The 57,671-nt window shown below is 36.7% G+C and carries 57 protein-coding genes, 1 other RNA gene and 1 other annotated feature (2 of these 59 running past the window's edge); of the genes, 57 read left to right on the top strand and 1 reads right to left on the bottom strand.

What is annotated here, in order from left to right; genetic code table 11:
• The 9 genes from groL to VTHSUH11_RS08095 form a co-directional block, all read left to right on the top strand.
• Nucleotides 1-256, top strand: partial view of a chaperonin GroEL gene (groL, locus tag VTHSUH11_RS08135; RefSeq protein ID WP_105093295.1) — the 3' end only. 1,370 nt of this gene lie to the left of the window's left edge; 256 of the gene's 1,626 nt are visible here — the last part of the coding sequence; the start codon falls outside the window, past its left edge; it ends in the stop codon at nt 254-256.
• A gap of 247 nt (nt 257-503) precedes the next feature.
• Nucleotides 504-920: a DoxX family protein gene (locus VTHSUH11_RS08130; protein ID WP_059362839.1), complete on the top strand. Its 417-nt coding sequence runs from the start codon at nt 504-506 to the stop codon at nt 918-920.
• A 54-nt stretch (nt 921-974) separates the two neighbouring features.
• Nucleotides 975-2,231, top strand: a complete 1,257-nt coding sequence (locus VTHSUH11_RS08125) for a diaminopimelate decarboxylase family protein (protein WP_105093294.1) — start codon at nt 975-977, stop codon at nt 2,229-2,231.
• A gap of 277 nt (nt 2,232-2,508) precedes the next feature.
• Nucleotides 2,509-3,252 (top strand): Fe-S cluster assembly ATPase SufC, encoded by a 744-nt coding sequence (gene sufC / locus VTHSUH11_RS08120; RefSeq protein ID WP_059362833.1) that lies wholly within the window; start codon nt 2,509-2,511, stop codon nt 3,250-3,252.
• Nucleotides 3,253-3,260: 8 nt separating this feature from the next.
• A complete protein-coding gene (gene sufB, locus VTHSUH11_RS08115) occupies nt 3,261-4,670 on the top strand; it encodes a Fe-S cluster assembly protein SufB (protein WP_059362830.1) in 1,410 nt (469 codons plus the stop codon).
• A 9-nt stretch (nt 4,671-4,679) separates the two neighbouring features.
• The gene (locus VTHSUH11_RS08110; RefSeq protein ID WP_105093293.1) at nt 4,680-5,726 is read left to right on the top strand and encodes a SufD family Fe-S cluster assembly protein; all 1,047 of its coding nucleotides are present in this window, start codon (nt 4,680-4,682) and stop codon (nt 5,724-5,726) included.
• A gap of 12 nt (nt 5,727-5,738) precedes the next feature.
• Nucleotides 5,739-6,968 carry a SufS family cysteine desulfurase gene (locus VTHSUH11_RS08105; protein WP_105093292.1) on the top strand — a complete coding sequence of 410 codons (1,230 nt, stop codon included), beginning with the start codon at nt 5,739-5,741 and terminating at the stop codon, nt 6,966-6,968.
• An 11-nt stretch (nt 6,969-6,979) separates the two neighbouring features.
• Entirely contained in the window at nt 6,980-7,405 is a 426-nt protein-coding gene (gene sufU, locus VTHSUH11_RS08100; protein WP_059362820.1) for a Fe-S cluster assembly sulfur transfer protein SufU, read from the top strand.
• A 2-nt stretch (nt 7,406-7,407) separates the two neighbouring features.
• Nucleotides 7,408-8,091, top strand: coding sequence for an HAD hydrolase-like protein (locus VTHSUH11_RS08095; RefSeq protein ID WP_059362817.1), 684 nt, complete (start codon nt 7,408-7,410; stop codon nt 8,089-8,091).
• A 116-nt stretch (nt 8,092-8,207) separates the two neighbouring features.
• Here VTHSUH11_RS08095 and VTHSUH11_RS08090 read toward each other — a convergent pair whose 3' ends face one another.
• Nucleotides 8,208-8,714 carry an S-adenosylmethionine decarboxylase family protein gene (locus VTHSUH11_RS08090; RefSeq protein ID WP_105093291.1) on the bottom strand — a complete coding sequence of 169 codons (507 nt, stop codon included), beginning with the start codon at nt 8,712-8,714 and terminating at the stop codon, nt 8,208-8,210.
• Between the two features lie 253 nt (nt 8,715-8,967).
• Here VTHSUH11_RS08090 and VTHSUH11_RS08085 point away from each other — a divergent pair, with 253 nt between their 5' ends.
• From VTHSUH11_RS08085 to VTHSUH11_RS07855, 48 genes are all read left to right on the top strand, one after another.
• A complete protein-coding gene (locus VTHSUH11_RS08085) occupies nt 8,968-9,447 on the top strand; it encodes a CtsR family transcriptional regulator (RefSeq protein WP_105093290.1) in 480 nt (159 codons plus the stop codon).
• 6 nt (nt 9,448-9,453) lie between these two features.
• Nucleotides 9,454-9,591 (top strand): UvrB/UvrC motif-containing protein, encoded by a 138-nt coding sequence (locus VTHSUH11_RS09655; protein ID WP_146104614.1) that lies wholly within the window; start codon nt 9,454-9,456, stop codon nt 9,589-9,591.
• Between the two features lie 188 nt (nt 9,592-9,779).
• Complete coding sequence (gene radA, locus VTHSUH11_RS08080; protein ID WP_105093289.1) at nt 9,780-11,156, top strand: DNA repair protein RadA; 1,377 nt, start codon at nt 9,780-9,782, stop codon at nt 11,154-11,156.
• A gap of 76 nt (nt 11,157-11,232) precedes the next feature.
• Nucleotides 11,233-12,381, top strand: a complete 1,149-nt coding sequence (locus VTHSUH11_RS08075) for a PIN/TRAM domain-containing protein (RefSeq protein WP_059362798.1) — start codon at nt 11,233-11,235, stop codon at nt 12,379-12,381.
• Entirely contained in the window at nt 12,374-13,546 is a 1,173-nt protein-coding gene (ispD, locus tag VTHSUH11_RS08070) for a 2-C-methyl-D-erythritol 4-phosphate cytidylyltransferase (protein WP_059362795.1), read from the top strand. Before VTHSUH11_RS08075 ends, ispD begins: the two co-directional genes overlap by 8 nt.
• 2 nt (nt 13,547-13,548) lie before the next feature.
• Nucleotides 13,549-15,009: a glutamate--tRNA ligase gene (gene gltX, locus VTHSUH11_RS08065; protein WP_105093288.1), complete on the top strand. Its 1,461-nt coding sequence runs from the start codon at nt 13,549-13,551 to the stop codon at nt 15,007-15,009.
• A 361-nt stretch (nt 15,010-15,370) separates the two neighbouring features.
• Nucleotides 15,371-15,576: a binding site (T-box leader), on the top strand.
• Nucleotides 15,577-15,627: 51 nt separating this feature from the next.
• Nucleotides 15,628-17,076 carry a cysteine--tRNA ligase gene (cysS, locus tag VTHSUH11_RS08060; RefSeq protein WP_105093287.1) on the top strand — a complete coding sequence of 483 codons (1,449 nt, stop codon included), beginning with the start codon at nt 15,628-15,630 and terminating at the stop codon, nt 17,074-17,076.
• Nucleotides 17,066-17,551, top strand: a complete 486-nt coding sequence (locus VTHSUH11_RS08055) for a Mini-ribonuclease 3 (RefSeq protein ID WP_059362788.1) — start codon at nt 17,066-17,068, stop codon at nt 17,549-17,551. Before cysS ends, VTHSUH11_RS08055 begins: the two co-directional genes overlap by 11 nt.
• The gene (rlmB, locus tag VTHSUH11_RS08050; protein WP_105093286.1) at nt 17,544-18,281 is read left to right on the top strand and encodes a 23S rRNA (guanosine(2251)-2'-O)-methyltransferase RlmB; all 738 of its coding nucleotides are present in this window, start codon (nt 17,544-17,546) and stop codon (nt 18,279-18,281) included. Before VTHSUH11_RS08055 ends, rlmB begins: the two co-directional genes overlap by 8 nt.
• 9 nt (nt 18,282-18,290) lie before the next feature.
• On the top strand, nt 18,291-18,827 hold the full coding sequence (locus VTHSUH11_RS08045) for an NYN domain-containing protein (protein WP_059362779.1): 537 nt from the start codon (nt 18,291-18,293) through the stop codon (nt 18,825-18,827).
• A gap of 128 nt (nt 18,828-18,955) precedes the next feature.
• Nucleotides 18,956-19,624 (top strand): RNA polymerase sporulation sigma factor SigH, encoded by a 669-nt coding sequence (gene sigH, locus VTHSUH11_RS08040; protein ID WP_105093285.1) that lies wholly within the window; start codon nt 18,956-18,958, stop codon nt 19,622-19,624.
• Between the two features lie 5 nt (nt 19,625-19,629).
• Complete coding sequence (gene secG, locus VTHSUH11_RS08035) at nt 19,630-19,866, top strand: preprotein translocase subunit SecG (RefSeq protein WP_059362925.1); 237 nt, start codon at nt 19,630-19,632, stop codon at nt 19,864-19,866.
• 77 nt (nt 19,867-19,943) lie between these two features.
• Nucleotides 19,944-22,274, top strand: a complete 2,331-nt coding sequence (rnr, locus tag VTHSUH11_RS08030; RefSeq protein ID WP_105093284.1) for a ribonuclease R — start codon at nt 19,944-19,946, stop codon at nt 22,272-22,274.
• 31 nt (nt 22,275-22,305) lie between these two features.
• Complete coding sequence (gene smpB / locus VTHSUH11_RS08025; protein ID WP_059362771.1) at nt 22,306-22,776, top strand: SsrA-binding protein SmpB; 471 nt, start codon at nt 22,306-22,308, stop codon at nt 22,774-22,776.
• A gap of 21 nt (nt 22,777-22,797) precedes the next feature.
• A complete protein-coding gene (locus VTHSUH11_RS08020) occupies nt 22,798-23,178 on the top strand; it encodes a glucosaminidase domain-containing protein (protein WP_059362768.1) in 381 nt (126 codons plus the stop codon).
• A gap of 156 nt (nt 23,179-23,334) precedes the next feature.
• Entirely contained in the window at nt 23,335-23,829 is a 495-nt protein-coding gene (locus VTHSUH11_RS08015; RefSeq protein WP_105093283.1) for a hypothetical protein, read from the top strand.
• Complete coding sequence (locus VTHSUH11_RS08010) at nt 23,826-24,554, top strand: 6-carboxyhexanoate--CoA ligase (RefSeq protein WP_105093282.1); 729 nt, start codon at nt 23,826-23,828, stop codon at nt 24,552-24,554. Before VTHSUH11_RS08015 ends, VTHSUH11_RS08010 begins: the two co-directional genes overlap by 4 nt.
• Nucleotide 24,555: 1 nt before the next feature.
• Nucleotides 24,556-25,716, top strand: coding sequence for an 8-amino-7-oxononanoate synthase (bioF, locus tag VTHSUH11_RS08005; RefSeq protein ID WP_059362758.1), 1,161 nt, complete (start codon nt 24,556-24,558; stop codon nt 25,714-25,716).
• 54 nt (nt 25,717-25,770) lie between these two features.
• Nucleotides 25,771-26,112: a transfer-messenger RNA gene (gene ssrA / locus VTHSUH11_RS08000) on the top strand.
• A 277-nt stretch (nt 26,113-26,389) separates the two neighbouring features.
• Nucleotides 26,390-27,523 (top strand): efflux RND transporter periplasmic adaptor subunit, encoded by a 1,134-nt coding sequence (locus VTHSUH11_RS07995; protein ID WP_059362756.1) that lies wholly within the window; start codon nt 26,390-26,392, stop codon nt 27,521-27,523.
• A gap of 10 nt (nt 27,524-27,533) precedes the next feature.
• The gene (locus VTHSUH11_RS07990) at nt 27,534-30,743 is read left to right on the top strand and encodes an efflux RND transporter permease subunit (RefSeq protein ID WP_105093281.1); all 3,210 of its coding nucleotides are present in this window, start codon (nt 27,534-27,536) and stop codon (nt 30,741-30,743) included.
• A gap of 150 nt (nt 30,744-30,893) precedes the next feature.
• Nucleotides 30,894-31,835, top strand: coding sequence for a manganese-dependent inorganic pyrophosphatase (locus VTHSUH11_RS07985; protein ID WP_105093280.1), 942 nt, complete (start codon nt 30,894-30,896; stop codon nt 31,833-31,835).
• Between the two features lie 109 nt (nt 31,836-31,944).
• Nucleotides 31,945-34,134 carry a DNA helicase PcrA gene (pcrA, locus tag VTHSUH11_RS07980; RefSeq protein WP_105093279.1) on the top strand — a complete coding sequence of 730 codons (2,190 nt, stop codon included), beginning with the start codon at nt 31,945-31,947 and terminating at the stop codon, nt 34,132-34,134.
• 40 nt (nt 34,135-34,174) lie between these two features.
• A complete protein-coding gene (gene ligA, locus VTHSUH11_RS07975; RefSeq protein ID WP_105093278.1) occupies nt 34,175-36,175 on the top strand; it encodes an NAD-dependent DNA ligase LigA in 2,001 nt (666 codons plus the stop codon).
• A gap of 64 nt (nt 36,176-36,239) precedes the next feature.
• Entirely contained in the window at nt 36,240-36,530 is a 291-nt protein-coding gene (gatC, locus tag VTHSUH11_RS07970; protein ID WP_105093277.1) for an Asp-tRNA(Asn)/Glu-tRNA(Gln) amidotransferase subunit GatC, read from the top strand.
• A gap of 11 nt (nt 36,531-36,541) precedes the next feature.
• Nucleotides 36,542-38,002, top strand: a complete 1,461-nt coding sequence (gene gatA / locus VTHSUH11_RS07965; RefSeq protein WP_105093276.1) for an Asp-tRNA(Asn)/Glu-tRNA(Gln) amidotransferase subunit GatA — start codon at nt 36,542-36,544, stop codon at nt 38,000-38,002.
• On the top strand, nt 37,999-39,447 hold the full coding sequence (gatB, locus tag VTHSUH11_RS07960; RefSeq protein ID WP_105093275.1) for an Asp-tRNA(Asn)/Glu-tRNA(Gln) amidotransferase subunit GatB: 1,449 nt from the start codon (nt 37,999-38,001) through the stop codon (nt 39,445-39,447). Before gatA ends, gatB begins: the two co-directional genes overlap by 4 nt.
• Nucleotides 39,448-39,601: 154 nt before the next feature.
• Nucleotides 39,602-39,967, top strand: coding sequence for a DUF4229 domain-containing protein (locus VTHSUH11_RS07955; RefSeq protein WP_105093274.1), 366 nt, complete (start codon nt 39,602-39,604; stop codon nt 39,965-39,967).
• A gap of 64 nt (nt 39,968-40,031) precedes the next feature.
• Nucleotides 40,032-41,777, top strand: coding sequence for a B12-binding domain-containing radical SAM protein (locus tag VTHSUH11_RS07950; RefSeq protein ID WP_105093273.1), 1,746 nt, complete (start codon nt 40,032-40,034; stop codon nt 41,775-41,777).
• Nucleotides 41,778-41,791: 14 nt separating this feature from the next.
• Nucleotides 41,792-42,769 (top strand): tRNA modification radical SAM protein MnmL/YtqA, encoded by a 978-nt coding sequence (mnmL, locus tag VTHSUH11_RS07945; RefSeq protein ID WP_105093272.1) that lies wholly within the window; start codon nt 41,792-41,794, stop codon nt 42,767-42,769.
• A complete protein-coding gene (locus VTHSUH11_RS07940; protein ID WP_105093271.1) occupies nt 42,766-43,734 on the top strand; it encodes a PhoH family protein in 969 nt (322 codons plus the stop codon). The genes mnmL and VTHSUH11_RS07940 overlap by 4 nt, the downstream gene beginning before the upstream one ends.
• A gap of 5 nt (nt 43,735-43,739) precedes the next feature.
• A complete protein-coding gene (ybeY, locus tag VTHSUH11_RS07935; protein ID WP_105093270.1) occupies nt 43,740-44,216 on the top strand; it encodes an rRNA maturation RNase YbeY in 477 nt (158 codons plus the stop codon).
• A complete protein-coding gene (era, locus tag VTHSUH11_RS07930) occupies nt 44,209-45,105 on the top strand; it encodes a GTPase Era (protein WP_105093269.1) in 897 nt (298 codons plus the stop codon). Before ybeY ends, era begins: the two co-directional genes overlap by 8 nt.
• A gap of 55 nt (nt 45,106-45,160) precedes the next feature.
• Nucleotides 45,161-46,495 carry a hemolysin family protein gene (locus VTHSUH11_RS07925; RefSeq protein WP_105093268.1) on the top strand — a complete coding sequence of 445 codons (1,335 nt, stop codon included), beginning with the start codon at nt 45,161-45,163 and terminating at the stop codon, nt 46,493-46,495.
• The gene (gene recO / locus VTHSUH11_RS07920; protein ID WP_105093267.1) at nt 46,482-47,183 is read left to right on the top strand and encodes a DNA repair protein RecO; all 702 of its coding nucleotides are present in this window, start codon (nt 46,482-46,484) and stop codon (nt 47,181-47,183) included. The genes VTHSUH11_RS07925 and recO overlap by 14 nt, the downstream gene beginning before the upstream one ends.
• A 326-nt stretch (nt 47,184-47,509) precedes the next feature.
• A complete protein-coding gene (gene larE / locus VTHSUH11_RS07915) occupies nt 47,510-48,256 on the top strand; it encodes an ATP-dependent sacrificial sulfur transferase LarE (protein ID WP_105093266.1) in 747 nt (248 codons plus the stop codon).
• Nucleotides 48,253-49,008 carry a nickel pincer cofactor biosynthesis protein LarB gene (gene larB, locus VTHSUH11_RS07910; protein WP_105093265.1) on the top strand — a complete coding sequence of 252 codons (756 nt, stop codon included), beginning with the start codon at nt 48,253-48,255 and terminating at the stop codon, nt 49,006-49,008. The genes larE and larB overlap by 4 nt, the downstream gene beginning before the upstream one ends.
• On the top strand, nt 49,005-50,294 hold the full coding sequence (larC, locus tag VTHSUH11_RS07905; protein ID WP_105093264.1) for a nickel pincer cofactor biosynthesis protein LarC: 1,290 nt from the start codon (nt 49,005-49,007) through the stop codon (nt 50,292-50,294). The genes larB and larC overlap by 4 nt, the downstream gene beginning before the upstream one ends.
• Nucleotides 50,295-50,349: 55 nt before the next feature.
• Nucleotides 50,350-51,627 carry a nickel-dependent lactate racemase gene (gene larA, locus VTHSUH11_RS07900; protein WP_105093263.1) on the top strand — a complete coding sequence of 426 codons (1,278 nt, stop codon included), beginning with the start codon at nt 50,350-50,352 and terminating at the stop codon, nt 51,625-51,627.
• Nucleotides 51,628-51,903: 276 nt separating this feature from the next.
• Complete coding sequence (locus tag VTHSUH11_RS07895) at nt 51,904-52,248, top strand: hypothetical protein (protein WP_105093262.1); 345 nt, start codon at nt 51,904-51,906, stop codon at nt 52,246-52,248.
• A gap of 142 nt (nt 52,249-52,390) precedes the next feature.
• On the top strand, nt 52,391-52,570 hold the full coding sequence (locus VTHSUH11_RS07890) for a hypothetical protein (protein WP_105093261.1): 180 nt from the start codon (nt 52,391-52,393) through the stop codon (nt 52,568-52,570).
• A gap of 108 nt (nt 52,571-52,678) precedes the next feature.
• The gene (locus VTHSUH11_RS07885) at nt 52,679-53,155 is read left to right on the top strand and encodes an immunity protein YezG family protein (RefSeq protein WP_181143919.1); all 477 of its coding nucleotides are present in this window, start codon (nt 52,679-52,681) and stop codon (nt 53,153-53,155) included.
• A 15-nt stretch (nt 53,156-53,170) separates the two neighbouring features.
• The gene (locus VTHSUH11_RS07880) at nt 53,171-53,707 is read left to right on the top strand and encodes an immunity protein YezG family protein (RefSeq protein ID WP_105093259.1); all 537 of its coding nucleotides are present in this window, start codon (nt 53,171-53,173) and stop codon (nt 53,705-53,707) included.
• Between the two features lie 103 nt (nt 53,708-53,810).
• A complete protein-coding gene (locus VTHSUH11_RS07875) occupies nt 53,811-54,716 on the top strand; it encodes a DUF805 domain-containing protein (RefSeq protein WP_105093258.1) in 906 nt (301 codons plus the stop codon).
• A 297-nt stretch (nt 54,717-55,013) separates the two neighbouring features.
• Nucleotides 55,014-55,460 (top strand): hypothetical protein, encoded by a 447-nt coding sequence (locus VTHSUH11_RS07870; protein ID WP_105093257.1) that lies wholly within the window; start codon nt 55,014-55,016, stop codon nt 55,458-55,460.
• 229 nt (nt 55,461-55,689) lie between these two features.
• Entirely contained in the window at nt 55,690-56,223 is a 534-nt protein-coding gene (locus VTHSUH11_RS07865; RefSeq protein WP_244900004.1) for a hypothetical protein, read from the top strand.
• 197 nt (nt 56,224-56,420) lie between these two features.
• Entirely contained in the window at nt 56,421-56,807 is a 387-nt protein-coding gene (locus tag VTHSUH11_RS07860; protein WP_059362683.1) for a hypothetical protein, read from the top strand.
• Between the two features lie 296 nt (nt 56,808-57,103).
• Nucleotides 57,104-57,671, top strand: the 5' portion of a protein-coding gene (locus VTHSUH11_RS07855; protein WP_059362680.1) for a DUF3100 domain-containing protein. It continues 236 nt past the right edge of the window; the window shows 568 of its 804 coding nt (coding positions 1-568); it begins with the start codon at nt 57,104-57,106; its stop codon lies off the right edge, out of view.

Here is a 57,671-nt window from a genome sequence, read left to right as displayed (position 1 = left end):
TGAAGGTTCTGTTGTAGTAGAAAAAGTAAAAAATACTGATGCTGGCATCGGCTTCAACGCATTGACTGAAGAATATATCGACATGGTAAAAGCTGGTATCGTTGACCCAGCAAAAGTTACTCGTTCTGCTCTTCAAAACGCTGCATCCATCGCATCTCTTGTATTGACTACAGAAACTATCGTAGCTGATAAAGTAGAAGAAAATGCTGCAGTTCCTGCTATGCCTCCAATGGGCGGCATGGGCGGCATGATGTAATCAATCGCTAAAAATTAAAATTTAAGCATCATAATATTCCTAATGAATCAAGAATGGTTTATTCTCAGGTTCATTAGGAATATTTTTATAGTATGAGAATGGTTTATATAGGTAGAGATAAATTGCTTTTGTATGTACATTGTGGTATAATTCTATAGAATTTGAATGAGTCTTAGTTTGACAGGTGTTGTTGTTCGGTTTATAATAATTACATCGAAAATTATCTATATACTGTAGAGGTGATACTATGTTGAACTTTTTATTTAAAAGTAAACCTAATTATATTAATTTTGGCTTATTATTCTATCGTTTAGCAATAGGCGCATCTATGTTCTACCATGGTTATTTAAAATGGCTAGGTGGATCTCAAGGACTATATAATGTTGGGGCTATGTTAGCACCTCTTGGCGTAACTGGTGGTTATGAAATACTAGGAACTATAGCAGCTTTTGCTGAAATGGTGGGTGGTATTCTCGTAGCACTTGGCCTATTTACGCGTATAGGTTCTCTAATGCTGATTGGTACATTGGCAACGGCTACACTCTTACATTTGAGCGGAAATTTCTTCGGTTGGGACTATCCATCTCAAATGGGCTTTGGTGCGATTATGTTGTTCTTTGCTGGGGCTGGTCGTTTTAGCTTAGATAAAGCTTTATTTAAATAATTAGGATATAGGCTCATCATTTTGATGGGTCTTTATTTATGCAGAGAGGGTATTATGAATACAAAAACTGTTCCGTTTACATCTGAACAACTAGAGGCAATTATAGCCCAATATCCAACACCATTTCATATCTATGATGAAGAAGGTATTGTAGACAATATGAAACGCTTTATTTCTGCTTTTTCTTGGAATAAAGGGTTTAAACAATACTTCGCTGTAAAAGCAACACCAAATCCATATATTATGCGTTTGTTACAAAATCTTGGAGTTGGTGCGGATTGCTCATCCTTGGCAGAGTTAATGCTCTGTGAAAAAGTAGGCATTACTGGCCAGGATATTATGTTTACATCGAATGACACACCATATGTAGAATATAAAAAAGCACTAGAACTGGGTGCTATTATTAATCTTGATGATATTACACATATTGAATACTTAGAAAAGAATCACGGTTCTTTACCTGATACATTCTGTGTACGTTATAATCCAGGTTCCTTAAAAGAAGGTGGCAATACAATTATTGGTATTCCTGAAGAGGCCAAATATGGTATGACTCGCGACCAAGTATTTGAGGCCTATAAAATATTACAAGATAAAGACGTAAAACACTTTGGGATTCATACGATGGTTGTATCTAATGAGCTTGATGTTGAAGGCTTGGTAGGGACCGCAGAAATTTGTTTTAACCTTGCTGTCGATATAAAAAAAGAACTCGGTATCACCGTAGATTTCATTGATCTTGGTGGTGGGGTAGGTGTGGCGTACAAACCAGAGCAAACACCTGTAGATTTTGAAGTATTGAGTAAACGTGTTCATGAAGTATATGATTCTATCCTCGTAGCCAATGGTCTTAATGACGTTGCTTTAGCTTATGAATGTGGCCGTATGGTAACAGGTCCGTTTGGTTATCTTGTTTCCACAGCTATTCATAAAAAGGATATTTATCGTCATTATATTGGTCTTGATTCTTGTATGGCTGATTTGATGCGCCCTGCATTGTATGGTTCTTATCATCACATCACTGTAATGGGGAAAGAAAATGCGCCTAAGGATCATGTATATGATGTTACTGGCTCTTTATGTGAAAACAACGATAAATTTGCTATCCAACGGGAATTACCTAAAATCGATATGGGGGATCGAATTATCATCCATGATACGGGTGCACATGGTCATTCCATGGGCTTCAACTATAATGGTAAATTACGATCAGCAGAGTTGCTATTACACAAAGATGGTTCTGTGACTCAAATTCGTCGTGCTGAAACATATGATGATTTGTTTAGTACCTTAGATTTTTCTAATCTGTAATTTAATATTGAGAATTAAAATAGATGAGAATGAATACCAATAAAAACGTATCAATATATGTAATACTTGATATTCTTTTAATTCCTGTATATTTTAGTAGGAATATCTTGCTATCATTTAGAGAAGAATGTATAATGAGTGTAGATTGTTATGCACATACTTGCTAAAGTGGCGAGATAATACGGCGGTGTCAGCTTTGTGCGTACCGCCGTTTTTCTATGTGAATATAAAGTTTTAATCTTAAATCAGTATTGCTGATACGAAGGAGTGAAATATTTTGGCTGAATTACTTCAGATAAAAGATTTAGAGGTGTCCGTAGAAGATAAAAAAATCCTTAAGGGCATTGATTTGACAATAAATAAAGGTGAAGTTCACGTTGTAATGGGTACAAATGGTGCTGGTAAGTCTACATTGGCAAATGCTATCATGGGTAACCCATTGTACACAGTTGATAAAGGTTCTATTGTATTTGACGGTAATGATATTACGGAAGATGCTGTAAATGATCGTGCAAAAGCGGGTATTTTCATGTCTTTCCAACATCCAATTTCTGTACCTGGTATTACAGTAGAAAACTTTATTCGTACGGCTAAATCCACTATTACAGGTGAAAATGTACGTGCCTTAGCTTTCAAAAAAGAATTGAAAGAAAAAATGGATGAATTATCCTTTGATACATCTTACGCACAACGTTATGTAAATGAAGGTTTCTCCGGTGGTGAACGCAAGAAAAATGAAATTCTTCAAATGGCCATTTTAAATCCTAAATTGGCAATTCTTGACGAAACTGACTCCGGTCTTGATGTCGATGCAGTTCGTATCGTTTCCGAAGGTGTTAATCGATTCCACAATGAAGACAACGCAGTATTAATCATTACTCACCACAATCAAATTTTACAAAAATTAAAACCTGATTTTGTACATGTTTTGATCAACGGTAAAATCGTTAAGACTGGTGATGCTTCTTTGGTTCGTGAAATTGAAGAAAAAGGTTACGACGCATACAAAGCATTAGCATAGGAGGCAACATGGAAGAAAGAAAGAAAACCCAAGTTGCGGATATGGACCGTGGCGTCTATGATATAAAGAATAATTTTGAATATTCCTATATTGCTGATGCTGGTTTAACAGAAGAAATTATCCGTGAAATTTGGGCTAATAAAAATGAACCTGAATGGATGCTTGACTTCCGTTTGAAATCCTTAGAGATTTATAATCGCATGGAAATTCCTAATTGGATTCCAGATATTTCTGGCTTAGATATGGAAAATATTTATACCTATGTTAAGCCAAAAGTAGATATGAAAGAAAATTGGGACGAAGTTCCTGAGGATATTAAGAGTACTTTTGATCGTCTTGGTATTCCTGAAGCAGAGAAAACATCTCTTGCTGGTGTAGGCGCTCAATACGACTCTGAAGTTGTATATCACAGTATACAAGAAGACCTTGTAAAACAAGGTGTTATTTATACAGATATCGAAACAGCTCTTCATGAGCATGAAGAAATTGTAAAAAAATATTGGATGACATTGATTCCACCTACTGATCACAAATGGGCTGCTCTTCATGGCGCCGTATGGTCTGGTGGTTCCTTTGTATATGTTCCGGCAGGCGTACAAGTGGATATTCCTTTGCAATCCTATTTCCGTTTGAATGCACCAGGTGCTGGCCAGTTCGAACACACTATGATCATTGTAGAAGAAGGTGCAAAGGTTCACTTTATCGAAGGTTGTTCTGCTCCTAAATATGATGTATCTAATCTTCATGCAGGCGCAGTTGAATTGTTCGTTAAAGATAATGCTACATTGCGTTATTCTACAATTGAAAACTGGTCTAAGAACATGTATAACCTCAATACAAAACGTTGTGTTGTAGGTAAGGGTGGTACTATCGAGTGGGTATCTGGTTCCTTTGGTTCTCGTGTATCTTGCTTGTATCCAATGAGTATTCTTAATGGTGAGGGCGCTCATGCTGAATTTACAGGCGTAACTTTCGCTGGGGAAGGTCAGTTCCTTGATACGGGCTGTAAGGTGGTTCACAATGCACCATATACAACAAGTAATGTAAATTCTAAATCTATCTCCAAATCTGGTGGTGCTGCTATTTACCGTGGCCTTTTGAAAATTGGTCCTAAAGCAGAACATGCAAAAGCGACTGTATCTTGTGAATCTTTGATGTTAGATGAGATTTCTCAATCCGATACAATTCCAGCTATCATTGTAGAAAATGATAATGTCGATTTAGGTCATGAAGCTAAAATTGGTCGCATTTCCGATGAAGCTATTTTCTACCTTATGACGCGTGGTATTAGTGAAGAAGAAGCTCGTGCTATGCTTGTTCGTGGATTCGTAGAACCAATTTCTAAAGAATTGCCATTGGAATACGCAGTAGAAATGAATAATCTAATCAATCTTGAATTAGAAGGTTCTATCGGTTAAGGAGGTACTATGAGCGAATTATTATTTAATGAACTTCCTAGACCTACCTTTAGATGGTTGCGTGTAAACCATACTCCAGCAAGTCTTTTGGGAGAATCTGAAGAAACTAAATCTGTATTGGTAAAAGGTAATGATGCGATTATAAGTGAATTATCAACTGGTACAGCTTTGATAAATCCAAATTATAAAGGTGCAAATGATGTTGCATTAACACAATTAGTGAATAGTGCAGAAGGTTATGCTGTACATGTACCTGCTAATGCTAATGAAATAGTAGGTATTCGTATTGATGCAGGCGCACGTATTGCAAGTCGTTTCCAATTTATCGTAGAAGAAGGGGCAAACCTTGAGGTTCAATTCTTCTTAGATGGCGGTTTAGCAAATACAACAAATGTTCAATATTTTAATGAATATGATGTAAAAGCGAATGCTAAGGTTGTCGTTAAAAAAGTAAATCTTTTAGACGATACGATTCAACATATCGAACATCGCTATACTAAACTTGAAGATAATGCAGATGTTGAATATATCAATGTTGAAATTGGTGGTAAAGAAAACTTCTTGCATTATGAGCATGATTTACAAGGTCAATCTAGTAAAATCGTACATGATATTGCTTATTTAGGTAATAAAGAGCAAAAATTCGATATTGCTATGCTTATGAGTCATGGTGGTAAAAAATCCTTCAGTGATATCCATACTTTAGGTGCTTTGAGCGATACTGCAAAAAAATCCTTCCGTGGTACATTGGACTTCCTTCGTGGTGCTGTTGCCTCAGAAGGTGCTGAAGAAGACACATGTTTATTGTTAGATCCTACTGTAAAATCTATTTCTTTACCTTTATTATTATGTAAAGAAGATAATGTAGTGGGGAATCATGCCGCTAGTGCAGGACAAATTGATCAAAATAAATTGTTCTATCTCATGAGCCGTGGCTTTAGTGAGGTAGAAGCTAAACATATCATCGTAGAATCTATGATTCGTCCAATTATTGATAGAATTGGTGATGAAGTGATTGAGAAAGCCGCATTGACTGCAGTGCGTAATAAAATTTAAAGAGGAATTAGTATGAGACCTATTACAGAAGCATATAAAGATTTTCCTATTTTACAGAAGGAGCATAATGGGCATCGCTTGGTGTATTTAGATAGTGGTGCTACTACACAAATTCCTCAAATGGTAATCAGTCGCCTTACAGATCATATGCTTCATCATAATGGTAATCCGCATCGTGGATCTCATATTCTCGCTATTGAAGCATCTGAAGCTTATGAAAATGCTCGTGATCGCGTTGTGGAATTTATCAATGCTCGTGAACGAGAAGAGGTTATATTTACCCGTAATACAACTGAATCTATGAATCTCATTGCTCATAGTTATGGTGCTAATTTTCTTTCAGAAGGCGATAAAATCGTTATAACTGTTGCAGAACATCATGCAAACCTTGTTACATGGCAATATGTGGCTGAGAAAACAGGTGCTACCCTTGAGTATATGTACTTAGATGATTCTGGCCATTTGAAAGATGGTGAGATTGATAAAATCGATGAAAGCACTAAAATTGTGGCCTTTGCTCATGTGAGTAATGTACTTGGTATGGAATTTCCTGTGAAAGAACTAATTGCTAAGGCTCATTCAGTAGGTGCTGTTGTCGTTCTTGATGGTGCTCAATCTACGCCTCATATGAAGGTAGATGTACAGGCATTAGATTGTGATTTCTTTGTATTCTCCGGTCATAAAATGTGTGCATCACAAGGTATTGGTGTACTATATGGTAAACGTGCATTATTGGAAAAAATGCCACCATTCTTACTTGGTGGCGATATGATTGAATATGTAAAAGAACAATCTACTACATTTAATGAATTGCCATATAAATTTGAAGCTGGTACACCAAATGCTCATGGTGCAGTGTCCTTACATGCAGCGATTGATTATTTAGAATCTTTTGGTATGGATGCTATCGAGGCTCATGAAGAAAGTTTAGTATCTTATGTATTACCTAAGATGCTTGAAATTCCACATGTACAAGTACTAGGTAGTTCTAATCCAAGAGAGAAACATGGTGTTATTGCTTTCACCATTGATGACGTACATCCTCATGATGTGGCAACTATCTTGGATTCTAAAGGCATTTGTGTGCGTTCTGGTCATCACTGTGCACAACCATTGGGAGCATTCTTTAAGGTAGCTGCTTCAACACGCCTTAGCATGTACTTGTACACCCGTAAAGAAGATTTAGATGCATTCTTAGAAGTATTAAAGACTGTCCGTTCAGTAATGGGCTTTAAAGATTAGGAGACATTCATATGGAAATGGATCAATTGTATACGGAACTTATTTTGGAACATAACCAAGATAAACGTAATAAACGTGAATTAAGTGAGTTTACCGCTTCCGAGCACGGACACAATCCAAGTTGTGGTGATGACTTAACACTACAAATTGATGTGAAAGACGGTATCATTAAAGATGCTGCCTATACTGGTTCTGGCTGTGCAATCAGTCAAGCATCTGCATCTATGATGATTGATATTATCAAAGGTAAACCCGTAGAAGAAGCGTTGCGTTTAGTAGAATTATTCTTAGGTATGATTAAAAAAGACGTAACTGATGAATCTGAACTTGAAGATTTAGAAGATGCTATGGCTTTACAAAATATCTCTAATATGCCGGCTCGGGTAAAATGTGCAGTATTGGCATGGCATACATTAAAAGAGGCATTGAAGAAATAATTATGAATAAGACTATAATTTTTGATCTTGATGGTACTCTAACTGATTCTAAAGAAGGCATTTTAAAAAGTCTTGAGTTCGCTTTAGAAGCTTTTGGTTATGATATACCACCATATGAAACACAATTATTATTTCTTGGACCACCTATTGTAGATTCCTTACAACAATATTGTGGGATGACTATAGAGCAAGCTGAAGAAGTATATAAGAAATTCGGTGAACGATACGGCACTATTGGTAAGTTTGAAAATCAATTATATCCAAATATTATTGATTTGTTAGCAAAGGTGAAAAATGAGCATTATACAGTTGCTTTGGCTACGGCTAAACCAGAAATATATGCTCGAGAAATTTTAGACCATTTCTCTATTACGCCATATTTTGATGTAATAGTTGGTGCTAATCATAAAGAAGGATTGATTCATAAGAAAGAGATTCTTCAAAAAGCGATTGACTTATGCGGCAATCCATTAACAGATGATACAGGGCGTCGTCTTGTATATATGGTAGGAGATAGAAAATACGATGTGGTATCAGGTAATGAATTAGGTTGTATTTCTATTGGTGTCACATATGGTTATGGTACAGAAAAAGAATTAATCGAAGCCAATGCAGAGTATCTATGTGAAGATACCGATGATATCGTTATGACTTTAGATTTAGAGGAAATGCTTATTCGTAGATAGTCTATATCTTACATAGTCATACTATATAAAGATTCATAAATAAAAAGCTAGAGAGTTTTCTCTAGCTTTTTTCATAGTAAAAGGTCTTGTTCATTTTGAACCAGGCCTTTTGTATATTATTTTTTTAATCCGCTTTTTTTAGCTAAGGATTTAATTACCTTAGCACTTTGTTTTTTTAGTTTACCACCTGTTTGTTTTAATTGGATACGTGTGCGGAATACACGACCTAATGTAGTGATCTTTGTTTTACGACGAGGTTTCATATCACGTTCGTTGCCAAAGTCACCACGTTGTACGGTAGTAGCTTTTACCTTTTCAGAGCCAAAGGACTGGCGTAAGGATTTCATAAATTTTGTAAGTGGAAGAGCACGATTGAAGGAGAATAAATCAACTGCTACATAGCCTAATTCTGAATAAGCATGCAATGTAAAATGAAATTGCTTTGCAATAGCTAATACGATAATTTCGTCATCCATAACTTGATAGTCTATTTCGTTTAATTCTACATCAGCTAATTCAAATGCAGCCGCTACGCTTTCCTGTACAGTTGCAGCGGAAGAGAGAGATTCTTCATTGCAAGAATATAAATCTAGTAATAATTGATGACCTAATGCATCTGCCATTGTAGCACCTTCTTTCGTATACATCATAATATATCTTAACTATTATACATTGAATTTATATATTAGTCCATTCATAGACAGATTTATGTATTCTTATAGATAGAATTAATTAAGTACTAGAGATAGTTATTTAGCGATTAGTCAAATAAAAGACCCAATATATTTGGCTTATTATTTGACAATGGTCAAATAGTCAAATATAATAAACTTATATTGAAAGAACAAAAAGACAAAGAGATAAAGAGGTGTTATTATGAGTGTTATAGCTGATAAAATAGAAAAATTTATTCTTAATAAATTAAGAGAAGAACAAGAAAATTTAATTTTAAAACGAAATGAGTTGGCCGATGAGTTAGATTGTGCACCTTCACAGATTAGCTATGTATTGAGTACACGTTTTTCCAATGAACGTGGATTTGACGTTGAGTCAAGACGTGGCTTAGGTGGCTATATTTTAATTCGTAAATTAGAGCCAGAGTCATCTGATATGGTACCTGCTGTTACGACATATCGTATTTATGAAGGACCTAATCGAGTAGAGCGTTTGATTGATTTACGTGATGTTGATCAATCTTTATTCCAACTTTTACAAGACAATAAAATGACAAAGCGTGAGGCCCAAATGATGCATAATGCATTTGCTAGTATTATTGAACATGTAGATTATGAATCTAGAAATGATGCCATAAGAAATCTATACGCTTCCATGATAGAGACATTACGGAAGGAGTGATGTCATATAAAATGTGATTATGAAATCAAACAATTACGGCATCAACTAGAAATGGCTATAGGCAATGAGAACTTAGAGGAAGCAGCTCAATTTAAAGATAGAATCAAAGCACTAGAACGGTTCTACAATCAAAGCAGATATTGAAGGTGATCAAATTATTGTATCAACTTTTAAATAAAAGAGAATAAATATCGTTTTCTGATAGACTGTTATATAAAATATAATGTCAAAATGGTATACTATTAGTGATAATAGTTGACCGTAGTATAAATTATGCATATAAGGTCATGAGTGAATTATCATTCATGACCTTTTTTACTCATGGGGGTTGTATGGCAAAGGTTAAAACCGTTTTCTTTTGTAATAATTGTGGCGCAGAATCTGCTAAGTGGATGGGCAAATGCCCTCAATGCGGTGAATGGAATACACTTGTGGAAGAAGTGGTAAAGGAAACAAAACATAGTCGTACGCCGACCGCACGTGGTGTAGGAAAAAATACAACAAAACCTGTAGCTTTACCGGATATTGAGATGTCTGCTGTGTCAAGAATTCCAACAACGTACAAGGAAATTGATCGAGTTCTTGGTGGAGGTATTGTTCCTGGTGCTTTAATGCTATTAGGTGGAGATCCTGGTATTGGTAAATCTACATTACTCTTACAAGTATCACAAACTGTGGCCGATACAGTTGGTACTGTATTGTATGCGTCTGGTGAAGAATCGCAACTACAGTTAAAGTTGCGAGCTGAGAGATTACATATCAATAGCAATCGTCTACATGTTATAGCTGATACCGACTTAGACCATATTCTTGAGGTCGCATTAGAACAAAGTCCATCTTTATTGGTTATAGATTCAATTCAGACAATGTATACTGCTGATATTGAAGCTGCACCAGGTAGTGTTAGCCAGGTTAGGGAATGTACATCTCGTTTATTGCGATTTTGTAAGGAACAGAATATACCGACTATTATCATTGGACATGTGACAAAGGAAGGCAATATAGCTGGTCCTCGTATGCTCGAACATATGGTAGACGTTGTACTTTATTTTGAAGGCGAACGTTCTTATCAGTTCCGCATTTTACGGGCCATTAAGAATCGTTTTGGATCAACTTCAGAAACAGGGATTTTTACGATGATTGAAGATGGTTTAACAGAGCTTGCTAATCCATCGGCAGCTTTATTAGCAGAGCGTTCTGATGATGAAAGTGGTAGCGCCGTCATGATTTATCTAGAAGGTGTACGGCCAATTTTGGTAGAGGTTCAAAGTTTAGTAGCTACTACTGCTTTTGGAATGCCAAGACGTACTGCTATAGGTTATGATTTGAACCGTTTAATCGTCTTATTAGCCGTATTGGAGAAACGATGTGGTTTTACACTTGGCAATAAGGATGTATACGTCAACGTTATAGGTGGTTTGAAGGTTAATGAACCAGCCTGTGATTTATCGATGGCGGTAGCTATTGTTTCTAATCTTAAAAATCGTGTGGTTCCTCATGATATGATTATTCTTGGTGAGGTGGGCTTGACTGGTAATGTACGAAGCATTCCTCGTATTGAACAACGGATTAATGAAGCGAAGAAATTAGGTTTTACAAAGTTTATAATTCCAGATGGAAATTATAAACAAATTAAACATAATGATGATTCTATTCAAGTTCGTGGCGTTACGTCTATTGCACAGGCTATGCAGCTCGTATTTTCATAATAGTACATCACTCTATAATTCATAGAAGGCTAATTCATACAATATAAACTCTTATAGTATTAAAGGAGGTGTTGCCATGATTTATGGCATTTTACGGTATGTTATTGCCATCCTTATTGGGACGGCTGCATACGTAGGCATGGACAATTTAGCCCCTATTATTGATCCCTATTTAGTAACGCACTTTGCAAGTTTTGGTGATATGTCGCTAACAGTAGCGCGAATTGCTGTAGTTGTGGTGGGTACAATTTTAGGTATTATAATCGGCTATTTTGTGTCGTCTTTTATTTTAAAACAAGGTTTAGTTATTGCGAGACGATTGGAACGTGTATTGACCCATATTCCTAATCAAGAGTTAATTGCAGGCACCATTGGTTTATTATTTGGTCTTATTATTGCTAATTTAATTGGTGTAGCATTTAATCAAGTTCCTATTATAGGTCCGTATATTTCCATCATTTTGAGTGCCATTTTTGGTTATAGCGGTGTGCGATTAATGGCCCGAAAAGGACCTGAAATGTACTTGAATTATATGAGACAATGGAAACGTGGCGAATTAAGCACAAAAAAATCAAAAGGCTTTAAGGTGTTTGGTTCCAATAAGGCAAGCGATAATAATGGAAGCTCTAAACTGCTTGATACATCTGTTATCATCGATGGGAGAATCAAGGACTTATGTGCTACAGGCTTCATTGAAGGTCCATTAGTGGTACCTCTATTTGTATTAAATGAATTGCAAATTATTTCTGACTCTGCAGATGCAATGAAACGAAATCGGGGACGTCGTGGTTTAGATATTTTGAAAGAGATGCAAGATGCCAAGGTGGTAACTATTGAAATTGTAGAGGATGATTACGATGACTTACAAGAGGTTGACTCAAAACTCATGCGTTTAGCCTTAGAAAAACAATGGAAACTAATGACTAACGATTTTAATCTAAACAAAGTTGCCCGTGTACAAGGAATTAAGGTTTTAAATCTAAATGAATTAGCTAATGTATTAAAGCCAGTCCTCATTGCCGGTGAATGGATTCGCGTTCAAGTGATGAAAGAAGGTAAAGAAGTACAACAAGGAGTGGCATACTTAGATGATGGTACTATGATCGTTGTTGAAGATGGTCGCCCTTATGTGGGACAAGAGGTAGAGGTTATGGTTACATCTATTTTGCAAACAAGTGCAGGACGCATGATCTTCGCACGTGTTGATGGAGGTAAGCATGAGTAAGGTTAGTTGTATCGTTCTTGCTGCTGGAGCTGGTCGTCGCATGGGACATGAGGAGAATAAAATATTTATTAAACTCGGTTCTAAATCAATTATTCAGTGGACGTTAAGTCATATTAATCAAGTCAAGGATATTGATGAAGTAATACTTGTTGTTGCTGATGGTGAAGCATCCTACATGAATCAACATATTGAATCATTACAACTTTCAAAATCGATACAAATAATTAAGGGGGGCAAAGAACGGCAAGATTCTGTATATGCAGGTTTACAGGCTGTTAGTGATGATACAGATATCATTCTCGTTCATGATGGGGCCCGTCCTTTAGCAAAGCCTGAGTTGTTTCAATCTGTAATTGAAGGTGCTCGCATTCATGGTGCAGTAACTATTGGTGTACCATCTACAGATACTATTAAGCGTGTTGATATCGATGGACAGGTTTTAGAAACCTTGAATCGCAATGAGTTGATGAATATTCAAACGCCACAAGGTTTTCTAAAAGATATATTCAAAGAGGCTCAGGAAACGGCTAAGCGTGATGCTTATTTGGGAACGGATGATGTGTCCTTAGTTGAGTATATTGGCAAAGATGTGTATATTTTGGATGGTGATTATGAGAACATCAAGGTTACCACACCAAACGATATAGCGGTAGCTAAACGATATTTAGGCATTAAGGAGCAACGTATGCGTGTAGGTTATGGTTATGATATCCACCAACTAAAGGAAGGGCGTCCTTGCATTTTGGGCGGTGTTCATATTGAATCACCCATTGGTCCAGACGGTCATTCCGATGCAGATGTATTGATTCATGCGTTGATGGATGCCTTACTTGGTGCTGCTGGTTTAAAGGATATCGGCTATTATTTTCCACCAGAAGATGATGCTTATAAAGGGATTTCTAGCATGATTTTATTAAAACATGTTAATTCCCTGTTGAAAGAACAAGGCTTAGAAGCCTATAATATAGATATTATGGTTATTTCTGAAACACCAAAATTAAAACCTCACATCGATACGATGAAGGCGAATTTACAGGCCGTTTTAGATATCCCATTAGATCGCATTAGTATTAAAGCTACTACCAATGAAATGCTGGGCGCTATCGGGCGTCGTGAAGGTATTGCAGCACAGGCGGTAGTTTCCGTATATGAAGGAGAGGTTTAATTATGAAGGTACGTTTTGCACCAAGTCCAACAGGTCCATTTCATATTGGCGGGGCTCGATCCGCTCTATTTAACTGGCTATTAGCACGTAAGGAAGAAGGCACATTTGTATTGCGCATTGAAGATACTGATTTGGCACGTTCCACACGTGAAAGTGAAGAAAATATCAAAGCTTCTTTACAATGGCTTGGTATGAATTGGGATGAAGGTGTTGATGTAGGTGGTGAAAATGGCCCGTATCGTCAAACAGAACGTCTTGATTTATATAAAGAAGTAACACAACGTTTACTTGATGAAGATAAAGCTTATGAATGTTTCTGCTCCGCTGAAGAACTAGATGAAGTTCGTCAAGCCCAAATGGAACGCGGTGAAACTCCTAAATACAATGGTCATTGCTGCCATTTATCAGAAGAAGAAAAAGAAAAATACCGTGCAGAAGGTAGAAAACCGACAATTCGCCTTCGTGTACCATTGAATAAAACCTATGCATTCGATGATATGGTTCGTGGTCATGTGTCCTTCGAATCCAATGGTGTAGGTGATTTCGTTATCGTTAAATCTGATGGTATTCCTGTATATAACTTTGCCGTTGTTATGGACGATCACATGATGAAAATCACTCATGTAATTCGTGCAGAAGAACATTTATCTAACACACCACGCCAGATGGCCATCTACGAAGCCCTTGGCTGGGATGTGCCGGTTTTTGGTCACATTTCCTTGATTCTCGGTAAAGATTACAAGAAAATGTCCAAGCGTCATGGTGCTACATCTGTTGAACAATATAAACAATTGGGCTATTTACCAGAAGCACTTGTAAACTTCTTAGCACTTCTTGGATGGGCTCCAGAAGGGGAAGAGGAATTCTTCACACAAGATGAATTGATTCAAGCGTTCTCCATGGATCGTGTAGCAAAAAATCCAGCCGTATTTGATATCGATAAATTGAATCATATCAACTTCCATTACATGAAGAATTTGAGCGATGAAGAATTATTCCATCTTTGCTTACCTCATTTAAAAGAGGTTGGCCTTGCTCCAGATAGCATGAACCAACAAGATATCGATCGATTGACATTGCTATGCACTACATTCCGTGATCATATTAGCTATGGTGCTCAAATTAAGGACCATGTTGGTATGTTCATGGGGGAAACAGTATTCCTCGAAGAAGGTCATGAAGAAGAATTGCGTGCTGTATTGAACGAAGAAACTGCACCAACTGTTCTTAATGCTTTCCGCAATGCATTGGCTGAACTTGATGAGATTACACCAGAGGTCGTAAAAACAACTATTAAGGCCGTTATGAAAGAAACTGCTTTGAAGGGTAAATTTGTATTCATGCCAATTCGCGTGGCTTTAACAGGTCAAATGCATGGCCCAGATTTGAATAATATCGTTACCTTACTAGGTAAAGAGAAATGCTTACATAACTTAGACAATGTAAGTGCGCTAACTAAATAATCATTATATTATGTCTATTCAAAGGCTCTCACGATTTTGTTGTGAGAGCCTTTCTTGTATATATTCTATAGAACTTTACAGGTTCTATCTTCGCAGGCATTTGCAGAAAACATGATAATCAAGACAAATTAGAGTATGCTTAATTACCAATATTTCTAATCTGTCTACACTCGATATATTTGATAATTGCTATCAAACATATCGAGTGATAAAATCTCTATTCTCATAACTTAATATATGTTTCATACAGTTGCTATATGGGCGTATATATGGGGGAGAAGAATAGGGATTTTTCTTGTAATTATTGACATTCTTTAGCATTATTGGTAAAATTATTTCATATCTAAATAGAGGTTATACATTAACAGCAGAGATTGAAAGAAGTACTCTACGACTAACTTTTTAGCGAGAACCGATGGTGAAAGGGTTTAAGGATAGGTAGACGAAATGCATTCATGAGCTGGCATTCCGATTATAGGTAGGTTTGTCCGGTCACGCGCCGTTATGCGTTGAGTGGGTATTTTTGTGATACCTAACAGAGTGGAACCGCGGACCATCGTCTCTGTATGAGATGAGAGGTCTTTTTTTATTTTATAGGACATGGAGGCATCGGTAACGATGAGAGAAATTACAGTTTATAATACAATGACGCGCCAAAAAGAGGTGTTTACTCCAGTAACGCCAGGTGAAGCGAAGATGTATGTATGTGGCGTAACACCATATAATCATCCTCACATTGGCAATGCTCGTCCTTTCGTAACTTGGGACGTAATCCGTCGCTACATGAAGCATGTAGGATATAAAGTGACTTATGTACAAAATTTTACCGATGTAGATGATAAAATCATTAATACATCTAATGGTGAAGGCGTAGCGTGGGACGTAATTGCTAATCGCTATATTGATAGCTACTTTGAAGTCATGGATGCACTTGGTGTGGAGCGTGCTGACGTATATCCACGTGTATCTACACATATTCCTGATATCATTAAAATGATTGCAACCCTTATTGAAAAGGGCTATGCCTATGAGTTAGATGGCGACGTGTATTTCAGCGTTGAAAGATTCGAGCATTATGGTGAATTATCTGGCCGTACCTTAGATGATATGGAGGCTGGTGCCCGTATCGAAGTCGATGGCCGTAAAAAGAATCCTATGGACTTTGCGCTTTGGAAATCTGCCAAACCAGGCGAACCATTCTGGGAAAGTCCTTGGGGCAATGGTCGTCCGGGTTGGCATATTGAATGTTCCGCTATGAGCCAAAAATATTTAGGAGAAGAGTTTGATTTCCATGGCGGTGGCAGTGACTTAATATTCCCTCATCATGAAAATGAAATTGCTCAATCCGAAGGTTGTTCTGGACATCATCCATCTGTAAAATACTGGTTACATAATGGTTTTATTACTATTAATTCCGAAAAAATGTCTAAATCTTTGAATAATTTCTTCTTAGTGAAAGACATTTTAGAACAATATAGTCCAGATGCATTGCGTTATTTCTTATTAAGCACACATTATCGTAGCCCATTGGATTTCTCTGATGAACGATTAGAAGAAGCTAATAAATCCTTAGAACGTCTTAATACAGCTATTGAAAATTTATTATACCTTGAAAAATGTGAGCCTGGTTCTTGTGAAGATGCAGAACGTTTATTAGAACAGGCTAAAGTATATGAAGAAGAATTTGAAACTGCAATGAGTGATGATTTCAACACTGCATTAGCTACATCTAGTATGTTTGGTCTTGCTAAGGAAATTAATATTTACTATCAAGTTGTAACAGGTAGAGAAGGTGTTGTTTGCCAAGATGCTATCGCAGAGGTAAAACGTATCTTCAAATTTATGACAGAGGTCATTGGCGTATTAGAAAAAGCTTGGGAAGGTAATACTGGTGCTGACGCAGCAGAATACGAACAATTGATGGATGTTATTCTCTCTGTTCGTCAAGCATGCCGTGAACAAAAGCAATGGGCTCTTGCGGATTGCATTCGTGATCGATTAGCGGAAATTGGCATTACTATTGAGGATTCTCCAACAGGAGCACGGTGGAAAAAGCGTGAAATTTAAACAATTTCAATTCTTGAAACAAGAAGCCATTAAAAAATTAATACTTTTGGATACAGAGCATAGCTCTTTTGTACCTAAATCAGCATCTGAAGTGATAGCTTCAGATGCTGTCATGTTGGCATATATTGGTGATGCTGTTTATTCCATGTATATTAGACAACGTGTGGTAGAAATGAGTATTTCTAAGGTACAGGTTTTACATACTCTAGTTACCGAGTTTATTTGCGCAAAATCACAGTCTAAGGCATTTGAACAATTGGAATCGATTCTTACAGAAGATGAACAAACTATTGCTAGGCGAGCTCGCAATAGTAATGTGAATGTACCTAAAAGCAGCTCCGTTCGAGAATACCGAAATAGTACAGCCTTTGAAGCAGTCCTTGGGTTCTTATATGAATCAGGTCAGCAAGACCGCCTTAACGAGTTAATGCAAGAGGCCTATTCTATTACATTAAGAGGACTTTCACATGGATAATTATATTGTAGGCAGAAATGCCGTAAAAGAAGCATTAAAAGCAGGACGCTCAATACAACGGATTTTAGTTAGTGAAGATAAGGTTAAAACGGGTTTGTCAGATATTGTAGGCCTTGCAAAATCGAAGGGGGTTGAGATACGCCCTACGCCTATTAAGCAAATGAATCGCTATGAAACAGACGTACCACATCAAGGTGTAATTGCCTTTGTAAATGCGGTAGAGTTTAAAGAACTTGGCGAAGTGCTACAAGAATCTAATCAAGAGACCCCATTACTTATTCTGACAGATGGTGTAGAAGATCCCCATAACATGGGGGCTATTATTCGTACCGCTGAATGCGTGGGGGCTACAGCCGTATTGATTCCAAAACGCCATAATGCACCTATCAATGCTACAGTCGCTAAAACATCAGCTGGTGCAGTAGAGCAAATTCCACTCGTCCAAGTGGGCAATGTAGCTCAAACGATTAAACAGTTGCAAAAACAAGGCTTTTGGGTTCTTGGGGCGCATATGGAAGGTGACCGTACCTTATATGAAGCTGATTTAACAATACCTACAGTTCTTGTTATCGGAAATGAAGGCAAGGGAATTAGTCGCGTTGTAAAGGAAGCTTGTGATTTCCTAGTTACTATTCCTATGTATGGTAATTTGAATTCCTTAAATGCATCTGTAGCGGCAGCTATTCTTATGTATGAAGCAGTTCGTCAACGGACTATAAAGGCAAAATAGAGGTGCTCTATGTTAAAGGATATATTAATCGTTGATGGATATAATGTCATCTTCGCATGGCAAAGTTTAAAAAATTTGGCTAATGAATCCTTGGAACACGCACGTATGGAATTGCGTAATCTGTTACTAAACTATGGTAAATTTAAAGGTTATGAAGTCATTCTTGTTTTTGATGGTAAATATACTAAATCAATAGCGAGCATTGAAGAGATAACAAAAGGGTTTATAGAAGTTTATACTGATGATGGTGAAACGGCAGATTCCTTTATTGAACGAGAGGTATTCTTGCGTAAGGGCAAGTATACAAATGTGTATGTTGTAACATCTGATGGTGCCGAACAGAATCAAATATTAGGTTCTGGTGGCCTTAGGATACCTGCAAGAGAGTTGCAAAATGATGTGCGTCTTGCTAAACAAGAGGAACGATTACAATATACTCATAAGCATCACCGTGATCAAATGGTACTTAGAAGAAATGAAGTATATGACCATTTAGCTCCCGATGTGGCTGAAAAATTAGAAGCCATACGTAGAGGTACTAAATAAGTAGTACAGATAGACATAACGCAGTGATGAGAATTAGTTTCTAATTCATAAATATTGCAGAACATATATAATTCAAGTATAATAACATATATTGGTATTTCTACAATATGTGATTGTATGGAGGACCTATGAACAATATTCATATGCGCCAGTCCGATTACAATTTCAAGGAAATGACCGATGAGCAAGTTGTGGTCATAGCTCAACAAGAGCAAAATGAGTTTGCAATCGACTATATAGTCAATAAATATAAAAATTTTGTACGTGCCAAAGCGCGTACCTATTTTCTCGTAGGCGCCGATCGAGATGATATTATTCAAGAAGGCATGATTGGTCTGTATAAGGCTACTCGTGATTTTAGACATGATAAATTAGCCTCTTTCCGTGCCTTTGCAGAGTTATGTATTACAAGGCAAATTATTACGGCTATCAAATCTGCAACGCGTCAAAAGCACGCACCACTAAATTCTTATATTTCTTTAAATAAGCCTGTGTACACAGAAGAATCCGAACGGACCTTGTTAGAAATGCTTTCATCAGCACGCAATACAAATCCTGAGGAATTAATCATCAGTCAAGAGGAATTAGATGATATAGAGAAAAACATTGGTCATATTTTAAGTGATTTAGAGTGGCAAGTGTTAGAAGGTTATTTAGACGGTAAATCATATCAAGAAATGGCAAATGGTACTGAGCGCAGTATCAAATCTATTGATAATGCTTTACAAAGGGTTAAACGTAAATTAGAGAAGTTTTTAGAGCATCGTGTATTAGATGTTTCTACACAGGAAGGATGACTATTGTGACAAATTTTTTAATGGTTTTAGAAATCATTGTGTCTGTATTATTGATTGTGGTTGTTATTGCTCAATCCAGTAAAAGTTCTGGTATGGGTGGTGCTGTATCTGGTACTGCTGATTCTTCATTCGGCGGTAAAGCACGTGGTTTAGACGGGTTTTTAGCTCGTTGCACAATCTTTTTAGGTATTATCTTTGCTGTGTTGAGCTTAGTTCTAGGGGCAATGATTAACCAATACTAATTTGAAAGCCTGCCTAGCAGGCTTTTCTTTTTTTAGTTTGAAATTTATACGAAATAATATATAAAGGAGGTGTTTGTATGAAGGAAAAGGTGTTAGCTTTTTATAAATCTATTTATCCCCATACATATCATATAGAGGATGCGGCTATGGATTGTCATATTAAGGGCGGTCGTGAATTAGATGCCTTTATGGATGCGGCTAAAGAGCTATTAAAAGAAGGCCGTCTAAGCTTTATCCGTAGAGATGTGTATGCGTTTAATAACGATACAGAAATCATTGAAGGCATTTACAAGGGGTATAGAAAATCTTTTGGCTTTGTTATAACGGCACCTAATGAAGAAGATGTATATATAGCTGAACAAAATAAGGGAACTGCTATGCACAATGATAAGGTTAGGGTACGCATTGTTGCATCTAGTGATTCACACCATAAACGTGAAGGCGTAGTGACTGAAGTCATAGAACGGGCTAATGAAACCGTTGTAGGCACCTATGACAGACAGCATTCCTTTGGATTTGTCATCCCTGATGATGAACGATTGGGAACAGACATTTACGTTGACTTACATGATACCTTAGATGCTCGTAGTGGTGCTAAGGTGCTTGTAAAAATTATCAAATGGCCAGAAGGCGATAAGAAACCAGAAGGTGTCATTACAGAAGTATTGGGCTATAAAGGTGACGTAGGCCTCGATATTAACTGTATTATGGCTAACTATAGTTTGCCATTTTCTTTTCCAGACGAGGTTGTGAAAGCGAGTCAACATATCAACACAACCATTACAGATGATCCTAAACGTTGGGATTTACGCGACGTGCCAATGGTTACCATCGATGGAGAAGATGCAAAGGACCTAGATGATGCCGTAAGTGGTCGTAAACTCGATAATGGTAACTATGAATTAGGTGTACATATTGCCGATGTAAGCCATTATGTTTTGTCACAAAAGGCTATCGATAGAGAGGCCTATAAACGCGGTACATCTGTCTATCTAGTAGACAGAGTTATCCCCATGTTACCAGAGGTACTATCCAATGGTATCTGTAGCTTAAACGCTGGCGAAGATCGGTATGCCATGACCTGTATGATGGAAATTGATACAAATGGTAAGGTTGTTAATTACCGGATTCAACCATCTATCATCCATGTGAATCGCCGTTGCAGTTATAAAGAGATTTATAAAGCATTAACCGAAGATATTATTCCTGATGACTTGGCACCTCTTATGCCGATGATTCACAATTTATCCGACATCGCAAAAACTTTAAATGATATGCGCCGTCGTCGTGGTGCATTGGATTTTGATTTCCCTGAATATAAGGTGCTTTTAGATACAGAAGGCACACCATTGCGCATTGTACGTCGCGACCGGACATTAGCAGAACGACTTATTGAAGAATGTATGCTTATCGCCAATGAAACGGTAGCTACTCATCTAAAGAATACAAACCGTACGAGTGTATATCGTATCCATGAAACACCGAGCGAAGAAAAGATGAGTATGTATCAAAAGGTACTCAATTATTTAGGTCAAGATATTCGATTGCGACTCGATGAATTGGAACCTCGTGTGTTCCAACAAATTCTCGATGCTGTTAAGGGAACTGATGTTGAACAAGTAGCACAAATCATGACATTGCGTTCCATGCAACAAGCTAAATATAGCATAGATAATGCAGGTCATTTTGGGTTGGCTTCGAAATGCTACACACACTTTACATCGCCTATTAGAAGATATCCAGATCTCATGGTACATCGCTTATTAAAAGCTGATATGGGATGGCCTGATGGATATGCAAACCGCGATACTAAAACAGAATTTTTAGAACGTGCTGCTGTGCATTCTTCAGAACGTGAACAAGTGGCTGTAGCTGCTGAGCGCGACACAGTCGATTTAAAGAAAACCCAATACATGGTTCCATTTATTGGCGAAGTCTTTGAAGGCAAGATTTCTAGCATTACGTCCTTTGGAATGTTCGTAGAACTAGATAATGGTATAGATGGACTTGTCCATATGAACATGATGACTGATGATTACTATTTTTACGATGAAGAGCATTTCTTGCTCGTCGGTAAACGTACTGGTCAAATCTATCATTTGGGTGATACAGTAACGGTTACACTGGTGAAAGCCGATGTAGAAAAGCGTCAAATCGACTTTGTTCTAGGCGAAGTAGACAATCTCATGAGAATTCAGGAAATAATGAAAAATTCTGAAGGCTATGTAGGTGCTAGGGAAAAGAAACCATTTGGGCGTTCTGGTATTTCAAAGCAATTAAAACGAAGAGGCAAGGGCCAAAGTAAATCTTCAAAAACTAGAGATAAACGTTCTAACATATCTGGTCCGAAAAAATCTAAAAAGGGTCGTAAAGATTCTAAGAAGAAAGTAAAAAAACGTAAACGATAAGAATATATGTTAAAAGTATTGTGAGGTGACTATGGCAAAGAAAGATGCTCCATCATTAATTGCTGATAACCGCAAGGCACGTCATGATTTTAATATTCATGAAACCTATGAGGCTGGTATCGCATTGACAGGAACAGAAATCAAATCGATTCGACAAGGTAAATTGAACCTTAAAGATAGCTTTATTCGTATTGATAAGGGGGAAATGCTTCTCTATGGGGTTCATATCAGCCCATATGAGCAAGGGAATCGCTTCAATCACGAACCTGAACGAACTCGTAAGCTATTAATGCATAAAGCAGAAATTAAAAAATTATTCCAACAAGTGAAAGAAAAGGGATTCTCTCTAATTCCTTTGAACTTTCATTTTAGTCGTGGATATGTAAAGGTAACCGTAGGCCTTGTGACAGGTAAAAAGTTATACGATAAACGCCAAGATATGGCGGAACGAGATGCAAAACGAGATATTGCTAAACGTTTGAAAGAACAACAAAAATACTGATATATAATAGGAGGATGTTTAGTGGAAGTTAATCAATACTTTTATAGTTTGGCAAAAATATCAGCTCAAAAAGCAGCTGAAAACGGAGTGCATGTAGATCCTAAATTTATATATACTCAATGGTACATTGAAACTGGTGGGTTTACATCTCAACTACAAGCCACTCACCATAATTTAGGCGGTGTTACAGCATCAGATGGTAGTTGGAGACATTTTACTGATTTTGTTGATTTTGCCAATTATTTTGGTAATTATCTAACCTATTATAGAGAGGATGGCATGACGAATGCTACATCTCTGTATTCGTATATCAATGCATTGTACAATGGCGGATATTTTACAGCAGATTTTAATTCCTATTATGGATCTGTATTACAGGTTTTTAATACAATCAATTTTTAACTATTTTATGGGACTGTTTTCAGTCCCTGTTTTTTATGGTTATTGTAAACTTATTGATTTAAATGAAGGTTGATAAATGTCACATAATTTCATATAATGTAAACAAATATATAGTTTTTATAGTTAACAATGCATGTGTATGATGAGGTGTAGCAAATGAGTCAAGTTCGGCAAATCACAGAAATCGGTATTCTAACAGCGATGATAACAATTTTGGGTGCTATCAAAATTCCTAATCTTGTGCCTGGCATTGAGTTTCAGCTATCGGCACCTTTAGCTGTTGCTATTTGTGCGGCATTTGGGTTTAAAAAGTATATCATCAGCGGTTGTTTATCCAGCCTTATCGGATTAGCATTGGGGACACAAAATTTTCTAAGTGTTGCTATTGCTATGCAATTTAGATTAGTTGTGGGTTTCTTATTGTGGATTTGCAAAAATCATATGCTTGGCGTTATTTTAAGTGGTCCTATTGCTTCGACGGTAGCTCGATTAACTCTATCCGTCTATGTTGGTAAAGGAGCTCTTGCCATGGTTATGCTTGCTGTACCTGGTATGATTTTTACTGCTATCATGGCACCTATCATGACGGCCGTATTTAAAAAGGTTGTGTCAATGGCTATACATAGTGCACCACGAAAGGTCGTGCGATGATGGGGTTATACAGTATTCGTATGCGTGGTGCAGAAGGTGGTCCGCATGAAGAAGGAGGCCGCCATATATCAGGTGCTGAACGCATAGTAGAAGAACATGATTTAGAATCTGTAGCGGCCTCTTTAATTCATCGTGCATTGCAGCATAGTAAAGGCAAGTCAGATTTTATAAATATTCGTATAGATGCGGTTCACGATGAAGATATTGCTTACGTTGATTGTATCGCTATTGATGAACATCAGACTGAGTCTGTAAAAGAATCGCATGAATTAGCAAAAGAGTTATTACAGTCTGTTGTGACCAATAAGGCCGTAGAACAGGCTTTCACGGAACTTGGACAATTACCAGGTAATATGCGTGGCGCTATTTTGCTGGATGCTAATACAGGTGTGCGGTTAGACCAAGACAATATGCGCGGTGTTCGCGTAAGTCATATGGATGCATGTGGCACTGAAATAAGACCTATGAATGTACATATGCGTGAAGCTCTCGTACTGGCCACTAAGGTACAATCTTGTCCAGGGATTGTGGGCGAACTTTGTTGGTCCGACGATCCAGATTATACAGTAGGATATGTAGCTTGTAATGGTGTATATCATCGCATTCCTAATATGAAGGATATGGGGAACCCTATTGGAGGTCGTGTATTTTTTGTTGATATAAACAGGCCTATTCATGAAATTGTTGATTATTTAGAGAATATAACAGTATTGGTACGGTGGTAACGTGGATTATTATCAAAACTTTAGGGCCCAGTTAGAAGCGAAAGAAAAAGAACAGAATAAAAGAAGTATTAAGGTCTATGAGCCGATAGATGCTGTACGCGTTAAACGTAATAATCAAGAATTTATTATGATGGCGTCTAATAATTATTTAGGTCTTACCCATGATTTGCGTGTTCAACAAGCCGCTAAATATGCGGTTGAACAATATGGAACTGGTTCTGGTGGAGCCCGACTTACATCTGGTACATTCCCTTTGTTTAACGAACTGGAACTAGGTATTGCAGATTTTAAACATACAGAGCAAGCACTTGTATTTAACACTGGTTATATGGCTAATGTAGGGACGATTACGGCGCTGATGAATAAAAATAGCATCATCATTAGCGATGAATTGAACCATGCCAGTATCATTGATGGGTGTCGTCTTAGTGGGGCTCGTATTGAACGGTATAATCACAAAGATATAGAGCATGCAGAGCATATTCTTAAGAATTATAAATCCTCTCATAAAATGATTATTACCGACGGTGTATTTAGTATGGATGGAGATATTGCACCATTAGATAAACTATATGAGTTAGGAAAAGAATACAATGCTCTACTTATGGTTGATGATGCTCATTCTACAGGTGTATTAGGCAATGGCAGAGGTACAGCACATCATTTTGGACTTACCGATGTAGATGTACAACTTGGTACATTGAGTAAGGCGTTAGGTTCTGTTGGTGGTTATGTTGCGGGGCGCAAGGAATTAATTGAATATCTAGTTAATTACAGTCGAAGCTTTATATTCTCTACAGCATTATCACCTGCTGATATCGGAGCCGCCTTAGAAGCACTTACTATTGTTAAAAATGAACCACTAGTAGTGGAACAATTAAATGAAAACACCGCATATATGGCCAATAAATTACAGTCAATGGGAATTGAATGTGATGATGAAACCCCAATATTTCCAATTATTGTGGGGGATAATGAGAGGGCTTTATCACTAGCATATGAATTAGAGTTACGAGGTATCATTATTACCGCTATACGTCCACCGACTGTTCCCGTTGGTGAAAGTAGACTCCGCATGACCGTCACAGCCGCTCATAGTCAAGAGCAACTTGATTATGTAGCCAATACTCTTAGGGATTTACTAGTTGATATGAATATATGATAGGGTTGACATGAAGATGTAATAGGGGTATGATAATTAGACCAACAAACCCATGGGGATGTAAAGGTTTCGACAGGGGCGAGTGTGGTATAGATAGCGAGTCGGCGTTCCATTGGGCCGTTAAACGGTGGGAAAACATTTAAACGCAGAAGAAAATTTTGCATTAGCTGCATAAGCTACGTCCTTCATACTTGTGCCTACCAAGTGTGAATGGACGTCAAACCGTAGGCTGGCTTAATTTAGTCGTTCATATGAATTAGGCGAGACAACATGAACTGGAGTACTCTAGTTTGTCTGTGTGCGAAAGGTACTTGAGATGTAAATCATAGACTGCGCTCGGAGAAGTCTATATGGCAACGCTTTTGGACAGGAGTTCGACTCTCCTCATCTCCACCATATCAGATGTGTATATACCGACGAATATGTATCATATTAATTGATTCATATTCTCGGTATTTTTTTTGTTTTGTTCACAAATTCTTACTTATGTCAAGAATCTATAGAGTGAAATTGCACACAATTAAACGAATAAAAACATAGATAAAATTTAGGTTTTATCAAGGTTTATAGTATATAGAAATCTTGACTATCGACTTGGAATCAAGTACAATAAATTGAGATATTTATGAATTTGGATATTATAGATTTTGTGTTATGAAAAGGAGAACATGTAATGAAGTCTCGTTATTCACGCATGTTAGCAGTATTGGCGGTATCCGCATTACTGGTAGCAGGCTGTGGTAGTCAACAACAGCAAGCATCAGATGTTGCCGTAAACTCTTATAAAGTGGTTTCGCAAAATGCACAAGTGGACCAAACATTTACAGGTACAGTTGTAGCAGAGAACTCTGTAGCTGTTCATGCCCGTGTAACTGGTTATGTTGTTGAAAAATTTGTTAAGGGTGGGGACCAAGTTGTAGCGGGACAACCGCTATTTAGAATTGATTCTCGTCAATATGAGTCTAGTGTAGCAACAGCAGAAGCAAATGTGGCACAAGCAAATGCAAATTATCAAAATGCTGAGCTAGATTTGAATCGTTATGAAGTATTGGCAAATCAAGATGCGATTGCGCGTCAACGTGTTGATACACAACGCTCAGCGACTGAGCAAGCTAAGGCAGCATATGAAGCGCAACAAGCAGCATTGAAAATTGCACAAGATAACTTGGGTGATACTATCATCTATGCTCCATACTCTGGTACATTACGCATGGATGATGTCGATTTAGGTACATTTGTTAATGCTGGGTCCACTACATTGGTGACTATAGATTCTATCGATCCTATTTTTGTTGAATTCAGCATGACAGAACAAGAGTACTTAGACTTCATGAATACTCGTTCTGGTGATGAAAGTAGTGGTACTAACCTAAAATTACTCCTTGCTAATGGTGAGGAATATAAAAGTGGTGTAGGTGCTGTTGTACAAGCTGCAAGATCATTAGATAGTTCTACTGGTAAACTCGTATTGAAAGCTTCCTTCCCTAATCCAGATCATCTATTATTACCAAATATGTTTGCTACTATTGTTTCTCCTGGTGAAAAACTATCAAATGCAATTTTAATACCAACAAAATCAATCTTACAAATTATGGATAAAAACTTTGTTTACGTAATTGGTCAAGACGGTACAGTATCTCAAAAGGCTGTTGAACTTGGTGGTACGACTGGGGCTTTCACAATTGTTAAATCTGGTCTTGCTGATGGCGATCAAATCGTTGTAGATGGTTTGACTAAGGTTAAAAATGGTGCAAAGGTACAGGCTACAGAATTAAGTAAATCTCAAATTGAAACAGCTAAACAATAGGAGGTAGGACGTGTCGAAATTTTTCATTAATCGACCTATCTTTGCCATTGTTATAGCCATCATGATTACTTTGGCTGGCCTTATTTCAATGGTTAACCTTCCGATAGCTCGATATCCACAAATTTCTCCGCCATCAGTACAAGTTAGCACTGCGTACACAGGTGCTACTGCTCAAGTCGTAAATGATACTGTGGCTAGTGTTATTGAAACACAAATTGTTGGGGTTCAGGATTTAGACTTTATGACGTCTACAAGTTCCAGTAATGGTACCTATTCCTTGTCACTCCAATTTAATCAAGGCAGCGATGCCGATATGGACACGGTTAATACACAAAACCGTGTACAAGCAGCACTTGCACAATTGCCATCCGAGGTTCAACAAGTTGGTGTAACAACTACGAAATCATCCGGTGATATGGCATATATTTTCTCCTTGAACTCTCCTAATGGTACATTTGATAGTACATTCCTTAAAAACTATGGTACTAACTATTTGATGGATGCCATTAAAGGGGTAAAAGGCGTTGGTTCTGTTCAAGAGTTTGGTTCCGACTACGCAATGCGCATATGGTTGGATCCTAGTAAGATGCAAAAATTAGGTGTTACTCTTTCAGAGGTAACAGCTGCTATTAAGAGTCAAAACGTACAAGCTGCAGCTGGTACAGTTGGTAAGAACCCTACAAATGGGGAACAAGCATTCCAATATCCGATTAAAATTGATGGTCGTCTTGTAACAGAGCAACAATTTGGCAATATTGTTATCAAAAATTCTAATGGTACCGTATTACATTTAAAGGACATTGCTCGTATTGATGTAGGGGCTAAGGGTTATGATTTTACTCCAAAAGCTTCCTATCGAGATAATAATGCTCCATCTGGTGAAATCCTATTTGTTGAACATCGACCAACTGCTGGTTTTGCCGTTTCTTTACAAAATGATGCGAATGCGTTAGAAACGATTGCAAATGTTCAAAAAATCTTAGCAGAACAATCTAAATCGTTCCCACAAGATTTGGAATATCATGAAGTTGTAGATAATACTAAATTCGTACGTGCTTCTATTAATGAAGTAGAGCATACATTCTTTGAAGCATTAGTACTTGTTCTTATCGTCGTGTACGTATTCTTACAGTCTTGGCGATCTACATTGATTCCGATGATTGCGGTTCCTGTATCTCTACTCGGTACATTTGGTGCGTTTGTATTGTTGGACTTCTCTATCAATACATTGACTCTATTTGCCATGGTACTGGCCATCGGCCTTGTCGTGGATGATGCTATTGTAGTAGTAGAAGCTGTAGAGTATGAATTAAAATATAATGGCTTATCTCCAAAAGAGGCAGCTATAAAAGCCATGGAAAACGTACAAGGTCCAGTTATCGGTATTGCTTTTGTATTATCTGCCGTATTTATTCCAGTTGCCTTTATGGGTGGTATGACTGGTATATTGTATAAGCAATTTGCTTTGACGATTGCTGTATCTGTAGCTATTTCTGCTATTGTGGCATTAGTGTTAACACCTGCACTTTGTGCGACTATGTTAAAACCACATGTACAAAAAGAACGCGAAGACTTCGTTCATCGTCAACTTAATAAATTCAATCATGGTCTTGAACGATTTAGTGATTGGTATGGTAAGGTACTAGCTCGATTAAGCCATCGTTTGAGCTTAACTATTCTTACATTACTTGTTTTTGCGGCTGGTACAGGCATTGTATTCCATTTCTTACCTACAAGTTTCGTGCCGGCGGAGGATAGTGGATATTTCTTAATTGCAGTAAACGAACCACCAGGTGCAACGTCTGCTCGTACTGTAGAAACTCTTGATAAAATCAAAGATTTCTTAGAACAGACACCGGGTATTAAAGATAATGTAGAGCAAGTATTTACCGTTTCTGGTTTTGACCTTTTAGGTGGCGGTCAAAAATCAAGTGCTGGGGCTTCCTTTGCAGTATTGAAAGATTGGGATCAACGTAAGTCTTCTGATCAATCTGTTAATGCCATGGTTGGTGCTGTATTTGGCTTTGCTGCTAAAAATGTACCAGAAGCGAGTGTGGTAGCATTGAATCCTCCATCTATTCCTGGTCTTGGTAATACTGGTGGTTTTACAATGTATATCATCAATAAATCTGGTGATAGTGCAGAGGTAATGGCTGAACGGGCACAAGCTTTCATTGCAGAAGCTCGTACTAACCCAGCTATCCGAACAGTGTATACTACATTTGATACTGCTACACCTTCTTTGCAGTTCCAAATTAATCGAGAAAAAGCAGCTAAAGACGGTGTTGCTTTGCCTGATATTTTTACTGCTTTGCAAGGCTTCTATGGTAGTATCCAAGTTAACGATTATACATCATATGGTAAAAACTATAAGGTTATTGTTCAAGCAGATGACGCATTCCGTCAAAATGCAGATAACTTGAATATGCTAGCAGTTCGTAATAGCAAGGGACAAATGGTTTCCGTTGCTAACTATATTACGAAAGAAAAAACTGGTACACCATCATCTATTACGCGTTTCGATAATGCCATGGCTGTCCAAATTGGTGGTTCTGCCGCTAATGGTTACTCCTCTGGTGATGCCATCCAAGCATTGAAAGATGCAGCTGCTAAAACATTGCCACAAGGGTATACATATGATTGGGGCGGCCAAACACGTGAAGAGTTAAAAGCCGGCTCTCAAACACTCCTAATTCTAGGTCTTGGTTTGACATTTGTATTCTTAATTCTTGCTGCATTGTATGAATCCTGGAAGGTTCCATTTGCCGTACTATTCTCTGTACCATCTGGTATGATTGGTGCTGCATTAGTACCATTCTTGTTGAATTTTACCGGTCGATTCCAATTAGCAAATGATATTTACATGCAAATCGGTTTATTAACCTTGGTAGGTTTGGCGGCGAAGAACGCCATTCTGATTATCGAGTATGCGAAGATTCGTGTAGATGAACGCGGTATGGATATCGTCGATGCGGCTATCGAAGCAGCTAAGATTCGTTTGCGTCCAATTTTGATGACATCCTTTGCCTTCATCTTTGGTGTATTGCCATTGGCAATTTCCACTGGTGCCGGTTCTGGTGCTCGTACATCAATGGGTATCACAGTAGTAGCAGGTATGACAACAGCTACACTCTTTGGTATCTTTATCATTCCAATGCTATTCATCATCATAGAAAAACTTGGCCCTGGATTCTTTACGAAAGGTAAAAAGAATCACTAAATCCAAATTTCATAACACAAATAAAACACGCTTATAGCATAGCTTATAGGCGTGTTTTTTTAGATGTTTTGTGGTATAATATGATAGTTAAAATGATTTAATTATCGCATGGGCGATATTGTGAAATATTTATATAAAAGAGGTATAAACATGAGTGAAGTAAAAACATTTGTGGCTGGTCATAAAAGTCCTGATACTGATTCTATTTGTTCTGCTATTTCATATGCTAATTTATTAACACAAATGGGTACAGCTGCTACTCCTGTATGTGCTGGTGATGCTAACAAAGAAACTAAATATGTTTTGGCTCACTTTGGTTTTGAACATCCACAAATCGTAACTAATTGGGAAGATTTTGCTCCTAATGGTGGCAATTTATATCTGACTGACCACAATGAATCAAAACAAATTATTGATGGCTACAAATCTATGAACATGTGTGGTGTTATCGATCATCATCGTATAGGTGATTTTGAAACTGATGGTCCTGTATTTATTCGCATGGAACCAGTTGGCTGTACAAATACAATTTTGACGAAACTTTATATTGAAAACAATCAAGAGATTCCTAAAAATATTGCAGGTTTAATGTTGTCTGCCATTATTTCTGACACTGTATTATTCCGCTCTCCAACATGCACGGAAACAGATAAAGAAATGGCTCATAAGTTGGCTGCTATTGCTGGCGTAGATATTGAATCTTATGGTTTAGAAATGTTGAAAGCTGGTGCAGATATTTCTGATTTAACAAATGATCAAATCGTGCGTACTGATATGAAGGAATTCTCTGAAGCAGGCCAAACGATTTCTATTGGTCAAATTTCTGTAATGGATACAACTGATATATTGGCTAAACAAGCTGAATTAGTAGCTGCTCTAGAATCTCTACGTACTGCTAACGGCTATGCTGCATCTTACATTATGGTTACCAATATTCTTGATGAAAGTACAACACTGATCTATAGCGGCGACGTAGAATCCGTTGTTGTTAATGCATTTGGTAAAGATGTAAAAGACAATGCCGTATTCTTACCAAATACAATGTCTCGTAAGAAACAAATTGTACCTCCAATTTTAGGAGCTATGAAATAATAAAGGATATCGACATATATAGTAATAAAAACGTTGCTCTTGCAACGTTTTTATTATATATGATGACAATTTATAATTACTCATTTTATGTTATAGATAAGGAGATACCATGCAATCATTGTTAGATGGCTTGAATCGGGAGCAACAGCAAGCTGTACAACATACAGAAGGACCACTATTGATTTTAGCAGGTGCTGGGTCAGGGAAAACAAAGGTATTAACTGTACGTATAGCATATTTATTAGCGCAAGGTGTAAATCCCTATGAAATCTTAGCCATTACATTCACCAATAAAGCGGCTAAAGAAATGAAAAGTCGTGTTGAAGGACTTGTGGGGGATGTTGCTAATCGTATTTGGCTAAGTACATTCCATAGTTTCTGTGCTAAATTTTTACGCTTTGAATTAGATAATTTTTTAGGATACAATAGCAATTTTACAATTTATGATACATCAGATTCACAGGTTGTTATAAAGGCAGCTTTAAAGGCTCTAAATTTGGATGATAAATATTATCCCGTGGGAGCTATGATTAGCGCTATTTCAGATGCAAAGAATAAATTGATGTTTGCTTCTGATTTTAGAAAACAAGCACGGGACTTTTACCAACAAAAGGTAGCTGATGTTTATGAATACTATGAAAAAGAGTTACGTAAAAATAATGCGTTAGACTTTGATGACTTATTATTAGTAGCTGTAAAATTACTACAATCTAATGCAGCTGTGCTTGATAAATATAGCAAACGATTTAAGTATGTCATGATTGATGAATATCAAGATACAAACCATGCACAGTATTTATTGGCTTATTTGTTATCATCGCATTGGAAGAATATCGCCGTCGTAGGTGATGCTGACCAAAGTATTTATGCATGGCGTGGTGCAGATATTCAAAATATCCTCGATTTTGAAAAGGATTATCCAAATTGTACATCCATTAGATTAGAGCAGAATTATCGTTCTACTAAAATTATCTTGGATGCGGCTAATGCCGTTATCGATAATAATGAAGGCCGTCCTGAAAAGAACCTTTGGACTGATAAAACAGAAGGGGCTAAAATTCAACATTTTACAGCTCAATCTGAACATGAAGAAGCGGCTTTCATAGGTGATACTATCGTAAAAAAACACGATATCCACGGTGTACCTTATGGTGATATGGCCATTTTATATCGCACTAATGCCCAGTCCCGTGTACTAGAAGAAGCGTTGATTAAGCGTGCTTTGCCATATACTATGGTAGGGGGCACAAAGTTCTACGATAGAAAAGAGATTAAAGATGTGCTAGCTTATTTGCGCGTATTATATAATCCTTTTGATGATTTGAGTCTATTGCGCATTATTAATGTACCAAAGCGTAGTATCGGTGCTACAACGGTTTCTAAATTACAGGACTATGCTCGTGAAAATGGTACATCCTTATTTATGACCTTAACTCAATTGCATCTCGTAGATAGTATTAAGGGTAAAACTAAGGAAAAGTTAGAAGAGTTTGGTATTCTTATTTTTACTCTTGTTGCGGAAATGGATGATAAATCCGTTTTAGATATCTTAGAAGCTATTCTTGATAGAACAGGATACTTATATCAGTTAGAGGAAAGTACAGACCCACAAGATCAAGCTCGTGCGGAGAATATAGGTGAGTTACTATCCGTGGCTAAGGACTTTCAAGATACGAATCCAACTGGTACAGTCGAAGATTTCTTGGAACAAGTGGCTCTTGTTAATGATGTAGATTCTTTTGAACAAGAGGATTCTAAGGTTACATTGATGACATTGCATGCCGCTAAAGGCCTTGAGTTTCCTATTGTATTCCTTGGTGGCTTAGAAGAGGGCTTGTTCCCTCATAGCCGTACCTTGATGAACCCTGAGGAAATCGAAGAGGAACGACGTCTAGCCTACGTTGGCATTACGCGTGCTGAACAGGAATTATATATTTCTAATGCTACAACACGTACTGTATTTGGTCGTACTAGCAGTTATTTACCATCCCGATTTATAGATGAAATCCCAGCTGAACTTGTTGATGGTTTGCGGGCAAAACGGAAAGTTCCGGATGATATTAAACAAACTGTACCAAGACATATGTCTGTTACAAGTCGTCCTGTAACAAAACCAATTATTCGTAATGAGGTTATAGCTGATTGGAAGGTTGGAGATACGGCCATTCACAGTAAATGGGGGAATGGTAAGGTCGTAAACGTATCCGGTGAAGGGGCTGGTATGAAATTGACCATCGAATTCCCAACGCAAGGTGTACGTGTAGTTATGGCTAAGTTTGCACCTGTGAAAAAAGGTTAGCATAAAATCAATCGTTTAAATGATTAAATAGAGGATAATTATGAGTCCTAAAGATAGAATAGAACAATTACAAAAAGAATTGACTCATGCTCAGTATCTATATTATGTAAAAGATAATCCGACGATGAGCGATTTTGAATATGATCAAAAATATCGTGAGCTCGTTGATTTAGAAACGGCGCATCCTGAGTATATTGTGCCATCGTCTCCAACTCAACGAGTTGGCATTAAGGCGGACGGTCCCTTTGAAAAGGTCGTTCATGGCAGACCCATGCTTAGCTTATCCAATGTATTTAGTGCAGATGAAGTGCGCGCCTTTGATCAACGGGTAACGAAGGAATTGGGACATCAAACAAAGGCCTATGTGGTGGAGTTGAAAATTGATGGTTTAGCTGTTAATTTGCACTATGAGAATGGTATCTTTGTTCGTGCTGTCACACGTGGTGATGGCAAGGTGGGGGAAGATGTAACAGCCAATGTGCGCACCATAAAATCCATCCCACTTTATCTTGAAAATGCACCAGAGTTTATTGAAATTCGTGGTGAAGCATATATGCCACATAGCGAATTTAAACGTATCAACGAAGAACGAGACGAAGAAGGATTACCGACCTTTGTCAATCCTCGCAATGCAGCGGCAGGTTCTTTGCGTCAACAAGACCCTGCTATTACAGCAAGTCGTAATCTTGCGTTCTTTGCGTATGCTATCGGTTCTGAAAGTGGCGCACATATTCACACACAAGAGGAATTATTGCATACATTAGAAAATTTCCATTTTTCTGTAAACCCTCATTATCGAGTATGTAAGACTGTAGATGACGTGATTGAGGCTATTAATTATTGGGGCGAAAAACGTCATGAATTACCATACGATACGGATGGTATGGTTATTAAGGTCAATGATTTTGCAGATCAAGATGTATTGGGGACCACTGCAAAAGATCCTAAATGGGCTACGGCTTATAAATACCCTCCAGAAGAGGTAGAGACTATTATCAACGATATCACTATTAATGTTGGTAGAACAGGTGTATTAACTCCTACAGGTGAATTACAAGCTGTATTCGTTTCTGGCACTAATGTAAGTCGCGTCACATTACATAACCAAGATTTCATTACTGAAAAAGACATCCGCATTGGTGACCACGTGGTTATTCATAAGGCTGCAGAAATCATTCCAGAGGTGATTCGCGTATTACCAGAAAAACGAATTGGCAATGAGGTTCCTTTTGCCATTCCTAATCAATGTCCTGTATGTGAATCTCCTGCGGTGCGCCGTGAAGGTGAGGCTGCTATTCGCTGCACCAATAAACATTGTCCAGCTATTGAAAAGGAACAAATTATTCACTTTGCTTCTCGTGATGCTATGAATATAGACGGCCTTGGTCCAAGCATTGTAGAAAATTTAATCAATGAGAAATTAATCTCTAATGTAGTTGATTTATATCATTTAACTACGGAATCGATTATGGGTATGGACCGGATGGGCAAAAAATCGGCAGATAATCTTGTAAAAGCTATCGCTGATTCTAAAACTCGTGGCTTAGACAGAGTGTTATTTGGCCTTGGTATCCGTCTTATAGGTTCAAAAGCGGCTAGCACGATTGCCAACGTAGTTAAGTCTATGGATAGATTCCTGACTATTACTAAAGATGAATTAGTAGCGGTAGAAGAAATTGGTCCAACTATGGCAGATAGCATTATCGAATATCGTGAGGATCCTCAACATATTGAAATTATCAATGGCTTGATTACAGCTGGTTTAAAAATGAACGTAGATGTACAAGAGGCAGCTGGTAATGAAATGGATGGGGAAATCGTCGTTCTTACAGGTAAACTCGAATCTATGGGCCGCAGTGAAGCTGGTAAAATACTAGAAGCACATGGCGCTAAGGTAACGGGTTCTGTGTCAAAGAAAACTACACTTGTTGTAGCTGGTGAAGATAGTGGTAGCAAACTGACAAAGGCGAACGAACTTGGTATTCGCGTTATTAATGAAGAAGAATTTTTAGAATTACTTAAAGATTTAGGTGAAAACTAATCCTATATTTTGAAAATATATGTCATATGCTTTATAATTAAAAGATATGAAAGGATGTGGACCGATGAAAATCAGCCAAGAGGAAATTAAAAAAATCGCTTTACTGTCCCGATTAGAAGTAAAAGAAGATAGAATGGCTAGTGTTGAGAAGGAACTATCAGATATCTTAACGTATGTAGCAGAATTAAATGAATTAGAATTAGACGGTGTAGAAGTAATGGCTCATGCTGTTCCTTTACATAATGTATTGAGAGAAGACGAATTAAAACCATCTCTAGATCATAATTTGGCATTGTCTAATGCACCTGAAGAAGAAGACGGATACTTTAAAGTACCACGCGTTGTACAAGAATAGGAGGTTTCACTGTGGCAACAATTCATGAATTACACACTAAATTAGTAAATAAAGAAATCAGTGCTGTAGAATTAACAAATGCAGTAATTAGTCACAAAGCAAAAGTGGAGCCGGTAGTACATGCGTATTTGTCTGATTCCCACGAATTAGCATTAGCATCTGCTAAAGCAGTAGATGAAGCCATTGCTAAAGGGGAAACTATTTCTCCATTAGCAGGTATTCCAGGTGCGATTAAAGATAATATTTGTATCAAGGATCACCCTACAACTTGTGCATCTAAAATGTTAGAGAACTTTATTCCCCCATATAATGCATCTGTTATTGAAAAACTCAATGCTAATCATTATGTTAGTTTGGGCAAACTCAATATGGATGAATTTGCCATGGGTGGCTCTACAGAAAACTCTGCATTAGCAAAAACGGCTAATCCTTGGAGTTTAGACTGCGTACCAGGTGGTTCTTCTGGTGGTAGTGCGGCGGCTGTTTCTAGCGGTTCTGCTATTTGGGCATTAGGCTCTGATACAGGTGGTTCTATTCGTCAACCAGCATCTTTCTGCGGCGTAGTAGGTATGAAACCAACCTATGGCAATGTATCTCGTTATGGCTTAATCGCTTTTGCATCTTCTTTGGACCAAATTGGCCCTGTTACGCGAGATGTAACTGATGCTGCATTGGTATTAAATGCCATTGCCGGTCATGATTCAAAAGATTCTACATCTATCCCAGGTCAACGTGTAGATTACACAAAGGCTCTTGTAAGCGATGTTAAGAATTTAAAAATTGGTGTACCAAAAGAATTTTTTGGCGATGGTCTTAATGCAGAAGTACGCAAGGCTATTGATGAAGCAATTGAAACATATAAAAAATTAGGTGCTGAAATCGTTGAGGTTTCCTTGCCTAGCACAAAATATGCATTATCTGCGTACTATATTATCGCATTGGCAGAAGCAAGTTCCAACTTAGCTCGTTATGATGGTGTAAGCTATGGTTTGCGTGTGCCTGCAGATAATTTGGTAGAAATGTCTACTAAATCTCGCACAGAAGGATTTGGTCCAGAAGTACAACGTCGTATCTTGCTCGGTACTTATGTATTGAGCGCTGGTTACTATGATGCGTATTATTTGAAAGCTCTTAAAGTACGTCGCGTTATCAAAAATGAATTTGATGAAGCATTCTCCAAGGTTGATTTGTTATTAGCTCCAACAGCTCCTAATACAGCATATAAATTTGGCGAAAAAATCAATGATCCATTGGCTATGTACTTAGAAGATATTTGTACAGTTCCAGCTAATTTAGCAGGTATTCCAGGTATCAGTATTCCTGCTGGTATGAGCAACAATAATTTACCAATCGGCTTGCAATTATTAGGTCCTGCAATGGGTGAAGAAACATTGTTACGTGCGGCTTTCACATTCGAACAAGCTAGACCTGATTGTCAATTAGTTGCACCCACAGGGGAGGTTTCTTTATGAGCAGTAAATACGAAACAGTCATTGGTTTAGAGGTTCATACAGAACTCAAAACCAAGTCTAAAATATTCTGTGGTTGTACTACTGAATTCGGTGGCGACCAAAATACACATGTATGCCCAGTTTGCCTTGGCTTGCCTGGCGCTATGCCTGTGCTTAATAAAAAAGTAGTAGAATTTGCTATTAAAGTAGGTTTAGCTTTGAATTGTGATATTTTACATTTCAATAAATTTGACCGTAAAAATTACTACTATCCAGATTTGCCTAAAAACTATCAAACCTCTCAATATGATTTGCCAATCTGCTTGAATGGGCATTTGGATATTGAAATTAATGGTGAAACAAAACGCATTGGTATTACGCGTATTCACATGGAAGAAGATGCTGGTAAATTGGTCCATAGTGGTAACACTATTTCCGATTCTAATTCCTCCAATGTAGACTATAACCGTACAGGCGTACCTCTTTTGGAAATCGTATCTGAACCAGACATTCGTTCTGGTGCGGAAGCAAAAGCGTATGTAGAAAAACTACGTTCTATTTTGCAATACTTAGAGGTTTCTGATGGTCGTATGGAAGAAGGTTCCTTGCGTTGTGACTGTAATGTATCCGTTCGTCTTCGCGGTACTACTGAATTCGGTACACGTACAGAAACTAAGAACGTTAACTCTTTAACTGGTATTCAAAAGGCTATCGAATATGAAGCATTGCGTCAAGCTAAGCTTATCGAAGCAGGCGGTAAAGTAGATCAAGAAACTCGTACTTGGGATGATGCTCAAGGCATTACACTTGGCATGCGTAAAAAGGATGAAGAAAACGATTACCGTTACTTCCCAGAACCTGATTTGGTACCAATCGTTATTACTGACGAAGAAATCGAAGCGGCTCGTAATGCACTTCCTGAATTACAAGATGCTAAAATTGCACGCTTTGTATCTGAATATGATTTATCTCGTGAGGACGCTACAATCCTTACAGTGGCTAAGGTGACTGCTAATTACTTAGACGAGGCTGTGAAAGCTGGTGCAGATCCTAAGACTGTATCTAACTGGATGCTTGGTGATTTGTCTAAGATGATTAATGAAAATAACTTAACCTTTGCTCAATCTAAGGTGAGCCCAGAAAACTTAGCTGGCATGATTGCCCTTATCGAGAAAGGTACTATTTCTGGTAAAATTGCGAAAAAGGTTATCGTATCCATGTGGGAATCCGGTAAGGATGCAGATACTATCGTAAAAGAAGAAGGCCTTGTTCAAATTACTGATACTGGTGCTATCGAAGAAATCGTTAAACAAGTTATTGCTAATAATCCACAACCAGTAGAAGACTTCAAGAGCGGCAATGGCAAAGCTATTGGATTCTTAGTTGGCCAAGTGATGAAAGAATCTAAAGGGCGTGCAAACCCAGGCTTGGTTAATGAATTATTACAAAAATTCTTGAAAGACTAAGGTTTATTAACTCCTTTTGTTTCAAAGTTTAATATAATCATTGTCATATCCTCTATGGTGTATAATAACCATAGAGGATATTTCGTTTTTGTTAGGCTTATGGTATAATAAATTGTATAAAATTGATTAATAGTTTTGTGATAAGGAATATATCATGAATAACCAAAATACAATGAATGAAAATAAAGAACAAGAAACTAAGACACGTGTCTTAAGCGATACAGAGCGCTGCGATTTTGATGGGGTTACCATTGATGAAGAAGGGGATGCTGTACATGTTGAATTTACACCTACTCAAAAAGAAGAAGACCGAAGTGGGTATGAGCAATTTCAAGACTATGGCCCTCGTGTGAAGGTATATCATTTTGGCGGTTCTAGTTGGCTAAGCCGTATCATTATGATTATTGTATTAGCTGCAATCTTAGCAGCTATCGTATTCTTTGGCGGCATCATCTTGTCCATCGTAGGCGTGGTCATCCTAGTAGGGGCTATTATCTCCTTTATCTTAGGCTTGTTTTAATGGTATAATATATCTATTATGACAAGACGGTGGCAAGTCCATTCGATGATGCTAAAGGGGTACTATGAACGTAGTTCTATCAACATTAAACTCAAAATTTATACATTCTTCACTAGCCTTGAGATATCTCAAGGCTTATGGTGAAGCCCATGGACAGGCATACGATATAGTGGAATATACTATTAATATGCCTGTTTTGCATATTCTTAGCGATATTACAGAGCATGATATCGATGTCCTAGGTTTTGCCTGCTACATTTGGAATATTGAAATGACCTTGCATGTGGTGGATATGGTGAAAGCCGTACGGCCCGATATTAAAATCGTATTGGGCGGACCAGAGGTTTCTTTCACAGCCGATGAACTATTAGAACGGTGTCCGAATATCGATTATATTGTACAAGGTGAGGGTGAGGAAGCATTCCATGCTCTTGTAACAGCCTTACAGCTTGGTAATGATGGATTAGACCCTGTGATTCCCGGCGTGAGGGGACGTAGGAATGGGAGTATTTTAGGTTCGGCAGAGGCCGTAGAGGTTCGTGATTTATCTACCATACCATTCCCTTATACAGAGGAAGATATGGACGATTTAGAGCATAAGATCATTTACTATGAATCCTCTCGTGGTTGTCCTTTTTCATGCCAATATTGTTTGTCGGGCAATAAGAATACAGTGCGTTTTTTTCCGCAAGAGCGTACTTTACAGGAGTTACAATGGTTCATTGACCATGGTGTAAAACAGGTCAAATTTGTAGATCGTACCTTTAACTGTGCACCTCATCATCATAGACCACTTATGGAGTTCATGAGAGACAGCGATACAGATATGAATTTCCACTTAGAGATGGAACCAGAGCTTATGACGGACTGGGAAACCAACATTCTTTGTGAAATGCCGCCTGGACGCATTCAAATCGAGGTAGGTGTACAAAGTACGCATAAGAAAACATTAGATGCTATCAATCGCTATAATGATTGGCAATACATCCAAAAATCTATACGTCCTATTATTCAAGCTGGGCGTACGCATGTTCACATGGATCTTATCGTAGGATTGCCGCACGAGGATTTTAATCGATTTGGACAATCCTTTAACGATTTATTTAGCTTACAAGCTCATGCATTACAAATTGGATTCTTAAAATTGCTAAAAGGATCTGGTGTACGACGGATGCGTGAATACAAGTATGTAGCAGATCCATTGGCTCCATATGAGGTTCTAAGCACGCATGTACTACCTTATGATGATGTACGTTTCTTGAAATATCTTGAAGATGTATTTGAGCGTTTTTATAATAGTGAACGATTTAGAACAACATTTGGCTATATCGGACAACAATTGATTCACGGTGAAACGGATGCATTTAGTTATTTCTGTGATATGACGAGAGCATGGCTTAAGGAAGGTAATCATAAGGTTAATCTTAAGGATATAGACCAAATTGAATTCTTATATCGTTTCTTCCTTGCAAAAGGTGATACGATAGCTGCAGAATTATTGCAATACGATACATTGGTAAGTTATCGCGGCAAGGTTCGCAGCGAAGCAGTAGGATTGCCGAAACAAACGAAGGAATTGCTACAAGTTGGCGAAACATTCTGGCGAAATGAAGAAGTAGCATCAAAATTTATTCCCAATTATACGTTTAAAGAATGGCGTAAAATTCGTCAGCAATATGTGGAAATGACCATGAGCCGTGAAACAGCAACATATTTAGGAATTCAATATATACCAGAAGGGGATTTCACAGTGATTATAGATGTGAATCAAGAGGTGACCCCATTCATTCGCCCTGAAAACATACAATGATATAGAGGAGTGTTATGTCAGATACAACGAGACCGAAACGGTACCGGATGGTGTCAAAATTTTATAAAGAAACATATGGTGAAAAGGTATATAAATTACCTGTTGCATTACCTTTAACCTGTCCTAATCGAGATGGATCAGCTGGTGTTGGAGGATGTACATTCTGTGGGGAAATCGGTGCTGGTTATGAAAATAGACCTGCATGGATGACGGTGCGCATGCAATTAGAAGAAAATATTGCACACATCGGACCTAAATATAAGGCTAAAAAATTTATACCTTATTATCAAAACTTTAGTAATACCTATTTACCTCTTGAGGATTTTAAATCCTATATGGAACAAGGTTGTATTGATGAAGCCGTAGGGATTGCAATCGCTACGAGACCTGATTGTATTTCTAATGAGTATTTAGATGTATTACAGGACATACAACAACGATTTCATAAGGATATCTACATTGAATTAGGATTGCAAACCGTTAATTATCATACACTTGAGAAGATCAATCGGGGTCATGATTTGGCGCAGTTTATCGATGCGGTGCTCCGCATTAAGCGCTATGGATTCAATGTGACCACACATATGATTGTCAATTTGCCATGGGATACGATGGAGGATACCATTGAAGGGGCCAAGATTTTATCATCCCTTGGTGTTGACCAAGTAAAGTTACATGCCCTATATATTGTGAAACATACATTGATGGCTAAATGGTATGAAGAAGGTCAAATTACCTTGATTAGCGCCGAGGAGTATGCGGAGCGCGTTGTTCAGTTTTTACGCCATCTCCATCCACATATCGTGTTGCAACGATTAGTGGGTCGTGCCCCAGAGGATAATACATTATTCACCAATTGGTCTATGGGCTGGTGGCGTGTACAGGATTTAATCGACGATATGATGGATGAACTAGATGCACATCAAGGCGATTTATGTGATTATTTAAATGGTAAAGCAGTACGTAAATTTATAGATGGGGGACAAGTATGAGTGAACGGGTATTTATCTTTCCTACCTATGACTTAGCACAATCTATACTAGGTCAACACAATAGATATTTACAAATGATGAATGAAGTCATTCCTGCGGATATTGTATCCCGTGGTGATACAGTTGTCATAAAAGGGGACGAGCTTCAAGTAGAGGCGTTGTATCGGACATTAGAGGAACTGGTATTCCTCTATAAAGAAGGCAGTACGATTACAGAATCTCAAGTTCGTATTGCGGCTAAGATGGTGATGAATGGCAAAGGGGATGCCCTTCACTCTATGTTCGAGGATACTTTATCCGTAACGATGCGCGGTAAAAGCATTACGCCAAAGACGGAAGGTCAAAAGCAATATGTAGACAGTATTCGCAAGAATACAATCACCTTTGGCATTGGACCTGCCGGTACAGGTAAAACGTTCTTAGCTGTTGCATTAGCCGCATTTTGCTTGAAGAACCGCAATGTAGATAAGATTATTTTGACGCGACCTGCCGTAGAGGCTGGTGAACGACTAGGGTTCTTACCCGGCGAATTACAAGATAAGGTAGATCCATATTTACGTCCGCTTTATGATGCGTTGCACGAAATGTTTGGTATTGAACAAGTACAACGCTTTATGGAACGGGGCACAATCGAGGTGGCACCATTAGCGTACATGCGCGGTCGTACATTAGAAAATGCCTTTGTCATCTTGGATGAAGCACAGAATACGACGGCAGAGCAAATGAAGATGTTCTTAACTCGTTTAGGTAATAACTCTAAAATGGTCGTCAATGGTGATAAAACACAAATTGACTTACCACCGCGCGTAACATCTGGCCTTAATGAAGCCGAAAAGGTATTAAAACGCGTGTCTGGTATTCATATGGTGTACTTTACAGAGCAAGATGTGGTGCGTCATGATTTGGTAGGTCGCATTGTAAAAGCCTATGATGCGTACCATCAAAAACTTTCAAAGGAAGAATAAAAATTATGCATATACAAATTAGCTATGATGATGGTATAGAGCAAGATTCTAAAATCGAGGAGATTATACAAAAGGTTTGCGACGAGGTAAGTCGTGTATATGGTCTGGAAGATGATGAGTTGAGCATTTTATTATGCGATAATAAGAGAATTCACGAGCTCAATAAGGAATATCGCGGTATTGATAGACCAACTGATGTACTGTCCTTTGCCCTCAATGAAGGTGATGACTATGAGGGTAGTGAAGAGGAGCATCATTTACTGGGCGATATGATTATTTCCCTAGAACGAACTCGTGAACAAGCCATCGAATACGGACATAGTTTTGAACGTGAGCTCGCCTATTTAACAACACATAGTTGTTTACATATTTTAGGTTATGACCACATGACCGATGAAGACAAAAAAGAAATGCGCACAGAAGAAGAATTTGTGCTTTCCAATTTAGGATATGTACGAGAGGATCAACCATATAATGAATAAGTCAGAACATTTTAAATCTGGATTTGTTGCCGTTGTAGGGCGCCCGAATGTTGGTAAATCAACAATGATTAATGCCTTGATTGGCGACAAGATTGCCATCGTGTCCGATAAGGCACAAACAACACGAAATCGTATTATCTGTGTGTATACGGATGAAGAAAAACAAATTGTCTTTATGGATACACCAGGTGTTCATAAACCAAAACATAAATTGGGTGAATTCATGGTCGATGCAGCCATTGAATCTTTAAAAGAAACAGAAGCAGTTTTATTTGTGGTGGCTGGTAATGAAAAACGTGGTCCTGGGGATAATTTTATTATCGAGCAATTAAAGCGCGTGAAGGTACCAGTGTTCTTAGTAGTTAATAAAATTGATACACTGCAAAAAGAACAGCTATTAGAAGCCATTGTATCGTATCAAGATGCGTATCCATTTGCTGGCGTGATTCCCATCTCTGCAAAGAATAAGGACAATCTAGAGGAACTTCTTAATGTACTTAGTAAAAACTTACCAGAAGGCCCTCAATACTTCCCAGAAGATATGATTACGGACCAACCAGAACGTTTAATTATCTCCGATATCGTTCGTGAGAAAATCCTCTTATCTACCCGGGATGAAATTCCTCATGCTATCGCTGTCGATGTGGATGAAATGAAAACACGAGATGATGGCACTACCTATATTCGCGCTACTATTTACTGTGAACGTGATTCTCAGAAGGGGATTATTATCGGTAAAAAAGGTGCTTTGTTAAAACAACTTGGTGCCAAGGCTCGTGCGGATATTCAAAAACTATTAGCCACAAAGGTATATCTCGATTTGTGGGTGAAGGTTAAGAAGGATTGGCGTAATAAATCTGGGATGCTTTCAGAGTTGGGCTATAAATAATTAAGAAAGATATTTACAATGTTTGGGGTTTGTATTTTTGTAGAAAGGATTAAAGATGGATTCAGTTGATGGCCTGTTGCCTATAGTGCTAGGTATCATATTTATATTTTTAATAAACTTTTTAGTGGTAGCAAAATTTTCCTTTGCTCGTTTACGTAAGGAACATGTGGAGGATATGACAATTTTGCTAGAGAAAGATAGACAATTTTTGTTGAAACTCTATCAAAATCCAGAGTATTTTCTTAATACTACACAATTTTTAATTTTGTTTTTTATTCTTGCGTTAGCAGGAACAGGGACATATATATTTAATAGCATGGTATCTGAAATCATGGCGGTGTTTAATTTCCATGGTACTTGGATACATAATGTACTGGACCTACTGTTGCTCTTAATTATTAGTCTTATCGTTTTAATATTTGGTGAAATTGTACCCAAAGCATTGGGTTTATCATTTCCAACGCGATATGTTAATACCCATAGTCGCATTGTTGTTGGCGTTGGTCGCATTGTATATCCCTTTGTTTGGTTAGCCGGTAAGATTTCTAATGGTATTCTTAAATTCTATGAAACAAAATATTTAACAGAGCTTGATCTCGTATATACAGAGGAAGAACTTCGTATGATGATTTCTCGTAGTCATGAGGAAGGTCAACTTAATCAAGTAGAGTCAGAGTTGATTGATAATGTATTTAACTTCGTGGAACGTATGGCAAAAGAGGTAATGGTACCACGTCAGGATGTAGAATGTATCTTTGTAGAGGATGGCTTTGAAGAGGCCATGAAGGTAGTGCGTTCAACGTCTCATACTAGATATCCATTGTGCCTAGAAGATAAGGATCACATCATAGGCCTTGTACATATTAAAGACTTAATGGAACGTCCTAATCAAGCGATGAAAGATTTGCGCAACATTAAACGGGATATCTTAACTGTGCCTGAAGTAATGAAATTATCTACCTTGCTCCAATATATGAGGACTCGTCGAATCTATCAAGCTATCGTTGTAGATGAATATGGCGGTATGGTAGGCCTTGTTGGTCTTGAGGATATCATCGAAGAACTAGTAGGGGATATTCAAGACGAACATGAATCTCATTTACCTGCTACGATGAGCTATTCAGATGGTTCTTTTGAATTTGATGGTAAGGTTCTTGTTGATGAAGTCTCTGAAATGATGGATGTAAACATCGAGGATTCCGATTCGGATACAATTGGTGGTTATATTTTCGGTTTATTAGAACGGACTCCAATTGTGGGCGATACAGTAGATGCCTATGGTTATATCTTTGAAGTTATTAAAATGCAAGGATATCGCATTTCTCGCTTGCGTGTTACGCCATTGCCCAAGCCAGAAGCTGTAGAAGATGATGAACATGAACAATCTTAATGGTGGCTTTAATACACCGGCCATAGTGGTGAGCCGAAAAAAATATAAGCTCTATTCTGTGTTTACCTTTATAACACCATCACTAGGTATTATTAGGGCATCTTTACCGCATAAACGTTTACAATCACTGCGTAATGCATCGTATTTGCGCCCCTTTAGTGCCATGTATATTACAGTTGTACAAGATGGTGAATTTGTGAAAGTTACACAAATTGATGGTTCTTATGTGGTAGAATCACTAGATACGAATCTTAATAATATTGCGTATGCGGCTGTAGCAAGTGAATTCATCCAAGAACTCTTTGCTTTGTACGATGTTGATCGTAAGGTTTTTGATGTTGTAGTAAATTATTCAAAATCTATTCGAAAAAGAAATGTACGTTTAGGAACGATTATATTAGGTTGGCAAATGCTTTCTCTAGCAGGTGCTATGCCACAAGGTGAGGCTTTTGTTTCTAGAGATGGTATAGATGTTTTTTGGGATGAACTGCGTATGGGGAGACATATGAATCCATCCATAGCATTGCGTAAAGCCATGCCGAGCATATTAACTTATCAATGGGGGGATACGCAACCTATTGAATTGCCTGGAACAGTATGGAAAGAACTAGAACGTGTATTATTTGCTTATGGGGAACAAGAAATTGGAAAACCATTGCAGAGTGTAAAATTTTTAATGAGCATATAATAAATACTAATACCTGATTTGATATACTATTTGGGATTTGTTATCACATTTTTTTATAAATTATAAGCCACTTATCTTGGATAGGCCGTGAAAACCTATTTATGATAGGTGGTTTTCTTATATAGAAAAATAACAATGTAATACATGAACATTTATCTTATTTATGAGTTAGAAAATATAAATTAAAAGGTATATACTACATACATAAGTAAGTTGTTTAATTGAATTTAAAGGAAGTGTTGATAGAGTCCCTGTTTGAGACTCTATTTTTCTTTTCTTTTTATAATACTATAGAGTATAGAGAATTAATAAAGGTTATATAAGTTATGAATTTGGTAGAGTATTTAACGAGTCTTGGTAACATAGCAATAGCCCTATCGGGTGGCGTAGATTCATCCTATTTAGCATATGCTGTCAAACAATCTGGCATTCCATGCAAAGCATATACTGTTAAGTCTCAGTTTGTGCCACAGTTTGAATTAGATGATGCCAAGAAAATTGCAGAATGTATCGATATTCCCTTAGAAATCATAGATATTGATGTACTCGAACATGATGATGTAATGAGCAACCCAAGTGATCGATGCTATTACTGTAAACATCATGTATTCACAATGATAAGTGAACAGGCTAAACGCGATGGATTTTCCATATTATGCGATGGAACCAACGCCAGTGATGAGGTAGATGATCGACCTGGTATGAAAGCAATAGCTGAGCTATCTGTTAAGTCGCCACTAAGAGACTGTGGCTTAACAAAATCTATGATTCGCCAGTTGGCCAAACAGGCTAATTTATTTACCTGGAATAAACCATCCTACGCTTGTTTAGCTACAAGATTCCAAGCAGGGCAGCACATAACAGGTCTTGATTTAGAACATATTGAAAAAGCGGAAGGGTATTTATTTTCGTTAGGTTTATCAGATTTTAGAGTTCGTCTGATAGGAAATACTGCCAAAATTCAAGTTCCAGAGAATCAAATAGCTATTGTTATTAAAAATAGGATTGTGATTCTCTCATTTTTTAAATCTATGTTTGATGAGGTTGTATTAGATTTAGAGGTGCGTTCATGAGCGATAATATTAGATCTCTTTTAGAGCAAGTAAAAAATGGACAGGTAGATGTGGATGCAGCCTTATTAAAGCTAAAGATGAAACCGATAGAGGATTTAGGGTATGCAAACGTAGATTTACATCGTCAATTACGACAAGGTGTACCAGAGGTTATTTATGGTGCTGGTAAAACTAGTGAACAAATCGTGGGTATTATCTCCTCCATGCAGTCTAATGGGCAAGGTCACATATTAATTACACGCTTAGCACCTGATGTGGCCACAGAGATTCAAAAGCAGCATTCATTGACATATATCAAGGATGCTCATATCGGCTATATTGGTGAGATGCCTACGGAGAAAACAGAATCAAGTATAGCCATTGTTTCTGGCGGTACAAGTGATTATAAGGTAGCTGAAGAATGTGCTGTTACAGCCGAGTTTTACGGCAATACGGTGAATCGAATTTATGATGTAGGCGTGGCGGGTATTCATCGTTTGTTACAACATTTAGATACTATTATGTCTGCTAAGGTTATCATTGTCATTGCCGGCATGGAAGGGGCTTTAGCAAGTGTTGTTGGGGGCCTTGTGGATGTACCTGTTATCGCTGTACCAACTAGTGTTGGTTATGGTACGTCATTTGGTGGTGTTACGGCGTTATTATCGATGCTCAATTCCTGCGCTAGCGGTGTTACGGTTGTCAACATAGACAATGGATTTGGTGCTGCTTATACGGCGAACATGATTAATCATATAGGTGAAAGTAAATGAAACGATTATTTTTAGATTGTCAAATGGGCATTGCAGGAGACATGCTAACCGCGACATTACTCGGTTTAGTAGATAACCCTGAAATATGGATAGCAAAACTTAATCAAATAGGGATACCTAATGTTACCTATACACTTATTCCGAAAGAAGATAAAGGCTTAGATGGCTATCGCGTGGCGGTAATGATTAATGGTATAGAAGAGTCTGAACATCATAAAGGTAGTCCCCATGACCAACATAATACTAATCATCACCATCACGATGCTCATCAGGAATATGGTGAGACAGATACGCATGAAGAACATTCAGATTACCATATACATAGTGAACATCACGTGCATGGCCGAGGCTTACAAGATGTAACGGATATAATTAATAGCTTATCTATTTCCGATACGTGTAAACAGAATGCTATAAACGTATATCAGTTAGTGGCTCAAGCGGAGGCTAAGGTTCATAAATCTACAGTAACGCAAATTCATTTCCATGAGCTGGGCATGCTCGATGCTATTGCAGATATTGTAGCCGTTTGTGTACTCTTAGAGGCATTGAAGTTTGATGAGATTATCATCTCTCCTATACATGTAGGAACTGGCACGGTTCACTGTGCTCACGGAGAACTGCCTGTGCCAGCACCAGCAACGATGGAATTGTTATCTGGTATTCCAATGTACGCAGATTATCAAATTAAAGGGGAGTTATGCACACCTACAGGCGCAGCGTTAGCCAAGTATTTTGGCACAGCCTTTAGCCATATGCCAGTTATGACACCAGCAAAGGTATCTTATGGATTTGGCACGAAACAATTTGAAAGACCGAATTGTATTCGCGCTTTTGTTGAAATAAACAATGATTTAGAAGACACAATCATTGAAATGTCTTGTAATCTCGACGATATGACGCCAGAAGAAATCGGCTATGCAGTAGAACAGTTATTACTTTCACCAGCACTAGACGTGTTTACCACATCGATTATGATGAAAAAACAACGATCTGGTACGATGCTGACGGTCCTTTGTAAGGAAGGCGACATGGATAAGGTGCGAGATTTAATATTTAGACATACTACGAGCCTTGGTATTCGATACCATCGCTGTAATCGATATATTTTGAACCGGTCTACAGGAGACATAGATTGGGAAGGCAATAGAATTGTTTTCAAAACAAGCAGTGGATTTGGTGTAAAGAGACATAAATATGAATATGATTCACTGGCTGCCATTGCTAAGCAAAATGATATGAGTTTGTTAGACCTTAAACGACAATTGCGTAAGAAGGAGGATTGATTTGTTGTAGCGGGTTATTTATAGTTTGTTAGTGTTAAGTTAAGGAGTGATTCCCATGAAAACATTTAATGTACCTTATGCAAAAGGATTTGTAGATATCAATATTCCTGATCAAAATATCGCAGGTGTATTAGAATCTAAAGCCCATTCCTATAAGGCTGAGCTTTCACAAGAGGCATTGGTAGAACATGCGCTAGATAATCCTATCGGTAGCCAACGCTTGGAAGAGTTGGTTAAGGGTAAATCCAACATGGTCATCATCACAAGTGACCATACGCGTCCAGTGCCTAGTAAAATTACGATGCCGATTCTACTTCGTCGTATTCGTGAAGCTAATCCATCCATCGATATTACTATTTTACTAGCAACTGGTTTCCATCGTCCTACTACGCATGAAGAAATGGTAGATAAATTTGGTCCTGAAATCGTAGCCAATGAAAAGATTGTAAACCATATCTCTGGTGATGCTAGCCAAATGACTAAAATAGGCGTATTGCCATCCGGTGGGGATTGCATCATCAACAAATTAGCTGTAGAAACGGAGTTATTAATTTCTGAAGGTTTCATTGAACCACATTTCTTTGCTGGTTTCTCCGGTGGTAGAAAAAGTGTATTGCCAGGCATTGCTTCCGAAGTGACTGTAATGGCAAATCACTGTGCTGAATTTATCAACAGCCCATATGCTCGTACAGGTATTATCGAGAACAATCCAATTCATAAGGATATGGTATATGCGGGTCGTACTGCGAAATTAGCATTTATTTTAAATGTTGTCATCGATGCGGAAAAACATATTATAAATGCTTTTGCTGGTGATATGGAACAGGCGCATGAAACAGGCTGTGCTTTTGTGTCTGAACTAGCCAGTGTGAAAGCTGTATCAGCAGACATCGTTATCACTACAAATGGTGGGTATCCATTAGACCAAAACGTATATCAAGCAGTAAAAGGTATGACAGCTGCAGAAGCATCTTGTAAAAAAGATGGCGTTATCATCATGATTGCCGCTTGTAATGATGGTCATGGTGGGGAATCTCTATATGAAAACCTTAAAAATGCAAAAACACCTCGTGAATTACTAGATCGCATTGCTAAGGTGCCTCGTAATGAAACAATTCCAGACCAATGGGAAATGCAAATCTTGGCTCGTATTCTAGATCAATTTACAGTTATCGTTGTAACAGACCAATGCGAACCTAAGATGCTTACAGATATGCATTTGCAACATGCTAGCACATTTGATGAAGCATTGAACAAAGCTTTGGAATTAAAAGGTAAAGATGCAAGCATTACAGTTATTCCTGATGGCGTATCTGTTGTGGTGAAAGCGTAATTTACAGTAACATATTGAACTCTTAGATCGTATCGCTAAGGGTGAATAAAATGAACCACCTATTAAAGATGACTGGTAATCTTTGGTAGGTGGTTTAAAATTTATTAATATTCTTATATAATGTGATATAAATATAAGATTAATAAATTACAACTATACTAGATTAAGAGAGAAGGGAATATGAGCTATATACAGGATGAGTATTATATAGGTGATATAAAGTTATATTAAATGTAGTCTGTAACAGTTAAAGTAACTAAGACTCTAGAGGGAACTATGAAGGAGAATATCGCTTTATTATTAGCTATTTTATATCTGATTTATAGATATAAGACTTATAGTAAGGTTAATAAAATACTAGAAGACAGAATAGAAAATGTTCATAAGCCATTTTTTAAACGAATACAGGATGTTTTGCAGTGCTCTAAAGAAGATGCGGAGAAGGTAGGTTTAGCATTAGATAAATATTTTGTACCTTTAGAAAGTGAATTCTATAAAATTGATGATAATACTTACTCATTTATTGATGCAGGAGGTCTTAAAGGGACATTCTCAATAGATCAAAACTATAATTTATTGACACTAGAGTATAACGATGTAGATTTATTAGCTTTACATTAAAATAGTAATAAAAGTGTTCCTAAATAGACCGATATACTTAGTATTCAATCACATGAATTACTTATATATATGGCAATTATGATTTGATTCTTATTTTATTTCTTTTAGTAAATTTATTTTTTTATATAAGGAAATTATTAAAATGGCTGTTATAAAAAAATTCTTTTTCTATGGATTTGCATTATTTACATTAACATCCATTATATATGGAATGGCTTATGATTTTATGATTGGTGCTGAGATTCACTATGATTTTTATGGTGCAGGTTTTGTTGCTTGGCTAGTATTTTTTGGTATATTGAAAGAAATTTTTGGATTGTGAGAAAGCTCTTAAATTTAATAAGTTATAATCTACTTAGTTGAAAATCAGAGCAGAAACTAGAATAGATGTTTATTCTGGTTTCTAAGGTGGAGGTATTTAATATCAATCGTGTCTGAAAACAGTAATACTATATTTAACTATATTAATAATATAGCTAATTCAATTTGTAATACTTGGAATAGATTATATTTCCATGCTGAAATTGATAAAGATTATGGAAATACTAGAATATGTTTATATATTGTAAATGGTAATGAACTTATTAATGCTTATCAATTTCTGAAAAAATCTGATAATGCTAGACAATTAGAAACATATTGGGATGAACTACTACATTTGATATTCGCATTGTCAAAGCATAAAATAAACAAAGACTATTTATGGAATATAATGAATGTTATTGTTGATGATTCTTTAGGCATTAAAATATCATTTCAGTATGGTAATTTTAATCAGAAATATGATTTAGAAGAGGTTTTAAAATGGGAATATCTAACTTTAGGACTTAACGATAATATTTGGATTCTTGATGATAAAGAAAGAAATGACTTATTAAAACAACCACTAGGTAATCCTTTTTTGTAGAAAATAAAGAGTTATATGAAAAACGTTTTGAAAAACATATTTAGAAAAAATAAAAAAGAAATAGATAGTTCGGAAGTAGATAATACTGCACAAGAGGATTTTTTAAACAAGGAATCACTGGATGTAGATATGGAAGCCTGGCATACACATACAAATGATTTAATTAAACAAAGTGCAACTGTACTATATCAAATGATTGATAGTGAGGATTGGGATGTAATACTTCTACATGGAGTTCCTACTGAAGAGTCTGTTGATTTTAGATTTTATTATATCAATTTAGAAGGCATAGCTTACTCTGGTCAACTTTTATCAAATCCAGGAATTAATTTGGATAACTATATCGAAGGTACCATGGATATGGCTCAATATATTCGTGCGTTATATATGCACTTTAAATCTGCTAAAATGCAAATACCATCTTCTATAACAATTACTGTTACTAATGAAGGAAAGGTAGAAGTTAATTTGGGTTATGATGAAGGTATATCAGATACGGATTCTTATTTTGAAGCGTATGAGATGAATAAATTTACTCACTTAATTAAGTAAATAAAAATGACTTTATGTTTCTAATATGATGATTTAGGTGACTATGTATACTTGTTAGAATTTTGATTAATTTTTTTAGTGTAAAAAGCGTCAGATAAAATAGATGATAAGTGAAGAGATACAACTTATAAAACAAAATATATATGATTTACTCCATAATACACGAATAAATAAGAAGGCCTACCTTATTATATTGATTGGTTTATTCTTTACTTATTTTGTTGGTAATGCAATTATAAACACTTTGTCTATCCAATTAATAGAGATGTATTATTTACGTTATATCTTTAAACTTATGGGTGTATGTTTAGTTATAGAGTTAAGCAGACGTAGATTACATGATTTTGGATTATCAGGAAAATGGCTATACTTATGGTTAATAATAAGTTGTAGTATATATGGATATTATATGTATGATCTATTTGTACTTGATGGTTTAAATATAGTGTTTTTTGAAGAAATTTTGCTAAGAGAAGTAGGTATTATATTTATACCAACAATGTTTTTATACTTACTCCCAAGTAATCATAGTAAAAATCGATATGGGAATAGTAGTGTTCAATTGATTTCACTAACGAAATCTGTTGGTTATTTAAATAACAAGATAACTCTAGAGAATAAAAATGGATTATTAGAGTATATGAGGGATATTTATATACATCAGTCGTTTTGTCTTAAAGGCAGAGCTAAAAGAGTAGAGGCTTATTTTGGTATAGGATCATTTGGTATGATTATTAGCTTAATCGTAAATTTTATCTCAATACTTTTTATGATTAAAGATGAGACAGGAATAGAAATACTTACACCTATATCAATAGGTATATTTTATGTCCTGTATTTTTATATAATTTTATCAATTTTGATATTATGTATTCGTAGATTACACGATAGTTTATATAGTGGTCTCTGGGTCCTATTATTATTGGTTCCGTATTTAAATATTTTTATTATATACAGGATATTTTTGAAAAGCAGTTGGGATATAAACAGTTTTAAGGATATAAGTTAAATTTGTTTATCAGTTTAATTAATATTATATAAGTGAGTAATATGAGCCAATTATTTTATCTTGTCTTCTTTTGTGTGATTGCAATACAGACATTACTGGGGAAACAAATAATCAGAAATAGATTTTTATTTATGTTGAGCCCAATTCTATTTTTAATATCCGCATGTACCAAAATTATTTTAATTTTGACAGACAACTATACTAAATTTATGAGTGATATTATTTTCCCTGTATTAATCATAAGTCTACTGATTACTCTGTATATAAGGCATGAGCAACCGTAAAGGAGAAATTATAATGTTACATGATTTTTTAGTAAGTTATACTTGGTGGATTATACCAGTATTTTCTTTTTTTTGTATTATATTAGGATATAAATTTCATATAAAAGGATTTGACTATTCAATTCGATTGAGTGGTGGAAATTTTTTTGCATATAGTTTTATGTCCATAATAGGATTTTATCTTGATATCTTCTTATTTAGTAGACTTAATGCTATAGAGAACATCAGTTATGGATCTTATTTAATTTATTATATTTTGATATATTTACTTGGTGTATTTAGTATCTCGTGGTATTTTTTAGCTGGTATGAGACGTATACAATCTATTTCATCTATACCAGCATGGAGTTATCCAATTTTTCTTATTGTTGTGGGAATAGTTTCTAACTATATTGATGAAGTATTGAATCTAATTTTTATTGCTCATCTGTATATGATATTTGCTAAGAGTAAAACATAAAGATATTCAGATAGTACTTACTTGTTTTCACTAATATTTAAAAATAGTGATAATAAATGGATTTATTATTTATTTTCTATATTTACTGTATTGTTATTTTTTATGGCTATCTTATTTGCCCTGTAATGAAGAGCTATTAAATCGGTAATACATCATTAAGAAGTAGAGTAGTGTAGAAATTATGATTAATCATATAAATAAACAGAGTTTAGATATACTTGTAGGTATAATGAATCAACATGTCGATAATATTTTTTCTCAAAAATTATTTGGATTTACTCCAGATAGAAGTCAAAAAAGATTAGATGAGAATAATGATGTAGTGATATATATACAAATTCAGGATTCATATATTGAGATTGTTAATGACTATATAGAAACTGAAGAGTATGATGAATATCCTAATTTTGAAATAAAACGTTGTATTAGAATGAGTGAAGATACTGATTACCATCAAATAGTATCAAATAATATTAATGGAATCATAGAACAGATTAGTATTGTTAATGATGAGTTTACTACATTTTATTCAGATGAAATAAATAGTATTGATATAGCAATAAAAATTACTATTTCTGGTCATGATTACTATATTATTGCTTGGGATGCCATTCAAGGCAATTTAAGTTTTATTGATAAAAGTATAATTTGTAAGGAAGATTTTTGGCTTATTAGAAGTCAGATATCTGAATTTTGGACAAATAAAGATTTAGATTTAAGATACTTTTATAGAAAAGAAATACCTATTGCGGATAGATTATAAAAAATAGTTTAAATGCTATATGCGACTGCAACTGAAGTGACACTACGCGTTACTACTTCTTGCAGAATGGATGTATGTTTAGATGATAAATTGAAATGTTTAAAGATAATTATGTACGTCTTAGAACTAAAGATCAATAGATAGAAATAATTAGGAATAGTAGGAGCGAAAATTAAGGAGGGGCTGGACTAGATGTTATGACTGGACTAATAATTTTGTCAGCTACTATATTATTTTTATCGTTTGGATATATACATAGTGAAAAAGAAATTTTAGTTAATATATATCGTATAAGAAAGACTAAAAAAGTAAAAATAGTAGAAAGTGTATTTGCTATATTAGGTGTTTTAGCTTATTATATGAATCTTATAAATTACTATTGGATTTCAAATGTATTATTAATAGTTGCTGTTATATGGCAATTTATTGTTATATATGTACGCAATAATAGTGCATTAGATTATCTTCATTACAATGGTGATAACTATATAGCTTTAAAAAAAGAGTTATGGAAGGAATATTTGTATATAATACCTAAGACTATATTTTTTGTAATTATATTACATATGTTACTTATGTATTAAATTCTGATGGTAATAATGACTGGTTTTATTATCAAGTACTTTTATATTAATCATGGGTTTGTGAAAATTTCATTTTTAGGGATTAGGGGCTGCCATAGAATGCGTAAAACTGCATTCTATAGCAGCCTTTTTTGTATCTCAAAAAGTTGATTTGATGTTAAAAATATTGTCATGATAGTTAAAATTATTTATCTTCTCATGTATACATGTATACTTATCAAAAAATATTTATTATTATATAAAAATATATTATAATGGTGCCATATTTATGTTTGTATTAAGTATAGGAGGTCATTATGCAGCTTTTGGGGAACCTGAGAATTCATTTTTTAGCACTTGTGCTTACCGTAGTCGCAGAATTCATAGGGATTAAAAGACTCGGTCCTGTTGTGTTTTTACCATTGTTGTATGCTTTGATTTTAGGGTTATTAATTTCAATTCCAAAATTCAAAATTCTTACAATAAAACAAATGGAAAATTCTGCCGATTATATTGGTATTGCAGTAATGATCTTAATGGTAAAAGTAGGTCTTGGTATTGGTCCAAACCTTGGTGTTTTAGCAAGCGCTGGCTGGGCTTTATTAGTTCAAGAATTAGGTCACTTCTTAGGTACCATTATCTTTGGTTTACCTGTAGCACTATTAGTAGGTATGCGTCGCGAAGCTGTAGGTGCTTGTTATTCTGTAGACCGTGAACCAAATGTAGCGATTATAATTGATAAATTTGGTTTTAGCTCTCCTGAAGGCCGTGGTGTTATGGGCATGTATATCTGTGGCGTTCTTATAGGTGCCATGTGGTCCTCCGTATTAGCTGGCTTATTATCTAATACAGGTTGGTTTCATCCACTAGCTCTTGCAATGGGGG

The sequence above is a fragment of the Veillonella tobetsuensis genome (assembly GCF_002959935.1).
Taxonomy (GTDB): Bacteria; Bacillota; Negativicutes; order Veillonellales; family Veillonellaceae; genus Veillonella; species Veillonella tobetsuensis.
Note: the sequence above shows the minus strand (reverse complement) of the source record. Positions and strands in the feature narration are given on the sequence as shown.

Coding starts and splice junctions, on each gene's coding strand:
- VTHSUH11_RS07860 (WP_059362683.1), top strand. CDS start 56,421: ATGACTGGACTAATAATTTTGTCAGCTACTATATTATTTTTATCGTTT.
- VTHSUH11_RS08095 (WP_059362817.1), top strand. CDS start 7,408: ATGAATAAGACTATAATTTTTGATCTTGATGGTACTCTAACTGATTCT.
- mnmL (WP_105093272.1), top strand. CDS start 41,792: ATGTCAGATACAACGAGACCGAAACGGTACCGGATGGTGTCAAAATTT.
- radA (WP_105093289.1), top strand. CDS start 9,780: ATGGCAAAGGTTAAAACCGTTTTCTTTTGTAATAATTGTGGCGCAGAA.
- rnr (WP_105093284.1), top strand. CDS start 19,944: ATGAAGGAAAAGGTGTTAGCTTTTTATAAATCTATTTATCCCCATACA.
- VTHSUH11_RS07985 (WP_105093280.1), top strand. CDS start 30,894: ATGAGTGAAGTAAAAACATTTGTGGCTGGTCATAAAAGTCCTGATACT.
- VTHSUH11_RS08125 (WP_105093294.1), top strand. CDS start 975: ATGAATACAAAAACTGTTCCGTTTACATCTGAACAACTAGAGGCAATT.
- larB (WP_105093265.1), top strand. CDS start 48,253: ATGAGCGATAATATTAGATCTCTTTTAGAGCAAGTAAAAAATGGACAG.
- VTHSUH11_RS07865 (WP_244900004.1), top strand. CDS start 55,690: ATGAATCAACATGTCGATAATATTTTTTCTCAAAAATTATTTGGATTT.
- VTHSUH11_RS08105 (WP_105093292.1), top strand. CDS start 5,739: ATGAGACCTATTACAGAAGCATATAAAGATTTTCCTATTTTACAGAAG.
- VTHSUH11_RS07880 (WP_105093259.1), top strand. CDS start 53,171: ATGAAAAACGTTTTGAAAAACATATTTAGAAAAAATAAAAAAGAAATA.
- ispD (WP_059362795.1), top strand. CDS start 12,374: ATGAGTAAGGTTAGTTGTATCGTTCTTGCTGCTGGAGCTGGTCGTCGC.
- VTHSUH11_RS08130 (WP_059362839.1), top strand. CDS start 504: ATGTTGAACTTTTTATTTAAAAGTAAACCTAATTATATTAATTTTGGC.
- VTHSUH11_RS08015 (WP_105093283.1), top strand. CDS start 23,335: ATGAGTCAAGTTCGGCAAATCACAGAAATCGGTATTCTAACAGCGATG.
- VTHSUH11_RS07875 (WP_105093258.1), top strand. CDS start 53,811: ATGATAAGTGAAGAGATACAACTTATAAAACAAAATATATATGATTTA.
- VTHSUH11_RS07895 (WP_105093262.1), top strand. CDS start 51,904: ATGAAGGAGAATATCGCTTTATTATTAGCTATTTTATATCTGATTTAT.
- ybeY (WP_105093270.1), top strand. CDS start 43,740: ATGCATATACAAATTAGCTATGATGATGGTATAGAGCAAGATTCTAAA.
- VTHSUH11_RS07870 (WP_105093257.1), top strand. CDS start 55,014: ATGTTACATGATTTTTTAGTAAGTTATACTTGGTGGATTATACCAGTA.
- ligA (WP_105093278.1), top strand. CDS start 34,175: ATGAGTCCTAAAGATAGAATAGAACAATTACAAAAAGAATTGACTCAT.
- larE (WP_105093266.1), top strand. CDS start 47,510: ATGAATTTGGTAGAGTATTTAACGAGTCTTGGTAACATAGCAATAGCC.
- sufB (WP_059362830.1), top strand. CDS start 3,261: ATGGAAGAAAGAAAGAAAACCCAAGTTGCGGATATGGACCGTGGCGTC.
- sufU (WP_059362820.1), top strand. CDS start 6,980: ATGGAAATGGATCAATTGTATACGGAACTTATTTTGGAACATAACCAA.
- smpB (WP_059362771.1), top strand. CDS start 22,306: ATGGCAAAGAAAGATGCTCCATCATTAATTGCTGATAACCGCAAGGCA.
- gatB (WP_105093275.1), top strand. CDS start 37,999: ATGAGCAGTAAATACGAAACAGTCATTGGTTTAGAGGTTCATACAGAA.
- VTHSUH11_RS08085 (WP_105093290.1), top strand. CDS start 8,968: ATGAGTGTTATAGCTGATAAAATAGAAAAATTTATTCTTAATAAATTA.
- VTHSUH11_RS07925 (WP_105093268.1), top strand. CDS start 45,161: ATGGATTCAGTTGATGGCCTGTTGCCTATAGTGCTAGGTATCATATTT.
- VTHSUH11_RS08090 (WP_105093291.1), bottom strand. CDS start 8,714: ATGGCAGATGCATTAGGTCATCAATTATTACTAGATTTATATTCTTGC.
- cysS (WP_105093287.1), top strand. CDS start 15,628: ATGAGAGAAATTACAGTTTATAATACAATGACGCGCCAAAAAGAGGTG.
- VTHSUH11_RS07995 (WP_059362756.1), top strand. CDS start 26,390: ATGAAGTCTCGTTATTCACGCATGTTAGCAGTATTGGCGGTATCCGCA.
- rlmB (WP_105093286.1), top strand. CDS start 17,544: ATGGATAATTATATTGTAGGCAGAAATGCCGTAAAAGAAGCATTAAAA.
- VTHSUH11_RS07950 (WP_105093273.1), top strand. CDS start 40,032: ATGAACGTAGTTCTATCAACATTAAACTCAAAATTTATACATTCTTCA.
- recO (WP_105093267.1), top strand. CDS start 46,482: ATGAACAATCTTAATGGTGGCTTTAATACACCGGCCATAGTGGTGAGC.
- sigH (WP_105093285.1), top strand. CDS start 18,956: ATGAACAATATTCATATGCGCCAGTCCGATTACAATTTCAAGGAAATG.
- era (WP_105093269.1), top strand. CDS start 44,209: ATGAATAAGTCAGAACATTTTAAATCTGGATTTGTTGCCGTTGTAGGG.
- larA (WP_105093263.1), top strand. CDS start 50,350: ATGAAAACATTTAATGTACCTTATGCAAAAGGATTTGTAGATATCAAT.
- VTHSUH11_RS08045 (WP_059362779.1), top strand. CDS start 18,291: ATGTTAAAGGATATATTAATCGTTGATGGATATAATGTCATCTTCGCA.
- pcrA (WP_105093279.1), top strand. CDS start 31,945: ATGCAATCATTGTTAGATGGCTTGAATCGGGAGCAACAGCAAGCTGTA.
- gltX (WP_105093288.1), top strand. CDS start 13,549: ATGAAGGTACGTTTTGCACCAAGTCCAACAGGTCCATTTCATATTGGC.
- VTHSUH11_RS08010 (WP_105093282.1), top strand. CDS start 23,826: ATGATGGGGTTATACAGTATTCGTATGCGTGGTGCAGAAGGTGGTCCG.
- VTHSUH11_RS08110 (WP_105093293.1), top strand. CDS start 4,680: ATGAGCGAATTATTATTTAATGAACTTCCTAGACCTACCTTTAGATGG.
- VTHSUH11_RS07890 (WP_105093261.1), top strand. CDS start 52,391: ATGGCTGTTATAAAAAAATTCTTTTTCTATGGATTTGCATTATTTACA.
- larC (WP_105093264.1), top strand. CDS start 49,005: ATGAAACGATTATTTTTAGATTGTCAAATGGGCATTGCAGGAGACATG.
- VTHSUH11_RS07940 (WP_105093271.1), top strand. CDS start 42,766: ATGAGTGAACGGGTATTTATCTTTCCTACCTATGACTTAGCACAATCT.
- VTHSUH11_RS07955 (WP_105093274.1), top strand. CDS start 39,602: ATGAATAACCAAAATACAATGAATGAAAATAAAGAACAAGAAACTAAG.
- VTHSUH11_RS08075 (WP_059362798.1), top strand. CDS start 11,233: ATGATTTATGGCATTTTACGGTATGTTATTGCCATCCTTATTGGGACG.
- gatC (WP_105093277.1), top strand. CDS start 36,240: ATGAAAATCAGCCAAGAGGAAATTAAAAAAATCGCTTTACTGTCCCGA.